Raw genomic sequence first — 57,671 nt, 5'->3', positions numbered from 1 at the left:
AATTTATATCATTTGCTCTTTTGTACTCAAATTCAAACAATAGCTTATAATCCAAATTCTGCATATCCATGCATTTACAAAATTTTGATAAAATTTCTCAAATTTTATAGGAGCTAAGTATGCTACATGAATATACATACCTTATAAACGACTTAAAGAAAGTTGATGCTCGTTTTGCCGCTCTTTGTAAAAAACACGACGAGCTAAATAAAAAAATAGATGAGAATTTAGCAAAACCATCAGAGCTTGATAGTTTAAAGAAAGAAAAATTAAAACTAAAAGATGAAATTTATGCTCAAATTTTAAAACATAAAGAGCAAAAATAAATTTATTTAAATTCTAAAACTAGATAATAAATTCTGGCTCAAATTTTGTGCCGTTCACTCGGACAACCCTTGCTGGTATGCCAACAACAGTTGCATTTGCAGGAACATTTTTTAGCACAACTGAGTTTGCTCCGATCTTGGCATTTTCACCAATTGTTATGGCACCTAGTATCTTTGAGCCAGCAGCAATAGTAACACCATTTTTTACAGTTGGATGTCGTTTACCACACTCTTTTCCAGTGCCGCCAAGTGTCACTTGATGATACATCATCACATCATCACCGATCTCAGCCGTCTCTCCGATAACCACACCCATGCCGTGATCTATAAAAAATCTTCTTCCAATCTTTGCCCCAGGGTGGATCTCGATACCCGTTAAAAATCTTGCGATTTGCGAGATGAGTCTAGCTAGAAAAAACCGCTCTTTTTTATATAAAAAATGAGAAATTTTGTGAAATAATACCGCATGAATACCTGGCGTGTTTATAAGTATTGCCAAAAAGCAACAATTATGAACTGACGGATCTTTTTCGCGGACGGTTTGAACTAGCTCTTTTAGACTCTCCCACATATTTTATGCTCCGTAAAGCTCTGTACTTAGATATCTCTCGCCATTGTCTGGAGCTATGAAAAGTACTTTTTTACCAGCGCCAAGCCTTTTAGCTACTCTTTTTGCAGCCACGTAAGATGCACCTCCGCTTATACCAAGCATAAAACCATCACTCTTTACAATGGCTCTAGCTGCATTTAATGCATCGTCATTACTTACTTTTTCTATATCATCAACCAAGCTTATATCCATTGTATTTGGTAAAAATCCCGCTCCGATGCCTTGAATTTTATGTGGACCAGGGTTACCACCGCTTAAAACTGGAGAAGCTTCAGGCTCAACTGCAATTATCTTAGTATCATAGCCTTTTGCTTTTAAAACTTTTGCTACACCGCTTATCGTACCACCTGTACCAACGCCTGCTACAAAGGCATCTAGCTTGCTAAAATCAGCAACAATTTCAGCTGCTGTTGTTAGCTCATGAGCTTGTGGATTGTATTTGTTTTCAAACTGACTTAGCATTACGTGATTTGGCTGGGCTGCTAGCTCGGTAGCTCTTGCGATCGCTGCTTTCATGCCACCAGCTGCAGGGGTTAGCTCAAGCTGAGCGCCATAAGCAGCCACGATCTTGCGCCTTTCAATACTCATGCTCTCAGGCATACAAAGTATCACTTTAAAGCCAAGCGCAGCACCGCACATAGCTATACCAATGCCAGTATTTCCACTTGTTGGCTCAACGATAGTATCGCCCTCTTTTAGTGTGCCATCAGCTAGCATTTTGCTTATCATATTAAATGCGATCCTATCTTTTACAGAACCACCTGGATTAAAAAACTCTAGCTTTACATAAATTTCAGCCTCATCAGCACCTGTTTTTATCTTTACAATAGGCGTATTACCAATTGTTTTAAGGATATTATCGTAGATCATTAACTCTCCTAAAATAAATTTTAAGTAAATTTAGCACAGAATTTAAAATAAAACATAAAAAGTCCTAATTTATGCCAAATTTAATATAAAAATTTCAATTTTTAATACTATTGAGTACTTTTTGCCCGTCTTCGCTTAGAAATTTGCCTTTGAAATTTTCTTTGCAGAACTCCAAAACAAGAGCATGATAGAGCTTTAAAATTTCAACTTCATCAAATTTTGAGCTATCAAGAAATTTATAAATTTCATCATAATCAAGCGAGCTAAGCCACTCGGCTGCCTCGTCGTAGCACTCGAAATTATAGTCAAAATACGCCATTATCCTAAGCGCATAAGCATCAACGACCATATACGGCCTACCGCAAGCGTATGCCAGTATCGCATCACAAGTCTCAGCCCCAACACCTTTTACGTTTATTAGCCACTCGCGACTGGCATTTTCTTTAAAATTTTCAAAATCGCCAAACTCGTTTTTTATGGCTAGACAAAGCGTTTTTAGCCGTTTGGCCTTTGTGTTATAAAAGCCACTTGGCTTTATGAGCGTGGCAAGCTCGCTGTTTTCAAGTGCACAAATAGCGTCTAGACTATCTTTGCCAGCATTTTTTAGGTTATTTAGTGCTTTTTCTACGTTTTTCCAATTCGTATTTTGCACCAAGATAGCTCCCAAAATAACCTCAAAAGTGCCATCACCTGGCCATTTTAGCTCATCCAAATTTCTGCTTTTGTGATTAAATAAGGTTAAAAATAGATCGGTTGATGTCATTTGAAATTTTCTTTAAATGTGAGATAAAACTGCTTTGCCGTCCTGCCGCTCCTGCTAGCTCTAAGAGTGGCGAAATTTTTAGCAAGACCGTGAAGTATTTCCCTATCTCCAGAGTACTCTTTAAAGTAAAAATCAACCATTTTTAGGTACTCATCGTAGTTACCCTGATAAAAACTAATCCAAAGACCAAAGCGGTCTGAAAGAGAAATTTTCTCCTGAGCTGCGTCACTGTAATGTATTTCGCCGTCCACTAACTGTGAGTTTTCATTTTCGCTTTTAAACTCACTTATTAGATGGCGACGATTTGACGTGGCATATAAAAGCACGTTTTTAGGTGGTTTTTGGATAGAGCCGTCCATTATAGGTTTTAGAAATTTATACTCATTGCTGCCATTTTCAAAGCTTAGATCATCGCAAAAAATGATAAATTTAAACTCACTTTTTCTAATCTCGTCGATGATGTCGCCAAGGTATTTTAGATCTTCACATCCAAGCTCGATTATGCGAAGTCCGGCTTTATAAAATTTAGTAAAAACAGCCCTTACAAGACTTGACTTGCCACATCCTCTCTCACCCCAAAGAAGCACGTGGTTCGCATCCTTGTCTTCTATAAAATTTAGAGTATTTTTTAGTAAAATTTCTTTTTGTTTCTCCAGCCCATAAAGTGAGTCGATATCAACAAAATCAATATCATCAACTGGTTTTAGCATGCCTTTTGTATTTCTGTAAATCGCTGCATACTTTACGCCCCAATCTATCACTTCTTATCCTTTCTTAGATAGACCAGAATTTCAGCCAATACATCGTCATCATCCTTGCTACGTGACTTTAGCCTGATCTTTTCATCATCATTTTTTGTTATTAGTATGTTTTGTTCGCTGTTTGAGATCGTTTTTATGCCGGCTTTTAGAGCTAAAATTTTGATGATAATGACGTCTAAAAACTGCTTTGTAAACGTATCTATCTTGCCAAATCTATCCTCAAGCTCACTTTGTATCTCATAGACCTCGCCCACTTCTTTGCACTTGCTAAGACGCCTGTAAATTTCAAGCCTGAGCCTATCTTCTCTTATAAATTCTTGATTTAAAAAGGCGCTTACGCTAAGCTTTAGATCGATCTTGTCAAGCTTTGCGGAGTCTTGATTTAGTAGCTTGTTGATCTCATCTTCTAGCATTTTTAGATATAGCGAATAGCCGATAGCCTCGATGTGGCCGCTTTGTGCCTCGCCTATGATGTTACCACCTCCCCTTATCTCAAGGTCGTGATAGGCTAACACCGAGCCAGCGCCCAAAAATGAGTTGCCTTCAAGTGCAACAAGACGTTTTAGAGCGTCTTTGCTAATGGCGTTTTTGTCTTCCACCAAAAAGTAGCAGTAGGCCTGCTTGTCGCTTCTGCCAACTCGTCCACGCAGCTGGTGTAGGTCAGCCATACCAAATTTATTGGCATTTTCTACGATTATGGTGTTTGCATTTGGCAAATGAATGCCACTTTCAACGATACTGGTGCAAAGCAACAAGTCATACTCGCCCCGCTCAAATTTCATCATCTCATCTTCAGTAACTTTCGCATTTACCTTTGAATGCAGTATCAAGATCCTAAGCTTTGGCAAAATTTTTCTTAGATCATTTGCTGTCTGCTCAATGTCTGCGATGTGATTGTGAATGTAAAAAGTCTGCCCACCACGTCTTAGCTCACGCATGATCGCCTCTTTGACGACCTTTTCGTCCCACTCTCTCACGCTTGTTCTAACATCCAGCCTTGAGCTTGGCGGAGTGGCTAAAATACTATATGTTTTTATCTTGCTAAGCGCCATATTTAGGCTTCTTGGTATCGGCGTGGCACTCATACTTAAGATGTGTGAATTTTGAGAAATTTCTTTTAACTGCTCTTTTTGCTTAACGCCAAATTTATGCTCTTCATCAACCACTATAAGCCCTAAATTCTCAGCCTTTACACCAAGAAGCGCATGCGTTCCCACGCAAACTATCGGCTCATTTTCTTTTAGTGCTTTTTGCAAGCTCGACTTCTCTTTGGCACTTGAGAAGCGATCCAGCCTAAAGACCTTTATGCCAAATTTGCTAAATCTTTGGCTTAGCGTCTTGTAGTGCTGCGAGCTAAGAAGCGTTGTTGGCACAAAGAAGAAGGCGCTAAAGCCTGATTTTATGCAGGTAAATATAGCATTCATCGCAACTTCAGTCTTACCAAAGCCAACGTCTCCGCTAAGCAGCCTATCCATCACCTTTCCACTTTTTAGCTCATCCCTTATATCATTTACCGCTTTTTGCTGATCACTCGTATATGAAAAGCCAGCGTCTTGGACAAAATTTAGATAAGAGATGTCTTCTTTTTGCAAAATTTTACCAGCCACGAGCTCTCTTTTTGCCGCCATTGCTACGATCTTTGAAGCGATCGCAAAGAGTTTTTCTCTAACCTTTTCTTTTATCTTGGCAAAATTTGCCTTGCCTAAGCGGTCCAGCACCGCCATAGAGCCATTTTGTGCGATGTAGCGGTCTATTAGATTTAGATGCTCTACTGGCAAAAGAAGCTTGTCGTCATTTTGATAAGCAATGACCACAAATTCCTTCGTAGCACCCAAAACTTTGATCTTTTCAAGTCCTAGAAATTTACCTATACCATAGTCTTCATGCACGACGTAATCATTTACTTTTAGCTCGTCTACCACGAGACTTGAGCGTTTAACTCGTCTTTTTTTCTCAAATTTATTTAGTGAAACGACTATCTTGTCACTTGAAGTTATATTTACCACAAGCGGCGAAATTTCAAGCTTTACATTTGTAAAGCTATCAAGCTCATAACCTTTAAAAAGCCCCTCATTTCTTGAAAGAACAGTTATGCTTTTGCTCTTATTTAACTCAAAAAAGTCAAAATTTAGAGTGACCTCGATGTCTTTATAAACCTTTGGCTCAGGCAAAATTTCAATACCCTTAAATTTATCCTCTGCTGCGTCATAAATTTCAAAATCGATCTTTTTAACAAGCCTTGAATCAAACTCTTTTAGATAGTCACTAAAGCTATCGATCGCCCAAAATCCAAGCGAATTTAGGTCGCTCACCAAGGCATCACTTTGCATATCCTCGATCTTTTGGCTGACCTTTTCAAACTCATCTTTGCTCAAATTTGCGATAAACGGCACGATCTCGGCCTCGCTTAGTTCAGTTTTGTCACTTATCTGTGTGGCGGTATTGTAGTTTCTTATGCTCTCAATCTCATCACCAAAAAGCAAAATCCTAACAGGATCGTCCATGTTTACACCGTAAATGTCGATCACTTCGCCACGGACGCTAAACTCACCAACGCTCTCAACGATATCTACACACTCATAGCCAAAGCGTATGAGCAGGTCGGCAAATTCGTTTAAGTTTATATTATCTTTTAACTTAACCGTGGAGCTCTCTAAATTTTTTTGCGTTGGAAGTGGGTTTAAAAGCGTGCTAAATGGACTAATGATAATCTTTTTGCCATCAAATTTATAGTACTTGCTAAGAACCGATGAAATTTCAAAAAGCTCTTCATTAAAGCTTCTTAAATCATCGCCCTTTTTGGCTCTAAAATCAGGCAACTTAAAGGCACTAAAACCAGTAAAACTAGCCGCATCAGCACAAAGAGCTGCCTCCTTCTCATCTTCGCAGATGAGAATTTGTGGAGAATTTGCTAAAAGATACTCATAAACCTTTGCTTGCATAATACTCTTTTAAAAAGGCTTCAGCCAAGTGAAATGAGCCAAAAGCTAGATAAATTTTGCCGTTTTTTGCCTCTTTTATCTCGTTCATATCGCTTGATTCAAACTCTTTATGTGAAATTTCAAGCTCGTTTAGAGCTTTATTAATAAGTTCTCCGCCAAGCTCCCTGCCATCGCAGTGGTAGTGATAGAGTAAAACATCATTAATAACTGGCTTAAGTGCTGTCAAAACAGCTTTAAAATCTTTATCTAAAAATGAGTTATAGACTAAAGTTAGCTTTTTACCGCCAAACTCTTTTGAGCTAAATTTATTTGCCACAGCCTTTGCGCCAAGCTCGTTGTGACCAACATCTACGTATAAATTTGAAGCAATCTTTTCACATCTGCCTCGAAGCGTGAGAGCACCAAGCTTTTTTATGTCTATTTTGTTATCTAAAATTTTAGCAGCAGCGTAGGCTAGAGTTAAATTTGAGCGTAAAAATTCCGGCAAGTTATATTTGTCAGCGTACCTTGCTATCTCATCTAAATTTTCAGCAGTTAAGATTTCTCTTGGAAAGCTTAAAACTGCTTTTTTCTCGCTTGAAATTTCTTTTGCGATAGCGATACTTATCTCGTTCATTTCGTCATTTAAAATAGCTCTTGTACCCATAGCCTCAAACTTCGTGCGTGAAATTTCTTCTAAGCTATTTCCAAGAACTGCCGTGTGATCGAGCCCAATAGGCGTAAAAATGCTTAACTCTTTTTCAAAAACATTTGTCGCATCAAGCACACCACCCATACCAGCTTCGCAGACAAAGTAGTCGCAACCCTCAAAAAGCACAGCTGAAAGCAATGTCATATACTCAAAATAGCTCGTTTTTATCTTGTATTCATCGCTTAGAAGTCCTTGCAAGCGCTCGTGAGCTGCTTCTAAAATTTCATCACTAGCGACCTCACCATTTAGCCAAAATCGCTCGTTAAATTTAAATATATGCGGACTTGTGTAATGCCCTACTTTTGCACCATTTTGACTCAAAATTTGAGCCAAAAAGCGTCCAGTGCTACCTTTACCGTTTGTGCCTATTATATGAATAATCTTGAATGGCTTTATATGTTCTTTTATAGTCGCATACGCTCTAATAATCCTGCCATAATCGATCTCTTTATAGTAAAGTGGCTTGCCGTCAAGAAATTTAGATAGATTCATTTATCCTCGATTATCTTTGGCATTACTTGATTTCTGCCATTTTCTTTTGAGAGATAAAGCATCTTATCAGCAGCCTCAAGCGTCATTGTCTCACTTAAATTTGCACTTCTTGTCGCTATTCCAGAACTAATAGTAACCTTAATGCGCTCATTTTTATAGATAAATTTAAAATTTTCTATCATACTTCTTAGCTTATCTCCAAATTTAACGCTATCTTTTAAGCCAGTACTTGGAAGCAAGATTACAAATTCTTCACCGCCATATCTACCAACAAAATCAACCTTTCTAGCATTTTTCTTAAGCACTTGAGCTACTGCCGAGAGTATAACATCTCCAGCCTCATGACCATAAGTATCGTTTATTTTTTTGAAATAATCAATATCAACAAAGCAGATAGAATAATCGGTACCATAGCGTTTATATGCTTCTTCGATTCGTTGAATCTCATTCATCAAAGCACGCTTAGTAGATACTTTTGTCAAAAAGTCCTCTTTACTCTCAAGCTTAGCTTCCTCAAGCTCTTTTTCAAGACTGATCACTCTATTTTGGAGCTCTGAAATAGTAACTTGCCTATTGTGCATCTCTATGCCAAGCTCTTTACTCTCGATCTCCAAAGCGCTAGCGATCTCAATAAGCATACTTCTTACTTGATCGATACTGTTTGTGTTTAAATTTACATTTTTAAGATCATTTTTAATACTTTTTACTTTATCTGAACTACTTTGTGAACTAGCTGCAATATCAGAAATTCTCTCGCTTATATTTTGTAAGATATTATTTAGCGAACCAACTTTTTCAATTATTTCTGTTCTATCTTCTTCGATTCTACGATCAACAAATGCTTTTACTTTTTCTTGAAATTCTTTACTATTTAGGCTTTTAGGATTTTGCTTTAAAATGCCTCTTATCGAGCTTAATTCTTCAGCAAGCTCTCTTGTAATAGAAGGCTCAAGTGCAAAATTTAAAAGCTCAGCCAAAGCATATTCTTCACTATTTTCATCTTTTTGTGTAAGAAATTTCTCAAGCTCAGAACTCATGGTTTTTAGATCATCAAAATCTCTTACGCCATAATATTTTAAAAACTCCAAAAACTCAGTATCGTACGAGCTTATAAAGTCAAACCATTTCAAACAAATATCGTCAAGATTTTTCTCATCATATCTTCTAGCAAGCAGTTGCATACTTTGCTCTGCTAAGGTTTTTGCATCTTTATTGTGAAGCATTGAGATAGCTTGGAGAATTCTTCTAGCAAATGCGTTTAGTGATTTTAGCTTTTTATCATCAGTCGCAAGACCCATCCCTTGCTGAGCGCCCCTAGATAGCCTAGCAGTTATAAAAGCAACAAACTCATCAACCGTCTTTATATGAAGGCTTATGGCTTGATTTTTATATTCATCACCAAGTCTTGAGATATATTTTTCTATCTTTTTGCTCTCTTCTGTTGTAAAGCCATATTTTTTAGAAATTTCATTATAGACCTCAGTATAATTCTCAGGCGTTAGCATCAAATGGCGATCCTTGATCTCATTTAAGGCTTCCTTGACTATTTGACTAACGGTTACTGCTGCCATTTCTATATCCTTTTACCGCTAAATTTGCGATATACTCATCAAAGGCCTCTTTTGACGCCTCTTTGATAGCTTCGTATTTTTGAGTATCGCTAATGACACTATCTGCGTATCTTACGCTTTTTTGACGTCTTGCGACACTAAAGTCATATTCGCCAGTAGCTGGAATATCAACCACAGTACCATCTTTAAATCTTGTCTTATAGTTTAGTTTTAAAAATGCTTTATATGAGGTGATATAACCAAACTCATCATAAATTATTGCTTCGTAATTTAAATCTTTTACCGAAATAATTATCGAAGTATCAGCACTCTCTTTACTTGATAGATTTTTATTTAGCCTTGCGACCATACCCTCTTTTACAGCATCCTTTATCCAAACACTATTTTTTGGCTCTTCTTTACTGATAATCACATCAACGTAAATTTTATCGCCAACTAGATCATGTGTGATCTTTGATACTGGTTTATAGCCACACCCACAGATAAATATCGCTACAAAAAAAGCTAAAAAGTATCTCAAAATTTATCCTTTAATGACAAAATTTACTAATTTGCCTTTTATATAAATCTCTTTTAAAATTTCCTTACTCTCGAGCCATTTAGCCACGTTTTGTTTAGCTACGTTTAAAATTTCACTCTCGCTCTCGCTAGCCGCCACTTCAAACTCGGCTCTTTTCTTACCATTTACCGTTATAGCCAGGCTTATGCTATCTTTTACGAAGACCTCTTCTCTCATCTCAAGCTTTGTAAAATTTTTGCGGCCAAATAGCTCTTCGCTGAGCTCATTTGCGATATGTGGAACGATAGGCTCAAGTAAATTTAAGATAATGAAAAAGCCTTCAGCATTTACATCTTCGTTATCCTGAGCATTTATGGCATTTAGTGCCTCCATGCACGCAGCTATCAATGTGTTAAAAGCAAATGTATCGCCAAAAACCTCGGTTGATTTTTTAAGCGCTTCATAAATTTTTAGCCTTGCAAATTTCTCATCTTTGTTTAAATTTTCGTGATTTATGGCTGGGATTTTATCCATCTTTTTGATAGTTTGCGCTTTTTCCCAAAGCCTATTTAAAAACCTAAACGCACCTTCAACTGCACTGTCATTCCACTCAAGCTCTTTTTGAGGAGGAGCAGCAAATAGAATAAACAGTCTTGCCGTATCGGCGCCATATTTATTGATGATATCGTCAGGATCTACAACATTGCCCTTACTTTTACTCATCTTTTTGCCATCTTTTAAAACCATGCCTTGAGTTAGCAAATTTTCAAATGGTTCATCGTCTCTTAGATGGCCTAGATCTCTTAAGACCTTTTGGAAAAATCTAGCGTATAAAAGGTGCAAGATCGCATGTTCTATGCCGCCGATGTATTGATCTACATTCATCCAGTAGTTTACACTCTTTTCATCAAGCGCTTTTTGTTCCCACGTCTTCTCATCACTTGCAAATCTAGCAAAATACCAGCTACTCTCCACAAATGTATCCATCGTATCAGTCTCTCTGATCGCGTCTTTGCCGCATTTTGGACACTTTTTAAATTTCCAAGTTGGGTGTTTGTCAAGTGGGTTGCCCTCGCCTGTGATTTCAACATCTTCTGGTAGCGCAATAGGCAAATTTTCCTCTTTTTCAGGCACTACGCCGCAGCATTTGCAGTGCACGACTGGTATTGGCGCACCCCAGTATCTTTGGCGAGAAATTCCCCAGTCTCTTAGTTTGTAGTTTGTGATCCTTTTACCTAACCCATCTTTTTCAAATTTTTCTATTATAAAGCTTTTAGCTTCCTCTGAGCCAAGACCATTAATCAGCTCAGAATTTATAGAAATTCCATACTCCGAATACGCCTTAGAGCCGTCACTCTCACCTTCAAGTGGCTTTACGACTGGTTTTATAGGTAGATTAAATTTAGTTGCAAACTCGAAGTCTCTTTGATCGTGCGCAGGAACAGCCATGATAGCGCCACTGCCGTAGTCAGCTAGGATGAAATTTGCAACCCAAACTGGGATCTTTTCATTTGTGAGCGGATGAACGACATAAATTCCTAAAAACTCTCCATCTTTTTCGCTCGCTTGACGCTCTCTTGGGCTTTGATTAAGTATGGCTTTTATCTTTGCCTTTTTATTTTCATCAAATTTGGCGTTTTCAAGTAGTGCTTTTACGATAGGATGCTCTGGCGCAAGGGCTGTGTAGCTAACGCCGTAAATCGTATCAGGCCTTGTTGTAAATACTTCAAAGCCATCAAATTTATCACCCAAAGTCTCTTTTGATGCCTCATCAAGGCTAAATTTAAACTCCAAGCCGTAGCTTCTACCGATCCAGTTTTCTTGCATTGTGATGACTTGATTTGGCCATTTACCTTCAAGCGTTTTTAGATCATCTAGTAGCTCGCTAGCGTATTTTGTGATGTTAAAGTAATATCCTGGAAGCTCTTTTTGCACTACTTCGTTGCCGCATCTCCAACATTTGCCGTCCTCTACTTGCTCGTTTGCAAGCACGGTTTGATCGTACTCGCACCAGTTTACTACGGCACTTTTTCTATAAACAAGTCCTTTCTCAAACATCTTTATAAAAAAGCTTTGCTCCCACTTTGTGTAAAGTGGGTCAGATGTGGCTAAAATTCTCTTTTTAGAAAACGAAAAGCCAAGGCTTGCTAACTCTTTTTTCATATAATCGATATTTTCATAAGTCCAAATTTTAGGGTGAATTTTATGTTTTATGGCTGCGTTTTCAGCTGGCATACCAAAGCTATCAAAGCCGATAGGATGAAGCACGTTGTAGCCGCTTTTTCTATATGACCTAGCCAGTGCATCGCCGATAGAGTAGTTTCTCACATGCCCCATATGTATGCGACCGCTTGGGTATGGAAACATACTTAGGATATATTTTTTTGGCAAGCTTAGGTCGTCTTTTGGCTCAAATTCTTCATTTTTGTCCCACATTTCTTGCCATTTTTTTTCTATCTTTAAAGGCTCATATTTTATCTTCTCAGCCATTTTTTCTCCTAAAATTCTTCTTGTGATTTACTTGACTCTATTAAAACCAAGGCTAGTGAAAATATATTTGCAATGACCGCACCAATGGCTAGCGAGTAGCTAAGGGTCATATTTTCAGAGACTTGCAATATAACAAAGGCTGGTATAAGGTGCAAGTCAGCAACCAGCGAGCTTGCAAAAAGCTCAGCTGAAAGTAAATTTTTAACGCCGATCTTAAGTAGCGTAGAAACTAAATTTATACTAGCTGCCACAAAAAGGGCAATCTCGTTTTTATCATATAAAAACTCCGCCGTGGTCGTAAGACTCATCAGCGCAAAAAATATGTAGATAACCTTTCCCCAGTTCATTATCCCTCCTTACACAACACCTTTTTCAAACATAGCGCGCTCTTTTTCGCGCTCTTTTCTGATCCTTTGCTTCTCGGTCTCTCTGGCTCTAAAATGCTCAATGCTAAATTTAAACCAGATAAGAAACGGCGAAGAGATGTAGATCGAGCTGATCGTTCCTATGATAATACCAACGATAAGGATAAATGAAAATCCATGTATCATATCTCCACCAAATAAAAATAGCACAAGAACCGTCATCATCGTAGTTGCAGAAGTTAGAATAGTCCTTGAAAGCGTAGCTGATACTGACTCATTTATAACGCCTTCAATATCAGTCCTCTTGCTCTCTTTGATGCCTTCTCTAATCCTATCAAAAATGATGATAGTATCATTTAGCGAGTAGCCAAGCACTGTTAAAACAGCTGCTAAAGTATCTAAATTTACATCTATATCAAATAACGAAATAGCACCAACGGTTATGATGATATCGTGAATTTCAGTTGCGATTGCAGCTAGCGCAAAACGCCACTCAAATCTAAATGTGATGTAAATTAACACACCAATTAGAGAAATTCCAAGAGCCATTAAACCCTTTTGTCTAAGCTCATCGCCAACCTTTGGACCAACTATATCAACGCGTCTTACTTCAAAATTTCCAGTGTCTTTTAAAATTTGCTTTATCTCAGCACCGATGTCGCCGGTTAAATTTGAGCTTGAGCCTGAAAATCTAATAACCACCTCATCATCATTTCCAAACTCAGTAACAGAGGCATTTTTCAAGACTTCGTTGACATTAAAAGCGTCACGAATTTTATCAAGTGGTGCCTTGGCATCATATCTTAGTTGAATTAGTGTACCACCAGAGAAATCGATGCCATAGTTTAGCCCCTTTGTCGCAAGTAAAACGATAGAGCCAACAAATAAAAACATAGAAAGTGCCAGTGAAGCAAATCTAAACCGCATAAAATCGTAAACTCTTGCTTTAGAAAAAATTTGCATCTCTAGCTCCTTTTATAACCAAACCAAAGTCTGGTATTTCCGCTTTTTTCTATCTTATCCATGACCGCGTCAAACATACCGTGAGTACCTAAAATAGCTGTTAGCATAGAAGCCATTATGCCTATCGCCATAGTTACCGCAAAGCCCTTAACTGGCCCAGTACCGTATGCGTAAAGCACCACAACTGTGATGATAGTCGTTAGGTTTGAGTCGATAATCGCGCTCATAGCATGCTCATATCCCTTTTGCACGGCTGTTCTTATCGCCGCTCCGTTACGCAAAAGCTCACGTATACGTTCATTTATGATGACGTTTGCATCGACAGCCATACCAATCGTTAAGACGATACCAGCCATACCTGGCAAAGTAAGTGTCGCTCCAAAAAGCGCCATGACAGCGACTAATATAACGACGTCTGCAACTAGTGCGATATTTGCAAAAACGCCAGAAATTCCGTAGTAAACTAGCATAAATAGCACAACCAAAACCGATCCAGCAGCAAGAGCTATCATGCTTTGATTGATACTCTCTTGCCCTAAAGATGGGCCAACACTTCTTTTTTCTAGCATCTTAACAGGTGCTAAAAGTGCACCGCTTCTAAGAGCGATCGCCACGTCGTGAGCCTCATCAAGCGTAAAGCCACCACTTATCTGGCCGCTACCGCCACCTATTCTTTCGTTAATAACTGGAGCTGAATAAACCTTACCATCAAGCACGATAGCAAGTCTTTTGCCGACATTTGCACCGGTAAAATCACCAAAAATTCTAGCACCTTCTGAATTTAGTGTGAAATTTATGATCGGTAGGTTATTTTGCTGAGAAAATGCGACTTTTGCATCAGTTAGCATCGAGCCATCAAGCACAGGAATATTTTTAACGACATATTTTACACGGTCGTTTTTAGCGTCTTTGTAGATCACGTCGCCGTAGCTTTCTGCCTCAGCCTCACTCATAGTGTTTGCCTGATCTTGCCTCTTATCATCAACTGCCATAAGTTGCAAGTGAGCAGCTTTTGCGATGAGATCTCTTGCTCTTTGCTCATCCTCTTCGGTCTTTATGCCAGGAAGTTCGACTAAGATATTATCTTTGCCTTGTCTTGCAACGGTTGGCTCAGCTAAGCCAAACTGATCAAGCCTGTTTCTAATAGTCTCAACGGCTTGTGAGATCGCATACTCGATCGTGTCGAGTTTCTCTTGCTCGCTTAGCGTAATATGATAATTTAGTCCATCTTTTTTAATCTCAAGACCTTTTATCTCAGCCAAAGCCTTATCTACTTTTGGAGCCTCATCACCATCAAGTAGGGTAAAATCTATACTCTCTTCTTTGATCTTAAATTTATTAATGAGCACATCTTCTTTTTTAGCGTAGTAATTTATACTTCCAGCAATTGACTTGATCTTAGAGTGAATAGCCTCGTCAGTCTCAACGCCAAGAAGCATATGAAGACCACCTTGAAGGTCAAGTCCTAGCGAAATTTTAGCTCCGCTTTGAGTCTGAAAAAAAGATGGCACAGAAAAGCCAAAACCAAAAACTAAGGCCAATAATAAAATAATCAGCCTATATGTAACTCTTGCGTTACGCATTACTTATCTTCGATCTTTTTAGCTACAAACTCACGTGCTACACGAACAATTACATCATCGTTAAGTTTAACTTTGATAAAATCGTTTTCGGCCTTAATCACTTCGCATATAAGTCCGCCATTGGTTATTATCTTATCGCCTTTATCAAGAGCTGCAAGCATCGCTGCATGGGCTTTTTGTTGCTTTTGTTGAGGTCTAATAACCAAAAAGTAAAAAATAGCGAAAAGCACAACAAGGGGTAGTAGTGATGTTAAAAATTCTGCGTTTTGCATGGATTTCCTTATTTGTAAGATTTTTAAAGGGACATTTTAGCACTAAAATTATAATAAAAGCCTTTGTTGGTGCTTTTTTGCTAGCTAATTTCATTTTTTTAAGTTTCTTTGAAAACTCGCTCTTAAATTTCATCTCACCGTTTTTAACTTTGACTGGAATTTACATCATCATAAATTTAAACAGGGCTGGATTTTTTGCAGCTGGATTTTTCACTGGAATTTTGTGGTTTTACTGGATTAGCTTTAGCTTTATCTACTACGATCTCGTCTGGCTCATACCATTTATAATCCTCTTTGTAGCTCTTGTTTATGGGCTTATGTTTTGGGTGGCATCATTTCCTAGCTTTGTAGCACTTAGGGCGATTTTATTATTTTTAGTAGGTTATATTCACCCTTTTGGTTTTAACTGGTTTAATCTTGAAGCAACGCTTGTTTTAGGGCCTTTTGAGCCAAGTACGAGAGGGCTTATATTTATATTTTTGGCAGCCATCTCTTTAAGTCTAAATAATAAATTTTTAAAATTTGGCCTAGCTTTTGTCTGCCTAATCGCTGCTTTACAATTTAAAAGTAGCGAGGCAAAAACTCTACCATTTGAAGTGGAGCTAATAAATACAGATGTTGCTCAAAGGGTACGCTGGGATAAGAATTTACGTATGGAATTTACAAATGAAAATTTAGACATGATAAGTAGCGCCATAGCTGGGCAAAAACGCCTTATCGTACTGCCAGAGAGCGCGTTTCCACTATTTATGACAAATGAGCCATTGCTTGTTGATGAACTAAAAGAGCTTTCAAAAAAGATAACTATCGTAGCTGGCGCACTTGCCTATGAAAATAAGCAAATTTATAACTCTGCATTTTTGTTTCAAGATGGTAATCTTAGGCGAATGGATAAGAAATTTTTAGTGCCATTTGGGGAAGAAATTCCTCTACCAAATTTCATGCAAGATGCGGTAAATAAGCTATTTTTTGGCGGAGCTAGTGACTTTAAAAAGGCTGAAAATTTTAGCGACTATGAGATAGACGGAGTTAAAATTAGAAACGCTATCTGCTATGAGGCGACAAAAGAGGAGCTTTATAAGGGCAAATTTGACGTGGTTGTAGCTATCACAAATAACGGCTGGTTTGCGCCAAGTAGCGAACCTGTGCTTCAAAGACTATTAATAAAACACCTTGCCACAAAATACAATAAAGTCGTTTATCACAGCGTAAATGGCTCAAAAAGCGAGATCATAAAACCTAAAAAAGCATTTTGGAGTAAGTTCTAAGAGAGCTTAGAATTTAAAGTGGCTTTTATATAAAGCCACTTTGATATGATTATTTTTTTAGTAAAGCCTTGAAGGTATCAACCGCATCAAGCTTTTCCCAAGGGTATTTTGCATTTCCCACTTGACCTTTTGCAGCTACTTTTGCGTATAAAAAGGTCTCTTTGCTTGGCTTGTCAAGACCAAATTTGTTTGTTATCCAGCGAGGAGTTAGAGAAAAATGCTCACTTACAAAATTTGAAAGCATATCGTCATTTATGCTGTTTGCGTGAGTTCCCATGGTATCAACACTAACTGAAGTTGGCTTTGCAACGCCGATTGCGTAGCTTATCTGAACGATACATTTTTTAGCAAGGCCAGCTGCGACGATATTTTTAGCTATCCAACGCGCTGCGTAAAGTCCGCTGCGATCAACCTTTGTGTAGTCCTTACTTGACTGAGCACCACCACCTATCGGGCTATACCCTCCAAAGCTATCAACAATGAGCTTTCTGCCTGTTAGGCCGCTATCATGAAGTGAGCTGTGGTTTACATATCTGCCTGTTGGGTTTATATAGATGATCGTTTTTTCTTTATTATATAGCTCTTTTGGAAGGCCAGTTTCGTCTATTAAATTTTGAATCAAAGCGCGAAGCTCTTCTATCTTCATGCTCTCCGTGCAAGGTGCAGAGACGACGATAGTGTGGATGCTTTGAGGTTTGCAGTTTTCAAAATTATCTTTACTGCCATAGTCAATCGTAACTTGCGTTTTTATATCAACACCAAGTTTATCAGGGTTTGCTTTTGCAAATTTATAGACTTTATCGCAAAGCATTCTTGCGTAAGTTATGGCTGCTGGCATAAATTCTTTCGCTTCGCAGCTTGCAAAGCCAAACATGATACCTTGATCCCCTGCCCCGATCTCACCGCTACTTTGATCAACACCTTGATTTATATCTGGGCTTTGTTGATTTAAGCAGACCTTGACCTCAATATCATCTGGATGCAAGCACTGCTCTTTTGTAAAATTACTCTTCCCATCATATCCAATGTGTGCAAGAGCGTCTTTTACGATCTTTTCGTAATCTTTAAAAGAGAGTTTTACTTTTGAGTTTATCTCTCCGCCTATTACTATGTTTTTCCCAGCTACAAAAACTTCACTTGCAACACGGCCATTTGGATCTTGCGTTAAAATGGTATCAACAATGCTATCAGCAATTATATCAGCACATTTATCTGGATGACCTGGACTTACAACTTCGGAAGTAAATAGATACATTTTCATCCTTTTTCTTGACTAAATTTTTGTGCAATTGTAACTAATCTTTATAAAAAGCGAATTAATCTATCTAAATTTCTTTATATTTAAAAATTGTTTAGCTAAAATCAGCAAAAAATTAATTTATTAAGGTTTCAAATGAATATGTTTAAAAACATTGCAAGAAGATACGCCGATGGAAATTTGATCGTTCAAATTTTAGTTGGTATCATTCTAGGTGCCATGATTGGCTTTTACACACACTACCAAGCAGCTCCATATAGCGAGGTCTCAGCTAAAATTCAGACGATCCAAAAAGAGAGCAGTTTAAGCGTAGACGAAGTTATAAAAACTCGCCTTAGTCAAGATGAAGTCAAACAGTTAAACGAAGCCAAAGAAAAAGCCAGTTCAGCTGATTCTATAGCGGCTTCAGCTTCAGTTTTAGGCGATCTGTTTAAAGGCGCGCTAAAAGCCATCGCTCCTATACTTGTTTTTGTTCTAGTTGCAACCTCTATTATTATAAAAGATTTTGGCCATGCAAAAGGTATGCAAAAGATCATTACTCTCTATCTTGTCGGTACGTTTTTAGCAGCCGTTGTGGCAGTTGTTGCTAGTTTCTTGTTCCCAGTGGAGCTTTCTTTAAAAGGCCTACAAAGTGCTGATATGTCAGCGCCTCAGGGAATTACCAATGTTTTAAAAGATCTTATTTATAAAATGGTTGAAAACCCAATAAACGCTTTAGCTAATGGTAACTATATAGGTATCATCACTTGGGCAGTTGGTAGTGGTATAGCACTTAGAAACTCCACAGCCGAGACCAAAAAAGTCTTTAAAGATATAAGTGATGGCGTAACTCATATTGTTAAATTTATCATTAGACTAGCTCCATTTGGCATTTTTGGCATGGTAGCTATTAGCATTCATGAAACTGGATTTGAGGTACTTGCAGGATATCTTAAACTCATCTTGGTTCTTGTTGGAGCAATGCTTGTTGTCGCATTTATCATCTATCCAGCAATGGTTTTTATATTAACTAGAAAAAATCCTTATCCACTTGTCATGATCTGCTTAAAAGAGAGTGCTATTTCAGCATTTTTTACAAGAAGTTCAGCTGCAAATATTCCTGTAAATATGGCACTTTGCAAAAAACTTGGGTTAAAAGAAGAGCTATACTCTATCTCAATCCCACTAGGAGCTACTATAAACATGGGTGGTGCAGCAGTTACGATCAGTATTCTAGCGCTCACAGCGGTAAATTCTATCCCATCTATAACAGTCACATTTGGTGACGCACTGCTTCTTTGCTTTATCTCAGCTCTTGGTGCATGCGGCGCTTCGGGCGTGGCTGGTGGCTCGCTACTTTTAGTGCCACTAGCATGCGGGCTTTTTGGCATAAATAACGACATAGCAATGCAGTTTGTTACAGTTGGCTTTACCATTGGTGTTATCCAAGACTCAGTTGAAACTGCGTTAAATAGCTCATCTGATGTACTTTTTACAGCAGTAGCTTCAGAAACTTCAAACTAATATTCATAAAATTTCAGCTAAATTTTGGCTGAAATTTTACTTTTATCCATTTTTTTGTAAAATATCCCAAAAATTATAAAGGAAATTTATGCAGGTTTGGGATTTAAAAGTACTATTTGCAAACGAAAAAGAGTGCGAACAAAACGCTCGAAATTTACAAAAAGAGTGTGAAAAATTTAAAGAAAAATATTTAGAAAAATATGACAATTTAAAAACAGATGAGTTTTTAAAGGCATTTGGCGAATATGAAAGCTTGATAGCTAAAATTTCAAAAACCATGACTTACGCTTTTTTAAATTTTGCTAAAGATACAAGCAAGGGCGCATTTTATGCAAAGATCGACGAGATCGCAACAAAAGCAAATGAAAATTTGATATTTTTTGAGATCAAATTTAATGAGCTTAGCCCTAAAAAACAAGAAGAGATCATCAAAAGCTCCAAAAAATATGGCTACTATCTAAGCAATCTTGCCAAAGCAAAACCGCACCAGCTAAGCGTCGCCGAAGAAAGAGTATTACTTCGCACTGCAAGCACCGGAGCTGAGGGATTTTCGAGGCTTTTTGATGAGAGCATGAGCAAGATGAGGTTTAAATTTAAAGGCGAGCTTTTAAGCGAAGAGGAAATTTTAGCCAAGCTTCATGATAACGATCAAAGCGTGCGAAAACTAGCTGCCAAAAGCCTTTCAAACGAGCTTAGTAAGCACCAGCACCTTCTTGGCTACATATATAATATGATAAAAACTGATCTAAAAACGAGCTGCGAGCTTAGAAATTTTAAGCTACCAGAAGAGCCAAGACACCTTGAAAATCAAATCACCAAAAAAAGTGTCGATTCGCTAATCGCTGTAACTGAGAAAAATTTTGACCTAGTTTGTAAATTTTACGAGCGAAAAAGAGAAATTTTAGGCCTTAAAAGGCTTTATGACTACGACAGATACGCACCTCTTAGCAGTGAAGGAGAATATAAATTTGATGATTGTAAAAAGATAGTTTTAAAAGCATTTTCAAATTTCTCAAACAAATTTGGCGAGATTGCTAAAAGTGCCTTTAGTGACGGCTGGATCGACGTTTATCCAGCGCCAAACAAGCGAGGCGGTGCGTTTTCTCACTCAGGTTCAAGTGACACACACCCTTATGTTTTGCTAAATCACACAAATCAACGAAGAGACCTTTTCACACTTGCTCACGAGCTTGGCCATGCCGTGCATCAAAAGCTCTCATATAACGTAAGCTACTTAAACTCAGATACGCCACTAACCACGGCTGAGACGGCTTCAGTCTTTTGCGAGATGTTAGTTTTTGATCACATAAAAGACGGTCTTAGCAAAAAAGAGAAAATTTCACTGCTTGCCGGCAAGATCGAGGATATATTTGCCACGCTTTACCGCCAGATAAATTTCACCACATTTGAGCGAGCTGTGCACGCACATGAGGGCGAGATCAGCCTAGATGATCTAAATAAAATTTGGCTTCAAGAGAGCAAAAAAATGTTTGGTAAAAGTGTAACGCTAAATGACTACTACAAAATTTGGTGGAGCTACATCCCGCACTTCATCCACACGCCGTTTTACTGCTACGCCTACTCTTACGCGCAGCTTCTAGTGCTTGCACTTTTTGGACTTTATAAAAGCGGCAAATGCAAAAATTTTGTAGAAATTTACACCGAGTTTTTAAGTCTTGGCGGCAGTCTTAGCCCAAGGGAGCTTGTTGGTAAATTTGGCTTTGACATAGATGATAAAAATTTCTGGCAGATAGGCATAAATGAAGTTAAAAAGCTAGTAGATGAATTTTTAGAAATTTCAAAAGGAATAAAATGTTAGATGAAATTTTAGATGATGAGAAATTTGCACTTTTGATGAAGATGCACGTTTATGAATGCATTGATTTTTTGCTTGAAAAAGGGGTAAATTTCTCAGTTGTGGCAAATTTGCCGCTAGTTAGCTTTGAGCCTAGCTTGCCAGATGAGATAAGCAAGAGCTTTAGCATGCCAGTCATTATGTTCTCACTTGGTGGATATACGCTTGAGAGTACGAAACTAACGCAAGATGAGCTTAGCTTTGAGGCTGGCTTTGGTAGTGAAAATTTCGCCTCTGTGGTCTCTTTTCCACTTGGTGGTATTGTTCAAATTTTGGTTGAAAATAGTCCAATACTTGTAAATTTTTCTATTCACAAACCAAAAGAAAAACAAGCAGATCTTGCCAAAAAATCGGCTTCTGTTTTTTTACAAAATCCAAAAAATAAAGATATATTTAAGAAAAAATAGTAGTTTTAAGCATTTTTGGCTAAAATCAAAAGAAAATTTAAAAAGTAAAAAATGGAAAAACTACTATCAAATTTAAACGAAGCCCAATGCGAAGCAGCCACTCATATAGATGGTCCGATGCTCATACTTGCAGGAGCTGGAAGCGGTAAGACAAAGACGATCACTACTAGACTCGCCTACCTCATCGGAGAGGTCGGTATAGACGCTGCAAATACACTAACTCTTACTTTTACAAACAAAGCCGCCAACGAGATGCGAAGTAGAGCCATGGCTATGCTCAGCCAAAGTGGCAAAAACTACTCGCCACTACTTTGTACGTTTCATAAATTTGGACTTTTATTTTTAAAGCTCTACATCGAAAAGCTTGGCAGAAAAAATAATTTCGTAATAATCGACACAGACGATAAAAAACGCATCATCAAAAGCTTTGAAAGTCCGGTTGCAACAGCGATACTTTCAAGTGAAATTTCAAACTACAAAAACTCACTTTTAAGCGTTGAAGAGGTCTATAAAAATGCAAATTTTTCATCATTTGATAAAAACAAAGATAATTTTTACAAGCAAGCAGCTCAAGTTTATGAAAAATATGAAGATTATCTCAAAACAAATAATCTTGTTGATTTTGACGATCTACTAGGACTTACGTATAAAATTTTAGATGAAAACGAAGATCTTGCGAGAGAAATTTCAAATAGCTACAAATACATAATGGTCGATGAGTATCAAGACACAAACGACCTTCAGTACAAACTCCTAAAGAAGCTCTGCTTGTGCCACGAAAATATCTGTGTCGTGGGCGACGATGACCAAAGTATCTATGGCTGGCGCGGCGCCAAGATAGACAATATCTTAAATTTTAAAGATCAATTTAAAGATGTAAAGGTCATAAGACTAGAAAAAAACTATCGCTCAAGCGAGGCGATACTAAAAGCTGCAAACGAGCTGATAGATCATAACCGTAACCGCCTTGGCAAAAAGCTAGTTGGCACAAAAGATGAAGGCGAAGCGATAAATTTAATAGAAAGCCTTGATGAAAATACAGAGGCTGGCAAGATCGCAAAAAACATAAAAGAGCTTTTAAGTAAAGGCGTGCAAGCAAAGGATATCGCTATCTTATACCGCATAAATGCGCTCTCTCGCTCACTCGAAGATGGACTAAACAAAGAACAAATTGCCTATAAAATGGTAGGTGGTGTGAAATTTTACGAACGAGCCGAGATTAAAGATATAATCAGTTATCTAAGACTCATAAACAATCCAAACGATGATTTTTCGATAAGGCGCATCATAAATCGTCCAAAGCGAGGACTAGGCAAAGTAAGCCTTGATAAGCTTGAAAAAATGGCGTTTGATGGAAAAATTTCTATTTTTGAAGCGATATCAAACATTTCAGATAACGATGAAGTCTTTAGCAAAAAGGTAAAATCTGCACTTGTTGAGTTTGCAAACAACCTAAAAGAACTTCAAGAAAGTAGCTCTGTTTTTGATCTAATAGATAAATTTGAAGCAAAATTTGGCGTAAAAAAATACTATGAGAGCTTGCCAGATGGCTCTGAAAGAGCGGCGAACATCGACGAGTTTTACGCTGTTTTAAAAGATCAAATCAAGCAAAATCCAAGCTTTGATCTGGAGGAATTTCTAAATGAGATCACTCTAACAAGTGAGCAAGACGGTATCAGCGATGAGGCAATTAGTATCATGAGTGTACATGCGAGTAAAGGGCTTGAGTTTGAACACCTTTTTGTGATCGGCCTTGAAGAGGGATTTTTTCCACTCATTGGCGATGGTAGCGATATCGAAGAAGAACGCAGGCTTGCATACGTGGCGATCACAAGGGCCAAAAAGACACTTAGTCTAAGCTTTGCAAATTCGCGCTTTTACAAGGGTCAGCGCACGAGGTTAAATAAGAGTAGATTTTTAAGCGAAAGCGGCACTACTCATGGCTCGCTCGTTATCGAACAGAGCAATGAGTTTAAAAAAGGTGACCTTGTTAAACATAAAATTTTTGGTATCGGTAGGGTGAGTGCTGTTAGCAAGATCAAAAAAGAGTTTAAACTAACTATAAATTTTGGTGGCAACGTAAGAGAGATCATGTCAAGCTTTGTGGAAAAGGCAGTATGAACGCCATTTTCGTGGCAAACAAGCCAGCTGGCATGAGCTCAAATCACTTTTTAGGAAAGCTTAAAAGAAAATACGGTGTTAAAAAAGCTGGATTTTCTGGCACACTTGATCCATTTGCGAGTGGCTGTTTGATAGTCGCTTTTGGCTCGTATACGAAATTTTTTAGATTTTTAGATAAAAGTCCAAAGGTCTATGAGGCGACGATTTGGCTTGGAGCGAGCAGTCCCAGCATGGACAATGAAAATATCACTAAAATTTCAAATGTAAAAGAGATAAATTTAGAAAGACTTGAAGCTATAAGAGCCGAGCTAACCGGTAAAATAAGCTACGTACCGCCTAAATTTAGCGCCAAACATGTAAATGGCACGAGAGCTTATAAGCTAGCTAGAAGTGGCGAAGAATTTGAACTAAAGCCAGAGACTATGGAAATTTATGAGAGTCAAATTTTAAACTACTCACACCCATTTTTAACAATTCGCTTAAGTGTAAGCGAGGGGAGTTACATCCGCTCTTATGCAGAAATTTTTGGAAAAAAACTTGGTTATAATGTAACTTTAAGCTCATTAAAGAGGGTAAGCGAGGGCAATTTTTGCTATGAAAATGAAAAATTTTTAAATATTTGCAATTTTTTAAATATCGAGCAAAATAAGTATTTTGGGGATATAAATAATATTCTTGATGGTAAAAAATTAAAAATTAACGATTTTGAAACACAAGCACAAGGAATTTATTTGCTAAATTATGATAAATTTATGAGCGTAATCCAAATCATGGATGATACTATAAATTACACTCTAAACAAGGTTGAAAAATGTTAATCCTAGCAAGAAAAGAAAATGAAGAAATTTTAATAGGAAATGACATAAAAGTCGTCATAGTAAGCATATCAAAAAATACTGTCAAACTTGGCATCGAAGCTCCACGTAACACAATGATACTAAGAAGCGAGCTAGTAAATGACATCAAAAATGAAAATATACATGCCACAAAAAGTGCAGATGAGGCCGATATTTACGAGTTAGCAAAAAAAATCGAGAAATGAAAAGCTTTGCAAAGATAAATGTATTTTTAAAAGTAGTTGGCACAAGAGGCAATTACCATGAAATTTTGTCGCGTTTTGTTCTTTGCGAGCAACTTTTTGACGAAATTTATTTTGAAAAGTCAGATTCGTTTGCAATAGAATGCAACAACCACGAAATAAAAGATAACATTATTCAAAAAGCGATAGACGAGTTAAAAAAAGCAGGCTTTAATAACGAGCTTGACAAATTTTGTAGCTCGCATAAAATTATTATCAATAAAAATATCCCAATTGGTGCTGGTCTTGGTGGAGGCAGCTCTAATGCGGCCACTTTTTTACTCATGATAAATGATGAGCTAAATTTAAAAATAAAACGTGAAAATTTGATGCAAATAGCCTCTAAAATCGGTGCGGATGTCGCCTTTTTCGTAAGTGGCTACAAGGCAGCAAATGTAAGTGGGATAGGCGAAATCATAGAAGAATTTGACGATGAAGTACCAAATTTAAGCATCTTTACCCCGGATGTTTTTTGCTCTACACCTATGGTTTATCAAGAATTTAGAAGCAATTTCTTACAATATATAGACGTTGATACTGCAAAAAAGATGCAAAATTTAAAAAGCAAAGAGCTACTTGAAATTTATAAAAACGAGGAACTAAATGATCTTTTTGCGCCATGCTTTAAACTCTACCCACAGATGAATAAGTTTAGAGATAAATTTCTAAGTGGCAGCGGCAGTAGCGTATTTAGCGTAAAATAAAAGGTAAAATTTTGATAAAAGATCTAGCAAAAAATAAAAAAGCTTTACATGACTTTAGCATACTTGAGACCTTCGAGGCTGGCATCGTGCTAAAAGGCAGTGAAGTAAAGGCTTTAAGAGCTGGCAGAGCAAATTTAAAAGATAGCTTTGTGCGTGTCATAAAGGGTGAACTTTTTTTACTAAACGCGCACATTAGTTATCTTGAAACCACGCATAGTGCATTTCGTCCAAATGAACGAGCAGCAAGAAAGCTTTTGATGCACAGAAAACAAATCGATAAAATTTTTGGTCAAGTCTCACAAGATGGGCTTGCTTTGGTCGTTTTGGCACTTTATTTAAGCGATAAAAACATCGTAAAAGCAAGGCTAGCACTCGCAAAAGGTAAAAATTTACATGACAAACGCGAGACCCTAAAGAGACGCGAGGCAGACAAAGAAGCGAGAGCTGCCATCAAAAGATACGTTTAAGGAATAAAATGAAAAAAATAATTATATTAATCATCGCACTTTTTGCATTTTTTGGCTGTAAGGAAGAGGAAAATAGCAGGGCTACTTTTAAAGAATTTACTCCAAATGAAGAAGTAGTACTCAAAGATGTAAGCGGTAAAGACATTACGCTAATTCGAAAAAATAGCGGTTTTGTCATTAAAAACGACGAAAATAAAGTTTTAATGATAGATATTTTTGGTACATTTTGTCCGCCTTGCCAAAAAGAAGCTCCAGAGCTTACAAAATATCAATTTGAAAATAAAGAAACATTTACACTAATAGGTCTAACTCATTTTGAAAATGTCACAGATGAGTATGTTTTAAATGAATTTATGCAGAAATTTCACGCCTATTACTTCGTCACAAACAACCAGAAAATAAATGGTAGATTAATTGAGCAGATCGTGCGTGACATAGAATATAAGCACGAGATCGCACTACCATTTAAGGTCGTGCTAAAAAATGGAAAATACCAAATCTTAACAGACGTTGATAGCGGAAAATACGGTGTCAAATACTATTTAGGTGGCACAAAAGTCACTAAAATGAAAGAAGATCTGACAAAAATTTATGAGACAAAATAAATTTAGCTTATATTTGGAACATCATTTGCTTATAAAAATGTGAAATTTCATAAGGATTTTATATGTTTGTTTTAGAAAAATCAAAAGCTAGCCCTCTTGTTGAGTCAGCTCTTGCAGGTAGAGAGCTACGCCAAAAGCTAATCTCAGGCAATCTTGCAAACGTTGATACGCCATTTTACAAAGCTAGAGACATAAGATTTGAAGAGGTTTTAAAAGAGAGAGCAAATGAAATTTACAATGTCTCAAACAAAAAAGAACTAAAGCTAGCTAAAACAAACGAAGCCCATATGGCCGCTGTTGATTTTCCAAGAAGTGACATGGCGCAAATTTTCTTGCGCGATGGCCACATGGCTAGAAATGACGCAAACACAGTCGATCTTGACGTCGAGACAACAGAAATGGGTAAAAACACAGTTATGATCAATGCCCTTGATAGTGCCTACAAAGCACAGGGTAATATCTTTAAAAGCGTAATAGACGCAAGTGCTAAGAACTAGGAGAGATGATGTCATATTTAAATGATTTTGATATAAGCGGATATGGGCTAAGTGCTCAGCGCTTTAGGATGAACGTCATCAGTTCAAACATAGCAAATGCTCAAACCACAAGAACAGCTGAAGGCGGCCCTTACAGAAGGCAAGAGGTCATCTTTAAAGAGATGAGCTTTGATAAAATTTTAAACGATCAGCTTAAAAATTCGCAAAGCTTACTTGAGTACGAAAATCCGCTTGATGATCCAAGCTCACCAAGAAACGCTCACCCTGCCCTAACTAGCGTGATCGTGGATAAAGTGGTGCGTGACGACAAGGACTTTCAGCTAAAATACGACCCAAGCCACCCAGACGCAAATGCAAATGGCTATGTCGCATTTCCAAATATAAATCCAGTCATCGAGATGGCTGACTTGCTTGAGGCAACAAGGGCCTATCAAGCAAATGTAGCGTCATTTCAAAACGCAAAAACAATAGCACAAAGTGCGATATCACTTATTTCAGGACAAGCATAATGATAAATAGTATAAATTTAGATAAGTTAAATAAAAACGAAAATTCAAACAAAATAATAAAATCTGGCGAAGAAGGCGGCTTTGAAAATGCACTAAACGACTCTTTAAAAGAGCTAAACAAGGTTCAAATAAACGCTGATAAAGCCATCGCAGATCTTGCAACTGGCGAGGTAAAAGACCTGCACCAAGCAGCTATCGCTATTGGCAAAGCGGAGACTAGTATGAAGCTTATGCTAGAGATCCGCAATAAAGCATTAAGTGCTTACAAAGAAATTTCTAGAACGCAAATTTAAGCCATTGAATGAATTCCAGAAAATCAAAAATAACTATACTTTTTTTATTAATCTCTTTTGGAATTTCAATATTTGTGCTTGTTATATTTTATAGAGCGAGCATCGAAAGAAGACTCCCTAAGCTTCAAACAAGCGATATCAATACCGCAATTCGCGGTAACATCGTCACAAAAGACGGCTTTAGCATCTCATCAAGCCAAAAACTCTACAAAGTGATGCTAGACACCAGAAACATTGATCCAAACAAAAAAGAGATGTTTATCAAGCTCTATTCACTTTATAGTGGCGACGATCCAAACAAAGTAAGAAAAATCATAAATGGCACAAAAGGGCTTGTCACACTATCTTATAGTATTGATGCCAAGGGTGCCACCTATCTTCAAGAGCTCTCAAGAAAGCTAAATCGCAAGAGTATCTTGGTCTCATATCTTGACCCAAAAACAGGCCTTGCTTCATTTCAAGGCATGCGTGTGATGGAAAGTGGACAAAACCGTAAATTTATGTCAAAAGATGCTCTTACGCCAGCTATTGGCTACGTTAGCAAAACCGAAAGTGACGCGCTTACAAAAAGTAAAGGCGTAAAAGGGCTTGAGAGATACTACGAAGACTATCTAGCTCCAATACAAAACGCTAAAATTCTTGGACCAAGAGATATCGGCAACAACATCATTTTAACAAGCGACTCAAACCTTGCTACAAGAGTAGACGGATACAATGCCGTACTTTCTATACCGCTGAAATTTCAAACCAAACTAGAACAAATTTTAGATGAAAAGCGTGAATTTCTAGACGCAAAAGAGCTTGTAATCTGCATAATGAACAGCAAAAATGGAGAAATTCTAGCCCTTGCCTCTAGCTCAAGATACGATCCATCAAACATAAGAAAACAAGACTACAGCGCCCTAAACTCAACCGCTAGTGAATATGCCTATGAAGTCGGATCAGTTTTTAAGCCATTTATATTTTCGATACTACTTCAAGAAAAAAAAGTAAATCCATTTGAGCTTATTAATACCTACAATGGTCGCTATCAACTTGGAAAAAGGATCATAAAAGATACCCATCCAGAGCCTTTTATGAGTGCTGAAGACATCATCGTACATAGTTCAAACATCGGCATGATCCAGCTAGTAGAGCGCCTAAATGGACCACAAATTTATCAAGGCCTTTTAAATTTTGGCTTTTCCAGAAAAACTGGCATTGACCTGCCATATGAGCAAGTAGGGATGATGCCAACAGTTACGAAGCTAAATTCATCAACATATAAAGCTACAGTGAGCTACGGATATGGCTTACAAGCGACGTTTATGCAACTTTTAAAAGCTTATAATACCTTTAATAACAAGGGCGTTGAGGTCATACCCCATATAGTCGCTTACCTAGAGCGAAACGGCAAACGCTACGACCTACCAAAGTCTGAGCCAGCACAAGTCATCTCACAAGAAACAGCAAAGATAATGAAGCGAATTTTAATAAAAACGGTCGAGAAAGGAACTGGACTAAAAACATTTACTCCAGGGCTTGAGATAGGTGGCAAAACCGGTACTGCTCACATAGCCTCGGGCAAAGGCGGATACAGCAATACATATAACGGTTCGTTTTTTGGCTTCGTAAATGATACAAGAGGCAATAGTTATACAATAGGTGTTTTGGCAAGAGATCCTAAAAGACCTTACTACTATTTTGGTGCTCAAAGTGCACTACCTACTTTTAAAAAAGCTGTTGATCTTATGGTTGAGGATGGATATCTATTTCCTGATGCAAACATTATAGCTGAGTTTGAAGCTAAAAAAGATAAGCTTAAAAATGAAAAGGCAAAGCAAAAACCTGCTTTGGATTAGACTTAAAATATTGCTATTCAATAAAAATCTCACAACTATAATCTATGGCATTTAAGAACAATGTCTGACCATAATCGGAACAAAAATTGTAAGATATTGGTTTTATTAATAAAGCCTAGATAATTATAATTGCTGAGGCGGTGATTTTTAAAATTTATCTACGATTTTTACGGTTTTCTATGCCAACTCTCTCACTATTTTCTATCTCAACAACATAGCTTGGATTTTTCTTTTTAGCCTCTTTGTCTAGAAAGCTAATAAGTTTTGCATCGGCATTTTTATGAGAGCAGATTAAAATTATAAAATTTATATAATTATTTGCCTCTTTTGGCATAGTCTGATTATTTTTAGGAGGTATGTTAAATTTTTCTATAAAAATTTGTATCAGCTCAAAAAGTTCGTTTTTGCTTAAACTATTATCACCTGCGAGCCTTTCAAGCTTTTCTATCGTGATCTCTTCCTTAACAGATACGATTTTATTAGAAGGAGTGGCTTGATGAGTTTTGTTTTTTAAAAGCAGATAGATCAGTACGCAAACGGCAACTATCAGCAAAACGATACAAAAAACTATCAAGCCCTTTACAAGCATCTATAGCCTTGAGCAAAGCGAGCGTTTGGTAAATGCTATAACGCTCATAAGCACCATAACTACCATAGTGATCCAGATAAAGTCAGGTATCGGTAGAGGGTCTCCAGCTGCATATGAGTGCATGCCAGCTAGATAAAAATTCACACCAAAATAGGTCATTATAATCGACCAATAAGCAAAAAATGAAGCTACTGCAAACGCATATTGGTTATTTAATTTTGGTATAAATCTTATGTGAAGCACAGCTGCGTAGACAAGGATCGAAACTAGCGCCCATGTCTCTTTACTATCCCAGCCCCAGTATCTACCCCAGCTCTCATTTGCCCAAACACCACCAAGGAAGTTTCCAAGTGTTAGTAGGCTTAAACCAAGTATCATCGCCATCTCATTTATGCGAGTTGCTTCAAGGATATTACGTGAAATTTCCGCATGTGGCTTTTTCTTATTTTGCAAAATGATAAGCAGCAACGTAAAGCCACCAAGTAGCGAGCAAAGACCCAAAAAGCCATAGCTTGCGGTGATGATAGATACGTGGATAGTGAGCCAGTAGCTCTGAAGCACAGGCACTAGCGTAGTGATCTGTGGATCCATCCAGCTAAGGTGCGCGACAAATAGCGTAATGCCGGCAAGTATTGATGTGAGAGCAAGTGCGATCGGACTACGTTTTGCAAAGACTATACCAGAAAGTCCAAGCGCCCAAGCTATATAGACCATAGACTCATACGCATTACTCCAAGGTGCATGCTCTGCTATATACCAACGAAGTCCAAGGCCTACCGTATGAGCCAAAAAGGCTAGTAAATTTATAGCATATACGATCTTTACAATACTATTAATCTGAACTTTTGGAGCCAGCATTTTGATAAATACAAAAAATAAAAGCGCCAGGCCAGCCAAAAGATAAATTGGCGTCAAGCGGTCAAAAATTTGAAATTTGTTAAATAAAATTTCTATATCTATCTTTTTCTCACTTGGCATAACAGCTGAGCCATATTTGTGCTGATACTCTGAAATTTTATCAAGTGCAGCATCAGCCTTACTCCAGTCGTTGTCTTTTGTCGCTGCGTCAACGGCTGCGAAATAATCTCTCATCATGCCAACAACTATCTCAGCCTCTTTTGGTGTAAAATACATCATCGCAGAAGCAGGCGAATACCAAGAATGAGACGGATCGTCTTGTTTAGGAAAAATTTTAAAAATTTCGCCAATAAATATCATGTAAAATACGTTTAATCTCTCATCAATCTTAATCACATCTTTATCAAATGTACCACGTGAACCTGGGTGTTTTCGGTTAGCAATCTCTGTAAATTTAGTAAGCTTATACTCGCTTCCACCATCTTTTGTGACTCTAAAAAACTGGTCAAAGCTTCCATATTTGGCATTTTCATCAACACCAAGCTCTTTTTTTAGCTCTTTGCTTTGGCCAAGAGCAATGATATTTTCACTTCTCCAAAAGTCAGGTGCCACCATGATAGAGAGCATTGCCTGGTTTGAATTTAAGTTGCCAATACTATCACTTCTATGAATTTTATTTAATATCTCTTTGCTTAGCGTATCGAATGGCTTCATTCTGCCATCTGGACTTTGCACTATAAGTCTGGAAAGCTTTTGGGCATGTTCTTTGCTAATATTAGGCAAAAAGTCTTCAGCTTTTAATGAGCTAAAATTTAAACTTAGAATTATAATAGCAATAAGAGCAACAACTTTTTTGCCACCTTTTGTTGATTCATCATCAATTAGTTTTGCTAGCTTTCTAAAGCGACTGCCTGGATTTATAACATTTAACACAAATCCGAGTCCAAGTAGAAAATATCCTATATAGGTTGGTATCTTGCCTGGATCCTTGTTAACAGATAGAATCGTGCCCTTTTCGTCAGTATCATATGAGCTTTGGAAAAATCTATATCCATCATAATCAAGTACATGGTTCATATAAATTTTATAGTCAAATCCTGGGTTGTCAGAGCCATCTTTTACTACAACTTCACTTGCGTAGCTCATTGGAGAATTTGAACCAGGATATCGTTTGAGCTCAAAATCTTTCAAATATAAACTAAATGGGAGTTTAACTTGCTGAGCACCCCATGAAGCATTAAATTTTTGTCCAGCTACAGCCAAACGTGAAGGCTCTGTAAGGTTATAAAATACATGCATTTCTTTACTTTCGCCTTTGTAGTTTAGCTCAGCTACTAATGCGTTAAATTCACTATCTTTTGAGCTTACGAGTTTTCTTGAGGCGTTAGCTGAAACTAGCCTTGGGGCAAAATTTATATTCGAGATAGTATAGAGGCTGCCTGTACTAAATTCATTTATACTGCCAGCTTTTAACTCTGTTTTTGAGTTATCTGCCATTGTAAATTTTGAAAGATCAGCATTTGAGGTAACCGAAAAATTTCCATCCAATAGTCTAAAAAGTACATATTTTTTACTTTCATCTGGCTTGGCATTAAAAAGAAAGCTAATATCAGCAACCCTAGCTTCTTCTTCTTCAAGTAAGAAAATTTCTTCGCTATCACTCTCATTTGAAACAACAAATTCAATAACAGGTTTTCCATTTTTATCATCTACAAATTTGTAACTTGCATTTGGCACAAATTCTTTAAATCTTAAATTTGCTTCACTATCTGCTATTTTTAGTTTTAAATCAAAGCCATTTTTTATATCAGTAAGTCCCAAAGGCAAAGCTGCACTTACCTCTTCGCCACTATCGTTTAGTGTGACTAAATTTAAATAAGAAACCTTTGTTGTTACGATATTTGACTGCGTATTTTCCCTTATATGCATATCAGCCTCGAAACCAAGATATCTTGTAATGCCAGCACCAACCAAAATAACGATAAACCCTACATGAAAAATAAGTGATGGAAGTTTTTTAGGATCTATTAAGTTGTATCTAAAAATATTGTAGGCTAAATTTATACCAAGAAGCAGTTGAATAATAGCAAACCAACTAGCACCATAAACATAGTACCAAGCGGCTTCTGTGCTCGTTTTGCTCTCTATTATCGTGGCGACTCCGCTAGCTATAGCGAAGATTGCCATCAAAACGATAGCTGAGCCCATACTTAAAAATAGTGATTTTGGATTTAACATCTGTTTCCTTTTTTATTTATTGCAACAAAGCTATCGAAGTAAATTTTATCTTAAATAACTACCTTGTTTTGTTTCTGTAGAAACTGGTTTATTTTTATTTGTTTCTTGCTCGCTAAGCGCATCTTTGCCTTTTAGATACGCAAGGATTGCACCAAGATCGCTATTTGAAAGAATTTTAGCTTGGTTTTGCATAACGTTTTTGCCACTTCCACCAAAGCTTGAGTCACTTCTGTAAGATATGATGCTATCTTCTATATCTTTAGCATTCATATTTTTTAGAGGGGTTGAACCAAATGGCCTTTTATCTGCATTTTCACCGTGACAACTAGCACATTGTTTTTCATAAATTTCTTTACCTAAAGAGACGCTATATCTACCCTTTTTATCAACGCCTAGTTTTAAAATTCTATTGTCTTTATAGCGTCTTGGATCTTCATCTACATAAACATTTACTTTTTCATTTCTATCATTAGCCTGCTTTTTTGCCATTTCAGCAAGTTCTTTACCAAATTCGCCACGAGCTTCTATATAATAAACTTGCGAAGCTGCAAAGGCATTTGCCACCAAAAAACACGCCAAAAAAGAAATTTTGATATTTTTCATGAGTTTCCTTGAAATTTTGCTCTAAATTTAAAAATCCCAGATCAGATTGCTCTGACCTGGGATTATATCATAAGTTGATTAATTAGCTAATATTAGAATGAGTATTTAGCTTCAAATCTGAATTTATCTTCTTTCTTTTTCTCATCATTATCTAATTTATGTGTTTGGAAAGAGTAGAATGAACTAAATTTCAACTTCTTGCTGTATTGATAAGCAAATCTTGGAACAAATTCTTCAACCTTATCTTTTGCATCTGGATTACCAGCACCAGCTGATGTTTTTTGAGTGCCTTTTACGTAGTCTAAACCAGCTGTAAATTTATCAAATGTATAAGCACCTGTTACATAAAAGAAGTTACCTTTGCCTTCTGCATGTGTCCAGTCAAATACATCTTCACCTGCATCAATTAAGCTTCCTTGGTCTTCAAATGAAAAAGCTGATATGCCTTTATCTTGAGATTTCCAACCGATATAACCACCAGCTAGATCAAAACCAAATAATGAAGTAGAAAGTTCTCCAGCATAGAAGTTGCCATCATTATATCCTAGCTTGCTTTTAGCACTAGCATCAGCTGTGCTATTTACATAGTTAAGTCTTGCGCCCAAAGAAACATCATCAGTAATAGCAAAATTTGCTGAAACATCAGCTGCAAGTAAGTCAGCTAAATTTGTTAAGCTAGCATACCATAGTTGGAAGTTAATAGGATCATATGCTCCAGCAATACCAGCTGCATATAGATTACCAACATCATACTTATTCAATTGATTAGTTACACTCACATCATACAGATCACCATCGCTCTCACCACTACCTTCAAGTGCATCAAATGCTAAAGCTGTAAGTGTAAGACCTTCGATGTCTTCATTTACTACTCTTACGCCTGTGCCAACAGCATCATCAGTAAAGTATGAACCTATAACTTGCTTACCAGCTGTTATAGTAGTAGCACCTACTTTGTATCCTAGGTAAAATTGGTAAACTTTAAATGGATCAGTTGTATTTGTTTTATCTGTACCATCTATATTAGCTGTTCCAGCATTATCGCCTGAACCGTCATTTGCATTATATCTTAGGCCAACAACACCAAAAAAGTTATCATCGATAGCAGCTTTAAAATTTGTGATCATTTTAAAGTTATGTTTTGCATCATTAGCTTTTTTGACATTTTCTTGTTTTTTGTCATACTCATGAGTGTGAGTATATCTATATCTTGCAAATCCTGAAAGATCTACATTTTTTATAGCTTCTTCAAGTGGAGTAGCACTTGCTACGCTTGAAAACGCACCTAAAGCAACCAAAGCGGCTAAACTAATTTTTGTTAGTTTCATTTTTTCTCCTTTTAAGGTTTTTGTGAGAACGATTATAATCTATAAATTTTAATTTAAAGCTTAAAAAATCATAAATTTTTATATTTTTGTTACCAATCATTTACCGATTTTAGCCAAAAAGCATATTTTTGATAATTTAACTTTCAGAAAGAGTATCTTAAAAAGTGGAGTAAAATAAAAAGGGGCTGTTATTTCGCCCCTTAAAAGGAGTTCTAGTTTTGATTGCTAGTGAAATTATATATGCCAGCAGTAAATCAACGGTAATCTAAAAAGAAATTTTTTCCTCTTTTGGCACTTCTATATTTGTTTTTATATTTTTTCTTTTAGTAACTACTTCGTTTTGGGGTTTTCTTATGCCATTATATAGACCACGAGAACCTCCCTCCTTTATAAGAAGCATATCCACAAGTTTGTCGGCATAAAATGTCGCATAAACTAAATCGCCCTTATCATAATAGTATCTATTCGCACAAAAATTTGCTTTATTTAGTTTATTATTTTTTACATCACTGGCAACTATCTCATAGCAATATTTTGAATCTTTATATGTAACCTCTTTTATAAAACCTTTGATAGAACTTTTTATAGGTGTGTTTTGCGCCACTTGCTTTGGTTGCTTGCGAACTGGTGGATTGTTATCAAAAAACGAGCAACCAAAAAATATAGAAGCTACAAAAGGAAGTAAAATTTTAGCTTTCATCTTTTCTCCTTATTTTAAAGAGCGAAGTATAGCTTTTCAGTTTAAATAAAATTTGTGAGTTTTGAAATTTGATTTTTATTCTTACATTAATATATAAATTTCTTGGGCATGCAACCCAAGAAATCTAAGCTGATACGTTTAAAACGTTACCGCCAAACTCAGCGATCTTCTTATCAAGTAACTCAAGAGTCTTTTCAATAGTCTTTTGAGAAATTTCAGGTAGCTCGCCACCCCAATTTTTCTTTGCATCTTCAAAACCCTTTGTCACGCCATCTCTACCAGCTTTTAGCTTCTCTATATCATCGCCTGCACCATTTAGTACAAAGCCGGCTATCCTCTCAGCTGTATTTGAAATACCAAAAAAGCCATTTTCGCTAACTAGCTCGCTTGCCTCATCGCCACTTAACTCACCTAGAGCTTTGCCATTATAGCCAATACCTGCTAGATCGAGACCGGATAAAATATCAGACAAATTTTTAGGCACATTAAAGCTTAAGCTGCCTTGAGCCAATAAATTTGAGCTAGCATTTTGTATGATCTCTTTTTGATACTGCAAAAAATAACTATTTGAGATCTCTTTTGCACTTAAATTTGAAATCTCGGGTTGCTTTTTGGAAACCTCTTTTTCATCCTTATGAAATGAAATTTCTGATTTTATATTTTCTTTTACGCTTGAAGTATTGTATGAGCTTGCGATTTGACTGATTTGCATATTTGGCTCCTTTAAATTTATAAAGGCAATATCGCCAAAAAGTAGAATTTATTTAGAGTAAGCGGGAGAACTTCCCGCTGTGATTATTTACCTAATGTTGCGTTTAGCATCCATATGGCTTTTTCAAATTTTGCTATTTGATCTTGTGCGTACATCTGAGTTGTTGTATCGCCCTCTGCAAGTTCATCAAGCTTTTTAAACTCGCCTAACAGATGTTTGTAGTCAGCTAAAACTATATCTAAAACTTCAGTTGGAGCGTAACTCTCTTTTGGCTCGTGTTTGATATGAGCGACTTTCGCTAGCTCTTCAGCTTTAACGATAGGCCTACCGCCAAGCATAAGGGCTCTTTCAGCAACGGCATCAAAGATCTCGCTCATATCCTCATAAGCTTTCTCAGTGTATTCATGAACGCTGAAAAACTGAAGACCTTTTACGTTCCAGTGAAGATCGTGAAATTTGATGTAAAGTGCATTTGCATCGGCTTGAATTGTGTTTAATTGTAAAATAACTTTTGACATTTTGTCTCCTTCTTTAATTATTTAAATATGGTGAAATTATATATAGGTAGAGTTAATAGTTGGTTAATTAAATAATAATTTTTATTATTTAATATAAATTTTAACTACAAGAAATTTATCTTGTAGTTAAAAGTAGATTTTAAAAATTTGTTTATTTTTTATATGGTGTAGTTTTATAGCCTTGCTCAATCAAACTACCCATACCGCCATCTAAATTTATGATATTTAGATCAGCATTATCAATAATGGCCGCAGCAGCCGCACTTCTTCTACCGCTTCTGCAAATAATAGCAACAGGCTTTTTGAGATCAACTGCTTTTGATAGCTCATCTACAAATGCTTCTTTTTGGCTTGGATCAAAAGTAATAGTTTTTGCTCCTGCTATAATACCAGTCTCTTGCCACTCAAGTGGAGTTCTGATATCAACGATCTGATCATAATTTTTTATCACGTCTGGAGTGACTCGAATAGTTTTAACATCCGCAGACAACATAGAACAAACAGCCCCTAAAAGTAAAATTCTTTTCATTTATCATCCTTAAATAAAAATTTGTGTGATATTAGCATAGATTATTAAATATATAAAATTTTGTTTGATAAATTTTATTGCTTGTAATTATTAAAATATTATGAATTGACGGTCTTCTAATAAAAATTTAGTATAAATTTTTAAAATAATAAGTGCTTTATAAAAATTATATATGATACAATGGTGTCCCCAACAGGGTTCGAACCTGTGGCCTTAGAATTAGGAATTCTACGCTCTATCCAGCTGAGCTATGAGGACAAATTTGTGAGTTAGTTTATTTTAACTGAGCGATTGAATTTAAAGGGCAGATCACTCTGCCCTATTTTGACTAATTAGCCATTTCTCTTTTTAATAATCTCTTCACTTACGTTTTTAGGAACTTCTTCATAGTGATCAAATTCCATAGAGTAAGTCGCACGACCTTGTGTCATTGAGCGAAGATCTGTTGAGTAGCCAAACATTTGTGCTAGTGGGCAGTAAGCAGCGATGATCTTGATACCGCTTCTATCGTCCATTGAGTTTACTTGACCACGACGCTTGTTAAGGTCACCAATAACATCACCCATGTACTCTTCTGGTGTTTCAACTTCAACTTTCATCATAGGTTCGAGAATAACAGCACCTGCTTTTCTAGCGCCTTCTTTAAAGCCCATTGAAGCAGCGAGTTTAAATGCCATCTCAGATGAGTCAACTTCGTGGTAGCTACCATCAAACAGTGTAACTTTAACGTCTTCAACTGGATAACCAGCAAGAACACCACTTTGAAGTGCCTCTTTACAACCTTTTTCAACAGCTGGGATATATTCTTTTGGAACAACACCACCTTTGATGTCATTGACAAATTCAAATCCACTAGCAGCTGGAAGTGGTTCAAGACGTAGAAATACGTGACCATACTGACCACGACCGCCTGATTGCTTTGCATATTTATACTCTTGTTCAACTGTCTTGCGGATAGTCTCGCGGTAAGCAACTTGTGGTTGACCAACTTCAGCATCAACTTTAAATTCGCGCAGCATACGATCGACAATAATTTCCAAGTGAAGCTCACCCATACCACTAATAATAGTTTGTCCACTCTCTTCATCTGTGCTAACTCTAAAGCTTGGATCTTCTTGAGCTAGTTTTTGTAAAGCTATCGCCATCTTCTCTTGATCAGCTTTTGTTTTTGGCTCAACAGCAACGCTGATAACTGGATCTGGGAAGTCCATTCTCTCTAGGATAACTTTATCTTTTTCGCTAGCCAAAGTATCGCCAGTTAGAGTATTTTTAAGACCAACAACAGCACCGATCTCGCCAGCAAAAAGCTCTGAAATTTCTTCACGCTTATTTGAGTGCATTTTTAATAGACGGCCGATTCTCTCTTTATTGTCTTGAACTGTGTTGTAAGCATAACTACCACTTTCAAGGCTTCCTCTATATACACGGATAAATGTTAGCTGTCCAACAAATGGGTCAGTCATGATTTTAAACGCAAGAGCTGCAAATTCGCCATCATCAGTACTATCAACAGTTACTTCAGTACCGTCTTCATAAACGCCCTTGATCGCTTCGATCTCATCAGGAGCTGGCAGGTAATCAACTACAGCATCAAGTAAAGGCTGGATACCTTTATTCTTAAACGCAGTACCGCAAAGCATAGGTGTGATAGTCATTCTTAAGCAACCTGCTTTAATACCTTTTTTGATCTCTTCTTCGGTTAGCTCTTCGCCAGCAAAGAATTTTTCCATTAAGCTATCATCTATTTCAGAAACAGCTTCGATTAGTTTTGCACGGTATTCTTCTGCTTTTTCTTTAAGTTCAGCTGGAATTTCTTCTTCAATATAATCAGTTGGTTTTTTATCATCATTCCAAACATAAGCTTTCATTCTAACAAGGTCAATAACACCCTTAAAGTTATCTTCCGCGCCGATAGGAATTTGAATAGGTACTGGATTTGCCTTTAATCTATCTCTGATCTGCTCTTCGACTCTAAAGAAATTTGCACCAATTCTATCCATTTTATTAACAAAAACTACTCTTGGTACATGATATTTATTTGCTTGTCTCCAAACAGTTTCTGACTGAGGCTGAACACCGCCAACAGAACAAAATACAGAAACAGCGCCATCAAGAACACGCATAGAACGCTCAACTTCGATAGTAAAGTCAACGTGGCCTGGAGTGTCAATCAAATTTACCTGATGGTCTTTCCAAAAGCAAGTAGTAGCTGCCGATGTAATCGTAATACCGCGCTCTTTTTCTTGTTCCATCCAGTCCATAGTAGCAGCACCATCATGAACCTCGCCGAGTTTGTGACTCATACCGGTAAAGAATAAAATTCTTTCACTTGTTGTAGTTTTACCAGCGTCGATGTGAGCCGCAATACCAATATTTCTTACTTTATGTAAAGGTGTTTTTCTTTCTGCCATATCAATTCTTTCTTACCAGCGGTAGTGAGCAAATGCTTTATTAGCCTCTGCCATCTTATAAGTATCTTCCTTCTTCTTGAAAGATGCACCTTTTGAATTTGCCGCATCTAAAAGCTCATTTGCTAATTTATCTATCATAGTTCTTTCGCTTCTTTTTCTAGCGTAAGTTATAAGCCAGCGGATAGCAAGAGCTTGTTGGCGAGCTGGACGAACCTCAACTGGCACTTGATAAGTAGCACCACCAACACGGCGTGATTTAACTTCCAAAATAGGCTTTACATTTTCGATAGCGTCGTTAAAAACGTCAATGCCTTTAACTTCAGCATTTTTCTTTTCAATAGCTTTAATAGCACCATACATTATCTCAGTAGCGACGCTTTTTTTGCCATCATACATAAGAGAATTAATAAATTTAGTTATTATTTTGTTTCCGTAAATCGGATCAGGTAAGACTTCCCTTACAGGGGCTTTTCTTCTTCTCATTTTGATCTTTCCTTCAAATTTTTATGAAATTTTACTCAAACGTTTGCAAATTTTAGCAACGTCTGCGAACCTAAATTTTTACTTTTTTGTTGCAGCTGCAGCACCAGCTTTAGGGCGTTTTGCACCATATTTAGAACGAGAAACTGTTCTTTTTGCAACACCAGCAGTATCAAGTGCACCACGAACGATGTGATATTTAACACCTGGTAAGTCTTTAACCCTACCACCGCGAACTAAAACGATACTGTGTTCTTGTAGGTTGTGACCTTCACCGCCAATATAGCTGATGACTTCAAAACCGCTTGTTAGCCTAACTTTGGCAACTTTCCTCAAAGCTGAGTTTGGTTTTTTAGGAGTTGTAGTATAAACCCTAGTGCAAACTCCTCTTCTTTGAGGGCACTCTTTTAACGCTGGAGATTTTGACTTAACAGTCACTTTCTTGCGTTCTTTTCTGACCAATTGATTTATGGTTGGCACAATAATTCCTTTCAACTAAATTTATTAAAAAGACCTAATTTTATTTAAAAAAAACTTAAATATCGGTTAATAAATCAGATTTATTCATACGTTCCTTTTTTTATAAAACCGCTGTCATCTTTTAAAATTTCACCTTTAGCTACGACAAATTTTATATCAAGCTCATCACTTACTAGTAAAATATCGGCGTCAAAACCCTCTTTTATCTCGCCTTTTTTATTTTGCAAAGCCACACTTCTTGCCACGTTTGTCGTAAAATACGGCAATGCTTCTTCTATACTAAAGCCATCTTTTACAAAATTTATAAACTCTTCATACAGGCTCTTAACGCCAGCAATGCCTATTTTTAGTAAATTTCCGTCTCTATCGTAGCTAGAGTAGCTGCCAAAGCCGTCTGAACTAATAGTGATCTTGTTTGTCGGTAAATTTTCTTTTTTGATGCGCTTTACAGCTTCAAGCGGTGTAAGGCCTGACATGCAGGTAAAGTCGATATAGCCGCCATCTTTTATAAATTTAAAGCTTTGTTTAAAAAGCTCTTCATTTCTATTTACGTGCGTTGGTTGAAATAGCGTAATCGGCATATCATACTCGTTTAGCACTTCATAGATCAAATTTATGCCCTTTTTGCCATCACCCATGTGAAGCGTAGTATGGCCAGACTTTGAGCTGATCATGCCAGCTACTCTGCCAGCAGAGACGATGTGAGCGAGCTCATCCTTGCTCACGCTTGATGAGCGGTGGTCGCTTATGGCTAGCTTGGTGCCGATTATCGGTCCGACAAAGACGATATCTTTTTCGATCTCGCCAGTTATGGTTGGCGTTTTAGAGCTGTATGCGCCGGTATGAGCGTAGCATGTGATGCCCTCGTCATTTAGTGCGTGAGCTTTGGCAACCAAATTTTCAACGCTTCTTGTTGTGCTGTCAGTTCCAAGTAGTCCGACCACGGTCGTTATGCCAGCTTCTATTAAATTTGATAGCATGATCTCAGGCACTCTAGTCTTAAAGCCACCCTCGCCGCCGCCGCCAGTAATGTGCACGTGCTTATCTATAAGGCCTGGTATAGCTGTGAAATTTGAAGCGTCGATCACCTTTATGTTTGGTAAATTTGGCTCTATATTTTCAGCTATGCAAACGATCTTGCCATTACATATAAATATATCTTTCTTGCCAAGAAATTTTGGAGAGTAAATTTTTACATTTTTTATGAGTATCATTTGGCCTCCTTGTTTATTTTAGCTATGCCGATACCTGTTAGGGCTAGGATGATAGCAAAGACAACGCCCATGTAGTTTAGGATCGCCCATGGCAAGTACTCTACCGTTGGCACTCCAAGTGTAGCTGTCATATATGCACCAGCTGCCGACCAAGGAATGAGTGGAACGATCACGGTACCAGAGTCTTCAAGCGTTCTTGATAGGTTTTTGGCTGCTAAATTTTTCTCTTTATAAAAGTCTTTAAACATCTCACCAGGAATAAGGATAGAAAGATATGAGCTACCTGTGACAAATGCGACAGTTAAACATGAGCCGATAGTTGAGATGATGACGCCTGCTGCTGATTTGACCTTCGCCATGATAGTGTGGAGCACCTTTGTAAGCATGCCAGTTTTTGAGATGATGCCAGCAAAGCCCATAGCGCAGATGACTAGGATAGTTGTCGAGTTTACAGAGCTCACGCCGCCCCTATTTAGAAGCTTGGTGATATCTTTTGAAAATTCCATCTCAACGCCGCTCATTGTGACATTAAAGCCGGTCATCACTGAGATAAAGCCATTTTTTAAACTAAAGCCCTGGATGATAACGCCAAGAACGACTGAAAATAGAGATGCGATAATCATTACAGGGATAGTTGGCCACTTTAGCACAGAGCCAGCCAAAACAAGCAACACAGGTAAAAGTAGCAAGATATTCCAGTGAAAAATTTTATCTAGTTGGCTTTGTAGCAATAAAACTGACTCAGATATATTAGCGCCACTACTTGCAGCTGCGCTACCAAAAAATAGATAGGCTGCTAGCGCAACAATAGTCGCTGGAATAGTTGTGTAAAGCATATGTCTAATGTGCTCATAAAGCTCTGAGCCAGCAGCTATCGGAGCTAGGTTGGTTGTATCTGAGAGTGGAGAAAGCTTGTCACCAAAATAAGCTCCAGCCACTACAGCGCCTGCAGTTGCTGCTAAATTTACATCAAGGCCTTGAGCTATACCCATGATGGCCACGCCTACCGTACCAGCAGATCCCCAAGAGGTACCAGTTGTTGTTGAGATGATAGCTGCGATAACAAATGCCGTAAGGACTAAATACTTAGGATTGATAATATCCACGCCGTAGTAAATAATCATAGGAATAGCACCTGAAAACACCCATGAACCAATAAGAAGACCAACCGCCCAAAGTATCATGAGTGCCGGCAGTGAGCTAGAAATTTTTTCTATGACGCCGTCTTGAAGCTCTTTCCAACTATATCCTAGCTTCCAAGCGATACCACCAGCCACAAGAGCAGCAATAAGAATGATAGGCTCGACTTTTAATTTCATGTAGCCAACGCCAAGTGCAAGGCCCACAATCATAACCAAAATAGGTGTGACTGCGAGCAGAAACGAAGGTTCTTTTTTTGTCTTTTCCATCATGCGTCCTTTAAATTAGAAATTGTTTTTAAATTTAAAGGCAATAAACTTAAAGTGTTATAAAAAAATAAACTAAATTTAAATTTTAAATATAAAGTGTAGGAATTTAGCACATTTTAATCTGTTCTAAATTTAAGCAACCTTTAATCTTGTTTGATTGCGTATTTGCCACTACCAGAAAAGATAATACAAATAGACATTGCAATGTATAGGTAGATAAGTTCTGCTTTAAAACCATTGACACTATTTAGTTCAAGTAAATTTGAAAAGCCAAAAAATGAGTATAAAATAATAATACTAGAAGCAAAAACCAAAGCTGCGCCAGCTCTTGAGTAAAAGCCAACAGCTATCATTATCGGAGCTAAAACCTCTCCAAGATAGGCAAAATATGCTAAAAAACTAGGGAGCCCAGCGCCAACCAAAATACTCTTTACTCCGTTAACTCCATGTAAAATTTTGCCAAAACCATGCATAAAAAGGCAAATTCCAAGGTCTAAGCGTAAAATTAAAAGTCCAAGATCGACATTTTTCATAATATCTCCGTTACGTATTTTAATTATATGATTTTATTTAAGATTGATTAATAGCTTGTAAATTTTGAAGTTTTGTAAAATTAAGTGGGGGATAAATTTATAAAAAATTAAGCCCCAAAACAGGGGCTTAATATATTAGTTTTCTTTGATCTTTATCTTTTTATCTTTATAAAAACCAGTTCCAACTGGGATCATACGTCCAAGGATGACGTTCTCTTTTAGATCCTCAAGATAGTCAAATTTAGCAGCAATCGACGCTTCTGTTAAGACTTTAGTTGTCTCTTGGAATGATGCAGCAGAGATCACGCTATCACTTCCGATAGCCGCTCTTGTAACACCAAGAAGGATCGGCTCAGCAATAGCTGGCTCGCCACCCATTTTCATTATGCGCTCGTTCTCTTCTTTAAATTTGTTTCTTGAAACCATATCACCAACGATGAAATTTGTATTTCCACTATCAACAATTTTAACTTGGCGGAGCATTTGAGATACGATGATCTCGATATGCTTATCAGCGATCGCAACACCTTGGCGGCGATAAACTTGCTGAATTTCGCTGATTAGATAGTAGTGAAGCGCTTTCTCGCCAAGAATTCTTAAGATATCGTGGCTTGATATAAGTCCATCTGTTAGTTTCTCGCCAGCGTGTACAAACTCGCCGTCTCTTACTTGTATCTGACGACTCTTCTCTATCAAATACTCAGCAGTTGTGCCATCTTCTGCTTGGATTATGATACGCTCTTTTGAGCGAAGTGGCTTATCAAATCTAACCACGCCATCGATCTCTGCAACAATAGCTGTATTTTTAGGGCGTCTTGCTTCAAATAGCTCACTAACCCTTGGAAGACCACCAGTAATATCTTTTGACTTAGCAACTGCCTTTGGTGTTTTAGCCAAAATATCAGCCTGAGCTACTTCGTCGCCACTTGAAACAAAGATCGCAGTTTTTGGATCAAGCGAATACTTTATTAAATTTCCACCTTTTGTGGCGATGACGATCGCAGGCTTAATACCGCTTGGCAAGTATTCATTAATAACTAGACGTCTTTGTCCAGTCGCCTCATCAGCTTGCTCAGTAGCGCTGTATCCTGGCTCAATATCTTCAAAGCTAACTACACCGGCCTCTTCAGCAATAGTTGGAGTTGAGTATGGATCCCACTCGGCAATAATTAGTTTATCCTCTTTTTCTGGTAGTGAAATCACAGTTTTTGACTCAACAGCATCGTTATCAGAAATTTGAATAATAGAATTTCTTGGGATGTAGTGGCGAACTGCCTCACGTCCATCTTTATCAGAAACTACCACAAAGAAGCCTTTTTCGGTTACCTTATGGCCTTTTTTGATATCTTTTACCCTATCAAGATAGTCGCCATTTAACATGAAAAATTTAACAACACCATTTGCGTCAGCTAAAATTTTACGAGTTACTGGATCGCCGTCTGAAATTTTAAGCTCACTTGCGTATGGGATACGATTTGGAACGTTCCAGCCCTCTTTTATGATCTCGACGATACTATCGTTCTCTTTTACTTTGTCGCCATTTGCATAAGGTATATACATCTTGCCTTCGATCTTACCGCTAACGCCAGCTAGCTCGTTTGGCTTAGCAAGATCGTTTCTTCTGATTGTATATTTAATCTCTTCCTTTTTGCCTTTGATCACAATGTTTACATCTTCGTGAGCGTATTCGATCTCGATTTTACCATCGATTGTTGATTTTATCTTTGGCTCGACTAGTAGCACAGCCGCACTTCTTCTGTTTGCAACGATCTTTTTGCCGTTGTTCTCGTATGTGCTAAGGTTGTAATATCTAATAAAGCCCTCTTTTTGAGCGATGACTTGGCGATCTTGCTGCTCAGTAGAAGCCGTACCACCGATGTGGAATGTTCTAAGCGTTAGCTGAGTACCTGGCTCACCGATTGATTGAGCTGAGATAATACCAACAGCCTCGCCTGGTTTTACAAGCTTGCCCTCGCCCAAGTTTAAGCCGTAGCATTTTGCACAAACGCCTTTTGGCGCTTTGCACGTGATAGGCGTTCTAATGCTTACTGACTTTATGCCAGCTTCAGTTATAGTTTTGGCTTTTTCCTCATCAAGCAATGTGCCTTCGCTAAATAAAATTTCATTTGTTATAGGATCGATCACATCATCTGCTAAAACACGGCCCAAAACTCTCTCTTCAAGGCTTTCGATTAGCTCGCCGCTCTCTGTAATATCTGTGATCTCAACACCCTCGTGCGTACCGCAGTCATGCATAGTGACTTTAACGTTTTGTGCAACGTCGATTAGCTTTCTTGTTAAGTAACCAGCGTTAGCTGTTTTTAGCGCGGTATCCGCAAGACCTTTTCTAGCTCCGTGGGTAGAGTTGAAGTACTCCATTATGTTTAGACCTTCACGGAAGTTTGAAATGATCGGTGTTTCGATGATCGAACCGTCAGGTTTTGCCATAAGACCACGCATACCAGCTAGCTGGCGAATCTGCGCTGCACTACCTCTCGCACCTGAGTCTGCCATCATGTAAATTGAGTTAAATCCGCCTTTATCGTTTTGGATAAGCTTCATCATCTCACTAGCAACGCTATTGTTTGTATCTGTCCAAATATCAATGATCTTGTTGTATCTCTCACTATCTGTTAAAAGACCAGCGCCGTATTGCTTTTGAATTTCGCGAACTTTTTTCTTAGCTTCGTCGATATATTTTTGCTTGCTATCTGGCACGATGATATCTGCAATAGAGATAGAAATTCCCGCTTTTGTAGCATATCTAAAGCCTAAATTTTTAAGCTTATCAAGGAAGTCAGCCGTTACTTCAAGGCCGCCATTTCTATAAACATAATCAACCAAATTTGCAATGTCTTTTTTCTTCATGATCTTATTCCACATATTATCAGGAACAAAATCAGGTAGTATCGCCCTTAAGATCAAGCGACCAGCCGTTGTAAAGATAATCTTGTTGTCAACCATTGTCTTAATTTTAGCGTGAAGACCAAGAGTATTAGCCTCTTCGGCGATCATAACTTCATCGACGCTTGAGAAAATTTTATTTGCACCTTTTTCTTCGTTTCTCTCCAAGCTTAGGTAGTAAATTCCTAAAACCATGTCTTGTGAAGGGACTGTGATAGCCTTACCGCTTGCAGGAAGCAAGATATTCATTGAGCTAAGCATTAAAATTTTACACTCAGCGATAGCCTCTTGAGATAGTGGCACGTGAACAGCCATTTGGTCGCCGTCGAAGTCCGCGTTGAACGCCGCACAAACTAGCGGATGAAGTTGGATCGCCTTACCCTCAACAAGCACTGGGTGAAACGCCTGAATAGAGAGCTTGTGAAGTGTCGGAGCACGGTTTAGCATAACTGGATAGTCTTTAACGACCTCTTCTAGGCACTCCCAAACCTCATTTGTCTTATCTTCTATCATCTTTTTGGCTTGTTTAACAGTCGTCGCATAGCCTTTTTCTTCAAGGCGAGCAAGCAAATGTGGCTTAAATAGCTCTAAAGCCATCTTTTTTGGAAGACCGCACTGATCCATCTTGAGCTTTGGACCAACAACGATAACAGAACGTCCAGAGAAATCAACACGCTTACCTAGCAAATTCTGACGGAAACGACCTTGCTTACCTTTGATAATCTCACTTAGTGATTTTAGTGGACGCTTGTTTGCACCTTTTACTGCATTTGCTCTGCGGCCATTGTCAAATAACGCATCAACTGCCTCTTGAAGCATTCTTTTTTCGTTTCTGATAATGATCTCAGGTGCGTCAAGCTCAAGTAGGCGTTTTAGACGGCTGTTTCTGTTTATTACACGGCGATATAAGTCGTTTACGTCTGAAACGGCAAATTTACCACCATCAAGGCTAACTAGCGGTCTAAGATCAGGCGGAAGAACTGGTAAATTTGTTATCATCATCCACTCTGGGCGGTTACCTGAATTTAAAAAGCTCTCAATAACTTTTAGGCGTTTTACGATAGTCTTTTTCTTAGCCTCAGAATTTGTAGCTTCCATCTCTTCTTTTAGTTGATTTAGGATTTGCATCAAATCAAGCTCAGCTAGCATATCATAGATAACTTCGCCACCCATTCTAGCTGTAAAGCCAGTATCCTCATATCTTGAAGCTAGGCTTTGATATTGCTCTTCATTTAAAACGTCATATTTTTCAACTTTTTTAGAATTTTCATTGTCGTAATAAGCCTCGCCAGCATTATCAACAATGTACGCCTCATAGTAAAGTACACGCTCAAGATCTTTCATCTTAATACCAAGAAGTGCACCAATACGGCTTGGCAAGAAATTTACATACCAAATATGAGCCACTGGAGTTACAAGCTCGATGTGACCCATGCGAGAGCGGCGAACTTTAGATGTCGTTACTTCAACACCGCACTTTTCACATTTGATGCCTTTATAGCGCATCTTTTTATATTTACCACAAAGGCACTCGTAGTCACGGATCGGTCCAAAAATTTTCGCACAAAACAAGCCATCACGCTCAGGTTTTAATGTGCGGTAGTTGATAGTTTCTGGCTTTTTAACCTCGCCATAGCTCCAAGATTTTATCTTCTCAGGACTTGCTAAACGAAGTTGAAAAGCTTCAAAATCACGAGGTCTATGCTCTTCTTTTATCTCAACTGGTTTTAAATTAGTTAGTTTCATTTGTCTCATCCTCATCATATACTTCCACATCAAGAGCTAGTGATTTTAGCTCGTTTGTTAGAACAAAGAACGTCTCAGGGATACCAGTCTCAGGAACGTTTTCACCTCTTGTTAAAGCTTTGTAAGCAGAAAGTCTTCCCTCAACATCGTCTGATTTTACAGTCAACATCTCTCTTAGTGTATGAGCAGCACCATAAGCCTCAAGTGCCCAAACCTCCATCTCACCAAACCTTTGACCACCAAATAGCGCCTTACCACCGACTGGTTGTTGTGTAACAAGGCTGTATGGTCCAGTACTTCTTGCGTGAACTTTTTCATCAACCAAGTGGTGAAGTTTTAGCATATACATACAACCAACATTAACGCGTTCTCTTATCTTTGAGCCTGTGCGTCCATCATATAGTTCAGTTTTGCCGTCGCTATCTATCTTTGCCATCTCAAATAATTTTGCAAATTCGTCAGCCTTAACGCCTTCAAAAATCGGAGTCGCAAATCTTACGCCATTACTCCAATCTTTTGCGTACTCAAGAAGCTTCTCGTCACTCATCTTACCAAGAGCTTTTTTAGCGTCCATTAGCTTAGCAACGCCTGCTATCTCTATCATCTTAGCTCTTAGCTCTTTTATCCACTCGCCTTTTTTGGTCTCAAAAATTTCATTAATCTCCTCACCTAAGCGGTAACCAACAAGACCAAGGTGGCTCTCTAAAATTTGACCGATATTCATACGGCTTGGAACGCCAAGTGGGTTTAGCACGATATCAACGATCTGACCGCTTGGAAGATAAGGCATATCGACTTCTCTTACTATATTTGAAACGATGCCTTTGTTTCCGTGACGTCCAGCCATCTTATCGCCAACTTTTAGTTTGCGTTTTGTAGCTATGTAAACTTTTACAAGTTTTACAACACCACTAGGCAAAATGTCATCTTTTTCTAAAATTTCTATCTTAGCGTCGTGCTCTTCTTTAAGCTTTTTCTTCTCATTTTGGAAGTAATTTTTTAGTTCATCATATTTCTTCTGGATATCTTTTGAAAAGCTCTTTACAATAGCATTTAGGGTAAATCTGTTGATATTCTCAAAGTCAGCCTTATTGATCTTTGAGCCTTTTTTATACTCTTTTTTATTTACCTCTTGATCGCTCGCTAGTGGATTTTTGGAAAGAAGCGCTGTAACTTTTAGCATCTCTTCGCGATCTAGCATAAGCAATCTATCGTGATGCTCTTTTTCTAAAAGCGTCTTTTCTTCTTCGTAGGCTTTGTTTGTTCTGCTATCTTTTTCATAACCTTTTTTGGTGAAAATTTTAACATCAACAACCACACCTTCCATTGAAGCCGAAGCATATAGCGATTTATTTACCACGTGGCCAGCTTTTTCGCCAAAGATCGCACGTAGTAGCCTCTCTTCTGGAGTTGGTTTAACTTCGCCTTTTGGAGATACTTTACCAACAAGGATCATGCCAGGCTTGATTTCTGTACCAATTTTAACAATACCACTTTCATCAAGGTGCATAAGCTCCTCTTCTTTGACGTTTGGTATATCTTTTGTTATCTCTTCAACGCCGTCTTTTAACTCACGAGCTTCGATCTCTTTTTCATAGATATGAACGCTTGTAAAGGCATCTTCACGTATCATTTTTTCACTAATAACGATCGCGTCCTCGTAGTTATAGCCATTCCAAGGCATAAATGCAATAAGCGCGTTTTTACCGATAGCTAGCTCACCCTTTTCCATACTTGGGCCGTCAGCGATTATTTGACCAGCAACAATCTCATCGCCTTTTTTAACGATTGGATGTTGTGAAAATGTCGTATTTTGGTTTGTTCTTAAATTTTTCTCTAGTGAGTAGTGGTCGATATATGGACCAGCTTCATCTTCGCCAAGGATAAAGATATTTTTATTATCAACCTTTTCAACCACGCCACCACGTTTTGCTTTTACGCTCTCCCAAGCATCTCTTGCGATAACGCTCTCCATGCCTGTTCCAACGATAGGAGCAGTTGAACGAAGTAGCGGCACTGCTTGACGTTGCATGTTTGATCCCATAAGCGCACGGTTAGCGTCATCGTGCTCTAGGAATGGGATAAGCGAAGCTGCAACACCAGCTATCATACCAGAGCAAAGGTCAATCAAGGTGACATCCTCTCTACGAGCAAGCATCATCTCGCCCTCTTTTCTAACCTCGATCAAGTCCTCAATAATATGTCCGTTTTCATCAAGTTTAGTTGATGCTGGGGCGATAACATTGCCCTCTTCTTGAGTTGCAGTTAGATAGACTATCTCATCAGTCACCTTGCCATCAACAACCTTTTTATATGGCGCTTCAACAAAGCCAAGGTCATTTACTTTTGCATAAGTTGAAAGAGTGTTTATAAGACCGATATTTTGACCTTCTGGGGTCTCAACTGGACAAATTCTGCCGTAGTGAGTTGGGTGAACGTCACGCACCTCAAAGCCAGCACGCTCTTTTACTAAGCCGCCCTCGCCAAGTGCAGATAGACGGCGCTTGTGTGTAACCTCACTAAGTGGGTTTGTCTGATCCATAAACTGGCTTAACTGACCACCTGTGAAAAATTCCATAATTGTCGCTGTGATCATTTTTGGATTGATAAGATCATAAGGCATGATCTCGTCAGTATTGTTGCTTAGACTTGTAAATTTATCACGGATAGCCTTTTGCATCTTAACAAAACCAAGGTGAAGTTCGCTAGCAAGCAGCTCACCGATCGATCTTATACGGCGGTTTCCAAGGTGATCGCGGTCGTCAATGTGGCCTTGTCCATTTTTAACTTTTATAAGATATTTTGCAGTTTTGATGATATCTTCGCTAGTTAGCAAAGTAACGTACTCTGGCACATCAAGCGAGAGCTTGTGGTTCATCTTCATACGACCAACTTTTGTCAGGTCATATCTTTCAGGGTTAAACAATATATCATTTACAAAGCTTTTTGCAGCCTCTTTAACTACTGGCTCACCAGGCCTCATAACCTTATAAATTCTAATCGCAGCAAGGTCATTTTCGTCATCAACACCCTCAGTTTGTTTTAAAACTTTAAGCATGTCATTGTCAGCGATAAATGAATTTATGATAGCGTCGTCAACGCCGGCAGCAGAGTTGTTTATGATCTCAATACTTTCATGCTCAGCTAAAATTTTTGCAAGTTTATTCTCATCAAGAGCAGATAGTGTGTCATATAAAATTTCACCGCTTTCTGTGTTTATCACAGGATTTGCCAAATATCTACCAATAAGCGCCTCGATCGGATACTCAACAAATTTAACACCATCTTCGATTAATTTATCAGCTTTTTTCTTTGTTAGGCGCTTGCCAGCTTGATGAAGAACATCACCCTCTTCATTTTTTATATCATACTCAACTCTTCCTAGATAATCCTCTGGGTTGAAAAGAGTTAAGAATTTATTATTTTTTATCGTTAAATTTTGTATCGGATAAAATAGCTTAATAATGTCTTGTTTTTTATATCCCAATGCCCTAAACAAGATAGTTACAGGCACTTTTCTGCGCTTATTTATCCTTACATATAAAATATCTTTTGTATCATATTCAAAGTGTAGCCAAGAGCCACGATCTGGGATTATTTGAGCTGTATAAATAAGTTTGTTTGCAACAGTCGCACTTTCTTCTTGCTTAAAGATAACGCCTGGGCTTCTATGGAGTTGGTTTACAACAACGCGCTCAACACCATTTATAATAAATGAAATTCTATCTGTCATCAACGGAATTTCACGTATAAAAATTTCTTGCTCTTTTATATCTTTAACGCCAACTTTATCACCGGTCTTATCGTCTTTTTCATGAACAATAAGGCGTATTTTCATCTTTAAATTTACAGAGTATGTAAGACCTCTTTCTATACACTCTCTGATCGTATATTTTGGTTTTCCAATTTCTGAGCTAACATATTCCAAAGTCAAACGATTTTGCGGATCATGTATAGGAAAAATCGACTTAAAAACTTTTTCGATACCGCTTTCAGTTTGATTGTTATTTAGATTTAAAAAATTATCAAAACTCTTTTTTTGTAGTTGTAGTAGGTTCGGAACGTCTATCTCTTTAACGACATTAGAGAAGTCAACTCTAAGACGATTTCCTGAGTATAAGCTATTTAACATTGCATCTACCTCGTGGTAATTTTGAAAGAAAAGTATAGCCTTTTAACAAGGCATCTAAAATTTAAAAAAGAGAGAGCCTCCGCCCTCTCTTGAAATATTAAGCCTAAATAATAAAAAATTATTTAAGTTCAACCTTAGCACCAGCCTCTTCAAGCTCTTTTTTAGCTGCTTCAGCTTCATCTTTGCTAACGCCTTCTTTAAGAACAGATGGAGTTCCCTCAACTGCGTCTTTAGCCTCTTTAAGACCAAGACCAGTAAGTGCTCTAACAACCTTAATAACGTTGATTTTCTTATCGCCAGAATCAACAAGAACGATGTTAAATTCTGTTTTCTCTTCAGCAGCAGCTGCACCAGCAGCAGCAACAGCACCGCCAGCTACCATTACAGGAGCTGCACTAACGCCAAATTTCTCTTCGAACTCTTTAACAAGTTCGCTAAGTTCAAGTACAGAAAGATTAGATATAAATTCTAATACGTCTTCTTTTGTAATTGCCATTTTTAATCCTTATTATTTTTTAATTAAGCTGATTGTTCTTTTTTCTCTTTAAGCGCATTCAAACCAATTGTGAAATTTTGAATTGGCGCATTCCAAACTTGCAAAAGCATCGCAATAAGCTCATCGCGGCTAGGCATTTTAGATAGAGCTTTAACTTTATCAACGCTTGCAACTTCGCCATCAATATAAGCTGTTTTAATTTTGAAAAGATCAGCATTAGACTCTTCAAATTTTGCGGCTACCTTAGTTACTGCTAATTGATCTTCACTCCAAAGATAGATGTTTGTATCTTTAAGTTCCATTCCGACTTTATCAGAATTTTTAAGAGCAATATTTGCAAGAGTATTTTTAATAACTTGAACTTTTACATTTTGTTCTTTTGCAGAATTTCTTAAAACTTCAAGTTTTTTAACTGAAAGACCACGATAGTCACAAACTACAATAGCTTCAGCAGTTTTAAATTCACTCTCTAATTTTGCAACAACTTCAGATTTTTCGTTACGTGTCACTTTTTCTCCTTTCCGACCGGTAATTTCAAGCAGAGCGGGTCGAATCAATTAAGCCCAAAGGCCTCGGCTATCTCCAATCTAAGATATAAATTTTGTCTAAATTTTTATTTTAAATCCATAACTTCTTGAGTATCAAGAGATATAGATGGGCTCATTGTTAAAGACAATGAAGCATTTTTTACATATCTGCCTTTTGCAGCAGCTGGTTTATGTTTATTTATTGCTTTTATAAATGTTGAAATATTTTCGCTAAGTTGCTCTTTAGTAAAGTTTACTTTACCAAGACCAGCATGAATATTTCCTTGTTTATCAACACGGAAATTTACCTGACCGCTCTTTGCATTATTTACAGCTTGGGCAACGTCCATTGTAACTGTTCCAGTTTTTGGGTTTGGCATCAAACCTTTTGGTCCTAAAATTCTACCAACTTTACCTACAAGACCCATTAAATTTGGAGTAGCTATAAGAACATCAAAGTTCATTATGCCTTTTTGAATATCTTCAACCAAATCATCCGCGCCAACAATATCAGCACCAGCGGCTTTAGCCTCATCAGCTTTAGCATCTTTGGCAATAACAGCAACTCTTACAGTTTTACCTGTACCAGCTGGTAAAACAACTGAGCCACGAACCATTTGATCAGCATGTCTTGGATCAACGTTTAATTTTAACGCGATCTCAACTGTTTCATTAAATTTAGCAGAAGCTAGAGTTTTAACTGTATCAATAGCCTCACTAAGGTTATAAATTTTATCTTGCTCTACTTTTTTGAGCAATTCTTGAAATCTCTTACTAGTTTTTCCCATAAATTTCTCCGCATATAAATTGCTTCCGTCTTTTGCTAATCAACCTGACGGTAAAGGTTTTAGTCTATTATTTCGACACCCATTGAGCGAGCTGAACCAGCAATAATCTTAGCTGCTTGCTCTTTATCATTTGTATTTAAATCAACAAGTTTTTTCTCAACTATCTCAAGAACTTGAGCTTTTGTTAATTTACCTACCTTATTTTTCAAAGGATTATCAGTTCCCTTTGTTATGCCTGCAGCCTTTTTAATAAGGTCAGTCGCAGGTGGTTGCTTTGTGATAAACGTAAAACTTTTATCAGCATAAACTGTAATAACAACTGGGATATTAAATCCAACCATATCTTTTGTTCTCTCATTAAAGGCTTTACAAAATTCCATAATGTTTACGCCCTTTTGTCCAAGTGCTGGACCAACTGGAGGACTAGGATTTGCTTTCGTTGCGGCAATTTGTAATTTTATTTCACCTATAACTTTTTTAGCCATTTCTTGCTCCTTAAATTATCTTCTCAACTTGCGAATACAAAATATCAACAGGGGTGCTTCTACCAAAAATAGAAACATTAAGTCTAAGTTTTCCATGTATCATGTCATACTCTTCAACGATACCTGTAAAGTTAGCAAAAGGACCTTCTGTTATACGAACACTCTCGCCATCCTCAAAGAATATCTTAGGTTTTGGCGCAGCTCTTTTTTGAACTTTTTCTAAAATAGTATTTATATCTTTTTCAGATAATGGTGTAGGTTTTTTAGCTTCACCAATAAAACGTCCAACTTTTGGCAGAGACTGAATTCTATGCCAAAGAGCCGTATCAAGATCTAAGCATGCAAAAGCATAACCTGGGTAAAGAGTTCTTTCGTTGATTTTTTGCTTACCATTTTTTATTTCTATTACATCTTCTGTAGGAACTATAACTTCTTTTAGCTGATCTTCTATTCCATGATCTTTTACTAAGTTTTCAATTCCTCTTTTTACTGCCATTTCGCTTCCAGCGTAAGTTTGTATAGCATACCATTTATGTGACATTACTTTTCCTTATCTCATATAACTTTAGATAAAACAAAGGACATAATAACATCAACAAGAGCTAAAAAAAGTGAAACAACAGCAACTACGATAAAAACTGCAAAAAAAGCATTTCTAATTTGTTCTTTTGTAGGATAGATAACCTTCATTATTTCCAATTTAGAAAGCTTAATATAATTTATAAATTTTTCCATAATCTTAACCTTAGTTGTGGCAGGGCAAGAGGGATTCGAACCCCCAACCATTGGATTTGGAATCCAGCGCTCTACCGTTGGAGCTATTGCCCTAATAGCTACTTATCTTAGTTAGCTTTTTAATTTAACTTCTTTATGAACAGTATGTTTTTTTAATCTTGGGCAATATTTTTTGAGCTCAACCTTTTCTGTAGTAGTCTTACTATTTTTTGTTGTAGTATAGTTTATATCGCCACTCTCAGAGCATTTTAAACCGATTTTAATTCTCATATATATTCCTTATTATAGAAAGCCAAAGGGAATTCCCTTTGGCAAAATTTTATAAATTAACCAAGTATTTTTGAAACAACACCTGAACCAACTGTTCTACCACCTTCACGAATAGCAAAACGAGTACCTTCTTCAAGCGCAACTGGAGCGATTAGCTCAACAGAAATTCTTATGTTATCACCTGGCATAACCATTTCAGTACCCTCTGGAAGAGTGATTGAACCTGTAACGTCAGTTGTTCTTACGTAGAATTGTGGTCTATAGTTGTTAAAGAAAGGAGTATGGCGACCACCCTCTTCTTTAGTTAGGATATAAACCTCACCCTCAAATTTTGTGTGAGGAGTAATTGATTTAGGTTTGCAAAGAACCATACCACGTTCAACGTCTTCTTTTTTAGTACCACGAAGAAGAACACCAACGTTATCGCCAGCTTCACCTTGATCCATCTCTTTTCTAAACATCTCAACACCAGTAACTGTTGTTGTTTGTGTAGGTTTGATACCAACGATTTCTATAGTGTCACCAACTTTAACAACACCTTTTTCAATTCTACCAGTTACAACTGTACCACGACCTGAAATTGAGAAAACGTCCTCAATTGGCATAAGAAGGTCTTTATCAGTAGCACGAACTGGAGTTGGGATATAGCTATCAACTGCAGCCATAAGCTCCATAATTTTAGCTGACCACTCACCGTCTTGTCCGGCTTTTGCTTCGTTTAAAGCTTGTAGAGCTGAACCAGCAACGATTGGAGTATCATCACCTGGGAAGTTATACTCATTAAGTAGTTCGCGAATTTCCATCTCAACTAGCTCAAGTAGCTCAGCATCGTCAACCATATCAGCCTTGTTCATGAAAACAACAATGTAAGGAACACCAACTTGGCGAGATAGCAAAATGTGCTCTCTAGTTTGTGGCATTGGGCCGTCTGCTGCAGAAACAACTAGAATGGCACCATCCATTTGAGCAGCACCTGTAATCATGTTTTTAACATAGTCGGCGTGACCAGGGCAGTCAACGTGAGCATAGTGACGATTTTCTGTCTCATACTCAATGTGTGAAGTAGCAATTGTAATACCACGCTCTTTTTCTTCTGGAGCATTGTCAATATTATCATAATCTTTTAGCTCAGCAAGACCTTTGCGTGAAAGAACAGCAGATATTGCAGCTGTTAAAGTAGTTTTACCATGGTCAACGTGACCGATAGTGCCTATGTTTACGTGTGGCTTGTTGCGTGAAAATTTTTCTTTAGCCATCTTTTCCTCCGTTATGATATGTGTCTTATCTAATTTAAATTTGCATAGTTACATAAAATCATATAAACCAGTGGAGCTCATAGCGGGACTTGAACCCGCGACCTCTTCCTTACCAAGGAAGTGCTC

53 protein-coding genes and 2 tRNA genes are annotated in these 57,671 nt (G+C 37.6%); 15 read left to right on the top strand and 40 right to left on the bottom strand.

Going from position 1 to position 57,671, the window contains the following annotated elements; translation table 11 throughout:
• Positions 1-119 precede the first annotated feature (119 nt).
• Positions 120-326, top strand: coding sequence for a DUF465 domain-containing protein (locus tag ACTTKV_RS06155; RefSeq protein WP_442549735.1), 207 nt, complete (start codon positions 120-122; stop codon positions 324-326).
• Between the two features lie 19 nt (positions 327-345).
• Here the strand turns inward: ACTTKV_RS06155 and epsC are convergent, their stop codons facing one another.
• From epsC to yajC, 13 genes are all read right to left on the bottom strand, one after another.
• The gene (epsC, locus tag ACTTKV_RS06150; RefSeq protein ID WP_442549734.1) at positions 346-897 is read right to left on the bottom strand and encodes a serine O-acetyltransferase EpsC; all 552 of its coding nucleotides are present in this window, start codon (positions 895-897) and stop codon (positions 346-348) included.
• A 3-nt stretch (positions 898-900) separates the two neighbouring features.
• Positions 901-1,806, bottom strand: a complete 906-nt coding sequence (cysK, locus tag ACTTKV_RS06145) for a cysteine synthase A (RefSeq protein WP_442549733.1) — start codon at positions 1,804-1,806, stop codon at positions 901-903.
• Between the two features lie 94 nt (positions 1,807-1,900).
• Entirely contained in the window at positions 1,901-2,569 is a 669-nt protein-coding gene (locus tag ACTTKV_RS06140) for an endonuclease III domain-containing protein (RefSeq protein ID WP_442549732.1), read from the bottom strand.
• Positions 2,566-3,330 (bottom strand): ATP-binding protein, encoded by a 765-nt coding sequence (locus tag ACTTKV_RS06135; RefSeq protein ID WP_442549731.1) that lies wholly within the window; start codon positions 3,328-3,330, stop codon positions 2,566-2,568. Before ACTTKV_RS06135 ends, ACTTKV_RS06140 begins: the two co-directional genes overlap by 4 nt.
• Positions 3,327-6,272, bottom strand: a complete 2,946-nt coding sequence (gene mfd / locus ACTTKV_RS06130; protein WP_442549730.1) for a transcription-repair coupling factor — start codon at positions 6,270-6,272, stop codon at positions 3,327-3,329. Before mfd ends, ACTTKV_RS06135 begins: the two co-directional genes overlap by 4 nt.
• The gene (locus ACTTKV_RS06125) at positions 6,253-7,455 is read right to left on the bottom strand and encodes a Mur ligase family protein (protein WP_442549729.1); all 1,203 of its coding nucleotides are present in this window, start codon (positions 7,453-7,455) and stop codon (positions 6,253-6,255) included. The genes mfd and ACTTKV_RS06125 overlap by 20 nt, the downstream gene beginning before the upstream one ends.
• Positions 7,452-9,026: a GGDEF domain-containing protein gene (locus ACTTKV_RS06120; protein ID WP_442549728.1), complete on the bottom strand. Its 1,575-nt coding sequence runs from the start codon at positions 9,024-9,026 to the stop codon at positions 7,452-7,454. Before ACTTKV_RS06120 ends, ACTTKV_RS06125 begins: the two co-directional genes overlap by 4 nt.
• Positions 9,007-9,546, bottom strand: a complete 540-nt coding sequence (lptE, locus tag ACTTKV_RS06115; RefSeq protein WP_442549727.1) for an LPS assembly lipoprotein LptE — start codon at positions 9,544-9,546, stop codon at positions 9,007-9,009. Before lptE ends, ACTTKV_RS06120 begins: the two co-directional genes overlap by 20 nt.
• 3 nt (positions 9,547-9,549) lie before the next feature.
• Entirely contained in the window at positions 9,550-12,015 is a 2,466-nt protein-coding gene (leuS, locus tag ACTTKV_RS06110) for a leucine--tRNA ligase (protein ID WP_442549726.1), read from the bottom strand.
• An 8-nt stretch (positions 12,016-12,023) separates the two neighbouring features.
• Positions 12,024-12,362 carry a DUF6394 family protein gene (locus tag ACTTKV_RS06105; protein ID WP_103582613.1) on the bottom strand — a complete coding sequence of 113 codons (339 nt, stop codon included), beginning with the start codon at positions 12,360-12,362 and terminating at the stop codon, positions 12,024-12,026.
• A 9-nt stretch (positions 12,363-12,371) separates the two neighbouring features.
• Positions 12,372-13,343, bottom strand: a complete 972-nt coding sequence (gene secF / locus ACTTKV_RS06100; protein ID WP_442549725.1) for a protein translocase subunit SecF — start codon at positions 13,341-13,343, stop codon at positions 12,372-12,374.
• 2 nt (positions 13,344-13,345) lie between these two features.
• The gene (gene secD, locus ACTTKV_RS06095; protein WP_442549724.1) at positions 13,346-14,926 is read right to left on the bottom strand and encodes a protein translocase subunit SecD; all 1,581 of its coding nucleotides are present in this window, start codon (positions 14,924-14,926) and stop codon (positions 13,346-13,348) included.
• Positions 14,926-15,198, bottom strand: a complete 273-nt coding sequence (gene yajC, locus ACTTKV_RS06090; protein WP_442549723.1) for a preprotein translocase subunit YajC — start codon at positions 15,196-15,198, stop codon at positions 14,926-14,928. Before yajC ends, secD begins: the two co-directional genes overlap by 1 nt.
• Between yajC and ACTTKV_RS06085 the strand changes: the two genes are divergently transcribed.
• Entirely contained in the window at positions 15,174-16,466 is a 1,293-nt protein-coding gene (locus ACTTKV_RS06085) for an apolipoprotein N-acyltransferase (RefSeq protein ID WP_442549722.1), read from the top strand. The two genes, yajC and ACTTKV_RS06085, sit on opposite strands and share 25 nt — an antisense overlap.
• A 49-nt stretch (positions 16,467-16,515) precedes the next feature.
• Here the strand turns inward: ACTTKV_RS06085 and metK are convergent, their stop codons facing one another.
• On the bottom strand, positions 16,516-17,721 hold the full coding sequence (gene metK / locus ACTTKV_RS06080; protein WP_442549721.1) for a methionine adenosyltransferase: 1,206 nt from the start codon (positions 17,719-17,721) through the stop codon (positions 16,516-16,518).
• Positions 17,722-17,859: 138 nt separating this feature from the next.
• On the opposite strand from metK, the gene sstT reads away from it, so the two are divergent.
• The 13 genes from sstT to ACTTKV_RS06015 all read left to right on the top strand — a co-directional run bounded on the left by sstT (position 17,860) and on the right by ACTTKV_RS06015 (position 29,604).
• Positions 17,860-19,227: a serine/threonine transporter SstT gene (gene sstT / locus ACTTKV_RS06075; RefSeq protein ID WP_442549720.1), complete on the top strand. Its 1,368-nt coding sequence runs from the start codon at positions 17,860-17,862 to the stop codon at positions 19,225-19,227.
• A gap of 88 nt (positions 19,228-19,315) precedes the next feature.
• Positions 19,316-21,046 carry a M3 family oligoendopeptidase gene (locus tag ACTTKV_RS06070; RefSeq protein WP_442549719.1) on the top strand — a complete coding sequence of 577 codons (1,731 nt, stop codon included), beginning with the start codon at positions 19,316-19,318 and terminating at the stop codon, positions 21,044-21,046.
• Complete coding sequence (locus ACTTKV_RS06065; protein ID WP_442549718.1) at positions 21,040-21,489, top strand: hypothetical protein; 450 nt, start codon at positions 21,040-21,042, stop codon at positions 21,487-21,489. Before ACTTKV_RS06070 ends, ACTTKV_RS06065 begins: the two co-directional genes overlap by 7 nt.
• Before the next feature lie 51 nt (positions 21,490-21,540).
• Positions 21,541-23,610, top strand: coding sequence for an ATP-dependent helicase (locus tag ACTTKV_RS06060; protein ID WP_442549717.1), 2,070 nt, complete (start codon positions 21,541-21,543; stop codon positions 23,608-23,610).
• Positions 23,607-24,428 carry a tRNA pseudouridine(55) synthase TruB gene (gene truB, locus ACTTKV_RS06055; protein ID WP_442549716.1) on the top strand — a complete coding sequence of 274 codons (822 nt, stop codon included), beginning with the start codon at positions 23,607-23,609 and terminating at the stop codon, positions 24,426-24,428. The genes ACTTKV_RS06060 and truB overlap by 4 nt, the downstream gene beginning before the upstream one ends.
• Positions 24,422-24,652 carry a carbon storage regulator CsrA gene (gene csrA, locus ACTTKV_RS06050; protein WP_442549715.1) on the top strand — a complete coding sequence of 77 codons (231 nt, stop codon included), beginning with the start codon at positions 24,422-24,424 and terminating at the stop codon, positions 24,650-24,652. The genes truB and csrA overlap by 7 nt, the downstream gene beginning before the upstream one ends.
• The gene (locus ACTTKV_RS06045; protein ID WP_442549714.1) at positions 24,649-25,392 is read left to right on the top strand and encodes a 4-(cytidine 5'-diphospho)-2-C-methyl-D-erythritol kinase; all 744 of its coding nucleotides are present in this window, start codon (positions 24,649-24,651) and stop codon (positions 25,390-25,392) included. The genes csrA and ACTTKV_RS06045 overlap by 4 nt, the downstream gene beginning before the upstream one ends.
• A 14-nt stretch (positions 25,393-25,406) precedes the next feature.
• A complete protein-coding gene (gene smpB / locus ACTTKV_RS06040; protein ID WP_035170093.1) occupies positions 25,407-25,859 on the top strand; it encodes an SsrA-binding protein SmpB in 453 nt (150 codons plus the stop codon).
• Positions 25,860-25,867: 8 nt separating this feature from the next.
• Positions 25,868-26,464 (top strand): TlpA family protein disulfide reductase, encoded by a 597-nt coding sequence (locus ACTTKV_RS06035; protein ID WP_442549713.1) that lies wholly within the window; start codon positions 25,868-25,870, stop codon positions 26,462-26,464.
• A 62-nt stretch (positions 26,465-26,526) separates the two neighbouring features.
• Positions 26,527-26,961 (top strand): flagellar basal body rod protein FlgB, encoded by a 435-nt coding sequence (gene flgB, locus ACTTKV_RS06030; protein ID WP_442549712.1) that lies wholly within the window; start codon positions 26,527-26,529, stop codon positions 26,959-26,961.
• 8 nt (positions 26,962-26,969) lie between these two features.
• A complete protein-coding gene (gene flgC / locus ACTTKV_RS06025) occupies positions 26,970-27,470 on the top strand; it encodes a flagellar basal body rod protein FlgC (RefSeq protein ID WP_442549711.1) in 501 nt (166 codons plus the stop codon).
• Positions 27,470-27,763 (top strand): flagellar hook-basal body complex protein FliE, encoded by a 294-nt coding sequence (gene fliE / locus ACTTKV_RS06020; RefSeq protein ID WP_442549710.1) that lies wholly within the window; start codon positions 27,470-27,472, stop codon positions 27,761-27,763. Before flgC ends, fliE begins: the two co-directional genes overlap by 1 nt.
• Before the next feature lie 8 nt (positions 27,764-27,771).
• On the top strand, positions 27,772-29,604 hold the full coding sequence (locus ACTTKV_RS06015) for a peptidoglycan D,D-transpeptidase FtsI family protein (protein ID WP_442549709.1): 1,833 nt from the start codon (positions 27,772-27,774) through the stop codon (positions 29,602-29,604).
• Positions 29,605-29,758: 154 nt separating this feature from the next.
• Here the strand turns inward: ACTTKV_RS06015 and ACTTKV_RS06010 are convergent, their stop codons facing one another.
• The 26 genes from ACTTKV_RS06010 to tuf all read right to left on the bottom strand — a co-directional run bounded on the left by ACTTKV_RS06010 (position 29,759) and on the right by tuf (position 57,545).
• Positions 29,759-30,193 carry a fatty-acid--CoA ligase gene (locus ACTTKV_RS06010; RefSeq protein WP_442549708.1) on the bottom strand — a complete coding sequence of 145 codons (435 nt, stop codon included), beginning with the start codon at positions 30,191-30,193 and terminating at the stop codon, positions 29,759-29,761.
• Positions 30,194-33,289 (bottom strand): cytochrome c biogenesis protein CcsA, encoded by a 3,096-nt coding sequence (gene ccsA, locus ACTTKV_RS06005; protein WP_442549707.1) that lies wholly within the window; start codon positions 33,287-33,289, stop codon positions 30,194-30,196.
• Positions 33,290-33,334: 45 nt separating this feature from the next.
• Positions 33,335-33,892, bottom strand: coding sequence for a c-type cytochrome (locus ACTTKV_RS06000; protein WP_442549706.1), 558 nt, complete (start codon positions 33,890-33,892; stop codon positions 33,335-33,337).
• A gap of 92 nt (positions 33,893-33,984) precedes the next feature.
• Positions 33,985-35,220 carry an OprD family outer membrane porin gene (locus ACTTKV_RS05995; RefSeq protein ID WP_442549705.1) on the bottom strand — a complete coding sequence of 412 codons (1,236 nt, stop codon included), beginning with the start codon at positions 35,218-35,220 and terminating at the stop codon, positions 33,985-33,987.
• Between the two features lie 265 nt (positions 35,221-35,485).
• Positions 35,486-35,920 (bottom strand): hypothetical protein, encoded by a 435-nt coding sequence (locus ACTTKV_RS05990; RefSeq protein ID WP_442549704.1) that lies wholly within the window; start codon positions 35,918-35,920, stop codon positions 35,486-35,488.
• 124 nt (positions 35,921-36,044) lie between these two features.
• Positions 36,045-36,632 carry a hydrogenase-4 component G gene (locus tag ACTTKV_RS05985; RefSeq protein WP_442549703.1) on the bottom strand — a complete coding sequence of 196 codons (588 nt, stop codon included), beginning with the start codon at positions 36,630-36,632 and terminating at the stop codon, positions 36,045-36,047.
• 83 nt (positions 36,633-36,715) lie between these two features.
• Positions 36,716-37,150, bottom strand: a complete 435-nt coding sequence (locus ACTTKV_RS05980; RefSeq protein WP_442549702.1) for a Dps family protein — start codon at positions 37,148-37,150, stop codon at positions 36,716-36,718.
• A 151-nt stretch (positions 37,151-37,301) separates the two neighbouring features.
• Positions 37,302-37,679 carry a rhodanese-like domain-containing protein gene (locus tag ACTTKV_RS05975; RefSeq protein WP_442549701.1) on the bottom strand — a complete coding sequence of 126 codons (378 nt, stop codon included), beginning with the start codon at positions 37,677-37,679 and terminating at the stop codon, positions 37,302-37,304.
• 181 nt (positions 37,680-37,860) lie between these two features.
• Positions 37,861-37,937: transfer RNA gene (locus ACTTKV_RS05970), tRNA-Arg, on the bottom strand.
• A gap of 74 nt (positions 37,938-38,011) precedes the next feature.
• The gene (gene fusA / locus ACTTKV_RS05965; protein ID WP_442549700.1) at positions 38,012-40,090 is read right to left on the bottom strand and encodes an elongation factor G; all 2,079 of its coding nucleotides are present in this window, start codon (positions 40,088-40,090) and stop codon (positions 38,012-38,014) included.
• 12 nt (positions 40,091-40,102) lie between these two features.
• Entirely contained in the window at positions 40,103-40,573 is a 471-nt protein-coding gene (gene rpsG / locus ACTTKV_RS05960) for a 30S ribosomal protein S7 (protein WP_021090980.1), read from the bottom strand.
• 78 nt (positions 40,574-40,651) lie between these two features.
• Positions 40,652-41,050, bottom strand: a complete 399-nt coding sequence (gene rpsL, locus ACTTKV_RS05955; protein WP_021090705.1) for a 30S ribosomal protein S12 — start codon at positions 41,048-41,050, stop codon at positions 40,652-40,654.
• An 80-nt stretch (positions 41,051-41,130) separates the two neighbouring features.
• Positions 41,131-42,264: a beta-aspartyl-peptidase gene (gene iadA / locus ACTTKV_RS05950; protein WP_442549699.1), complete on the bottom strand. Its 1,134-nt coding sequence runs from the start codon at positions 42,262-42,264 to the stop codon at positions 41,131-41,133.
• Complete coding sequence (gene nhaC / locus ACTTKV_RS05945) at positions 42,261-43,673, bottom strand: Na+/H+ antiporter NhaC (protein WP_442549698.1); 1,413 nt, start codon at positions 43,671-43,673, stop codon at positions 42,261-42,263. Before nhaC ends, iadA begins: the two co-directional genes overlap by 4 nt.
• A gap of 143 nt (positions 43,674-43,816) precedes the next feature.
• Positions 43,817-44,206 (bottom strand): DoxX family protein, encoded by a 390-nt coding sequence (locus ACTTKV_RS05940; protein ID WP_442549697.1) that lies wholly within the window; start codon positions 44,204-44,206, stop codon positions 43,817-43,819.
• Between the two features lie 135 nt (positions 44,207-44,341).
• Entirely contained in the window at positions 44,342-48,856 is a 4,515-nt protein-coding gene (gene rpoC, locus ACTTKV_RS05935; protein ID WP_442549696.1) for a DNA-directed RNA polymerase subunit beta', read from the bottom strand.
• Positions 48,843-52,988: a DNA-directed RNA polymerase subunit beta gene (gene rpoB, locus ACTTKV_RS05930; protein WP_442549695.1), complete on the bottom strand. Its 4,146-nt coding sequence runs from the start codon at positions 52,986-52,988 to the stop codon at positions 48,843-48,845. Before rpoB ends, rpoC begins: the two co-directional genes overlap by 14 nt.
• 118 nt (positions 52,989-53,106) lie before the next feature.
• Positions 53,107-53,484, bottom strand: a complete 378-nt coding sequence (gene rplL / locus ACTTKV_RS05925) for a 50S ribosomal protein L7/L12 (protein ID WP_054196407.1) — start codon at positions 53,482-53,484, stop codon at positions 53,107-53,109.
• 23 nt (positions 53,485-53,507) lie between these two features.
• Positions 53,508-53,993, bottom strand: coding sequence for a 50S ribosomal protein L10 (gene rplJ / locus ACTTKV_RS05920; protein WP_103649438.1), 486 nt, complete (start codon positions 53,991-53,993; stop codon positions 53,508-53,510).
• Positions 53,994-54,097: 104 nt separating this feature from the next.
• Positions 54,098-54,799 (bottom strand): 50S ribosomal protein L1, encoded by a 702-nt coding sequence (gene rplA, locus ACTTKV_RS05915; RefSeq protein ID WP_442549694.1) that lies wholly within the window; start codon positions 54,797-54,799, stop codon positions 54,098-54,100.
• Positions 54,800-54,858: 59 nt separating this feature from the next.
• Positions 54,859-55,284: a 50S ribosomal protein L11 gene (rplK, locus tag ACTTKV_RS05910; RefSeq protein ID WP_103649440.1), complete on the bottom strand. Its 426-nt coding sequence runs from the start codon at positions 55,282-55,284 to the stop codon at positions 54,859-54,861.
• A gap of 10 nt (positions 55,285-55,294) precedes the next feature.
• Complete coding sequence (gene nusG / locus ACTTKV_RS05905; protein WP_054196403.1) at positions 55,295-55,825, bottom strand: transcription termination/antitermination protein NusG; 531 nt, start codon at positions 55,823-55,825, stop codon at positions 55,295-55,297.
• Between the two features lie 14 nt (positions 55,826-55,839).
• Positions 55,840-56,019 carry a preprotein translocase subunit SecE gene (secE, locus tag ACTTKV_RS05900; RefSeq protein WP_087585687.1) on the bottom strand — a complete coding sequence of 60 codons (180 nt, stop codon included), beginning with the start codon at positions 56,017-56,019 and terminating at the stop codon, positions 55,840-55,842.
• Positions 56,020-56,036: 17 nt separating this feature from the next.
• Positions 56,037-56,112, bottom strand: a tRNA-Trp gene (locus tag ACTTKV_RS05895).
• Between the two features lie 18 nt (positions 56,113-56,130).
• Positions 56,131-56,289 (bottom strand): 50S ribosomal protein L33, encoded by a 159-nt coding sequence (gene rpmG / locus ACTTKV_RS05890; protein WP_087585686.1) that lies wholly within the window; start codon positions 56,287-56,289, stop codon positions 56,131-56,133.
• A gap of 56 nt (positions 56,290-56,345) precedes the next feature.
• On the bottom strand, positions 56,346-57,545 hold the full coding sequence (tuf, locus tag ACTTKV_RS05885) for an elongation factor Tu (protein WP_442549693.1): 1,200 nt from the start codon (positions 57,543-57,545) through the stop codon (positions 56,346-56,348).
• Positions 57,546-57,671: the final 126 nt, after the last annotated feature.

Source organism: Campylobacter sp. (assembly GCF_052169515.1).
GTDB lineage: Bacteria > Campylobacterota > Campylobacteria > Campylobacterales > Campylobacteraceae > Campylobacter_A.
This window is presented reverse-complemented; position numbering and strand designations above follow the sequence as displayed.

What these genes read in the sequence shown, in the direction of transcription:
- rplA (WP_442549694.1), bottom strand. Translation starts at nt 54,799, where the DNA reads ATGGGAAAAACTAGTAAGAGATTTCAAGAATTGCTCAAAAAAGTAGAG.
- ACTTKV_RS05995 (WP_442549705.1), bottom strand. Translation starts at nt 35,220, where the DNA reads ATGAAACTAACAAAAATTAGTTTAGCCGCTTTGGTTGCTTTAGGTGCG.
- csrA (WP_442549715.1), top strand. Translation starts at nt 24,422, where the DNA reads ATGTTAATCCTAGCAAGAAAAGAAAATGAAGAAATTTTAATAGGAAAT.
- leuS (WP_442549726.1), bottom strand. Translation starts at nt 12,015, where the DNA reads ATGGCTGAGAAGATAAAATATGAGCCTTTAAAGATAGAAAAAAAATGG.
- cysK (WP_442549733.1), bottom strand. Translation starts at nt 1,806, where the DNA reads ATGATCTACGATAATATCCTTAAAACAATTGGTAATACGCCTATTGTA.
- rpoC (WP_442549696.1), bottom strand. Translation starts at nt 48,856, where the DNA reads ATGAAACTAACTAATTTAAAACCAGTTGAGATAAAAGAAGAGCATAGA.
- ACTTKV_RS06035 (WP_442549713.1), top strand. Translation starts at nt 25,868, where the DNA reads ATGAAAAAAATAATTATATTAATCATCGCACTTTTTGCATTTTTTGGC.
- ACTTKV_RS06070 (WP_442549719.1), top strand. Translation starts at nt 19,316, where the DNA reads ATGCAGGTTTGGGATTTAAAAGTACTATTTGCAAACGAAAAAGAGTGC.
- ACTTKV_RS06060 (WP_442549717.1), top strand. Translation starts at nt 21,541, where the DNA reads ATGGAAAAACTACTATCAAATTTAAACGAAGCCCAATGCGAAGCAGCC.
- iadA (WP_442549699.1), bottom strand. Translation starts at nt 42,264, where the DNA reads ATGATACTCATAAAAAATGTAAAAATTTACTCTCCAAAATTTCTTGGC.
- rpmG (WP_087585686.1), bottom strand. Translation starts at nt 56,289, where the DNA reads ATGAGAATTAAAATCGGTTTAAAATGCTCTGAGAGTGGCGATATAAAC.
- flgB (WP_442549712.1), top strand. Translation starts at nt 26,527, where the DNA reads ATGTTTGTTTTAGAAAAATCAAAAGCTAGCCCTCTTGTTGAGTCAGCT.
- fliE (WP_442549710.1), top strand. Translation starts at nt 27,470, where the DNA reads ATGATAAATAGTATAAATTTAGATAAGTTAAATAAAAACGAAAATTCA.
- metK (WP_442549721.1), bottom strand. Translation starts at nt 17,721, where the DNA reads ATGTATCTATTTACTTCCGAAGTTGTAAGTCCAGGTCATCCAGATAAA.
- secE (WP_087585687.1), bottom strand. Translation starts at nt 56,019, where the DNA reads ATGGAAAAATTTATAAATTATATTAAGCTTTCTAAATTGGAAATAATG.
- epsC (WP_442549734.1), bottom strand. Translation starts at nt 897, where the DNA reads ATGTGGGAGAGTCTAAAAGAGCTAGTTCAAACCGTCCGCGAAAAAGAT.
- ACTTKV_RS05985 (WP_442549703.1), bottom strand. Translation starts at nt 36,632, where the DNA reads ATGCAAATCAGTCAAATCGCAAGCTCATACAATACTTCAAGCGTAAAA.
- ACTTKV_RS06065 (WP_442549718.1), top strand. Translation starts at nt 21,040, where the DNA reads ATGTTAGATGAAATTTTAGATGATGAGAAATTTGCACTTTTGATGAAG.
- ACTTKV_RS05980 (WP_442549702.1), bottom strand. Translation starts at nt 37,150, where the DNA reads ATGTCAAAAGTTATTTTACAATTAAACACAATTCAAGCCGATGCAAAT.
- fusA (WP_442549700.1), bottom strand. Translation starts at nt 40,090, where the DNA reads ATGGCAGAAAGAAAAACACCTTTACATAAAGTAAGAAATATTGGTATT.
- rpoB (WP_442549695.1), bottom strand. Translation starts at nt 52,988, where the DNA reads ATGTTAAATAGCTTATACTCAGGAAATCGTCTTAGAGTTGACTTCTCT.
- mfd (WP_442549730.1), bottom strand. Translation starts at nt 6,272, where the DNA reads ATGCAAGCAAAGGTTTATGAGTATCTTTTAGCAAATTCTCCACAAATT.
- sstT (WP_442549720.1), top strand. Translation starts at nt 17,860, where the DNA reads ATGAATATGTTTAAAAACATTGCAAGAAGATACGCCGATGGAAATTTG.
- secF (WP_442549725.1), bottom strand. Translation starts at nt 13,343, where the DNA reads ATGCAAATTTTTTCTAAAGCAAGAGTTTACGATTTTATGCGGTTTAGA.
- yajC (WP_442549723.1), bottom strand. Translation starts at nt 15,198, where the DNA reads ATGCAAAACGCAGAATTTTTAACATCACTACTACCCCTTGTTGTGCTT.
- tuf (WP_442549693.1), bottom strand. Translation starts at nt 57,545, where the DNA reads ATGGCTAAAGAAAAATTTTCACGCAACAAGCCACACGTAAACATAGGC.
- rplK (WP_103649440.1), bottom strand. Translation starts at nt 55,284, where the DNA reads ATGGCTAAAAAAGTTATAGGTGAAATAAAATTACAAATTGCCGCAACG.
- flgC (WP_442549711.1), top strand. Translation starts at nt 26,970, where the DNA reads ATGTCATATTTAAATGATTTTGATATAAGCGGATATGGGCTAAGTGCT.
- rplL (WP_054196407.1), bottom strand. Translation starts at nt 53,484, where the DNA reads ATGGCAATTACAAAAGAAGACGTATTAGAATTTATATCTAATCTTTCT.
- ACTTKV_RS06125 (WP_442549729.1), bottom strand. Translation starts at nt 7,455, where the DNA reads ATGAATCTATCTAAATTTCTTGACGGCAAGCCACTTTACTATAAAGAG.
- ACTTKV_RS05990 (WP_442549704.1), bottom strand. Translation starts at nt 35,920, where the DNA reads ATGAAAGCTAAAATTTTACTTCCTTTTGTAGCTTCTATATTTTTTGGT.
- ACTTKV_RS06155 (WP_442549735.1), top strand. Translation starts at nt 120, where the DNA reads ATGCTACATGAATATACATACCTTATAAACGACTTAAAGAAAGTTGAT.
- truB (WP_442549716.1), top strand. Translation starts at nt 23,607, where the DNA reads ATGAACGCCATTTTCGTGGCAAACAAGCCAGCTGGCATGAGCTCAAAT.
- ACTTKV_RS06120 (WP_442549728.1), bottom strand. Translation starts at nt 9,026, where the DNA reads ATGGCAGCAGTAACCGTTAGTCAAATAGTCAAGGAAGCCTTAAATGAG.
- ccsA (WP_442549707.1), bottom strand. Translation starts at nt 33,289, where the DNA reads ATGTTAAATCCAAAATCACTATTTTTAAGTATGGGCTCAGCTATCGTT.
- ACTTKV_RS06015 (WP_442549709.1), top strand. Translation starts at nt 27,772, where the DNA reads ATGAATTCCAGAAAATCAAAAATAACTATACTTTTTTTATTAATCTCT.
- ACTTKV_RS06000 (WP_442549706.1), bottom strand. Translation starts at nt 33,892, where the DNA reads ATGAAAAATATCAAAATTTCTTTTTTGGCGTGTTTTTTGGTGGCAAAT.
- nusG (WP_054196403.1), bottom strand. Translation starts at nt 55,825, where the DNA reads ATGTCACATAAATGGTATGCTATACAAACTTACGCTGGAAGCGAAATG.
- ACTTKV_RS05940 (WP_442549697.1), bottom strand. Translation starts at nt 44,206, where the DNA reads ATGAAAAATGTCGATCTTGGACTTTTAATTTTACGCTTAGACCTTGGA.
- ACTTKV_RS06105 (WP_103582613.1), bottom strand. Translation starts at nt 12,362, where the DNA reads ATGAACTGGGGAAAGGTTATCTACATATTTTTTGCGCTGATGAGTCTT.
- ACTTKV_RS06140 (WP_442549732.1), bottom strand. Translation starts at nt 2,569, where the DNA reads ATGACATCAACCGATCTATTTTTAACCTTATTTAATCACAAAAGCAGA.
- secD (WP_442549724.1), bottom strand. Translation starts at nt 14,926, where the DNA reads ATGCGTAACGCAAGAGTTACATATAGGCTGATTATTTTATTATTGGCC.
- ACTTKV_RS05975 (WP_442549701.1), bottom strand. Translation starts at nt 37,679, where the DNA reads ATGAAAAGAATTTTACTTTTAGGGGCTGTTTGTTCTATGTTGTCTGCG.
- ACTTKV_RS06085 (WP_442549722.1), top strand. Translation starts at nt 15,174, where the DNA reads ATGTTAAAAATTCTGCGTTTTGCATGGATTTCCTTATTTGTAAGATTT.
- rpsG (WP_021090980.1), bottom strand. Translation starts at nt 40,573, where the DNA reads ATGAGAAGAAGAAAAGCCCCTGTAAGGGAAGTCTTACCTGATCCGATT.
- ACTTKV_RS06010 (WP_442549708.1), bottom strand. Translation starts at nt 30,193, where the DNA reads ATGCTTGTAAAGGGCTTGATAGTTTTTTGTATCGTTTTGCTGATAGTT.
- ACTTKV_RS06045 (WP_442549714.1), top strand. Translation starts at nt 24,649, where the DNA reads ATGAAAAGCTTTGCAAAGATAAATGTATTTTTAAAAGTAGTTGGCACA.
- nhaC (WP_442549698.1), bottom strand. Translation starts at nt 43,673, where the DNA reads ATGGAAAAGACAAAAAAAGAACCTTCGTTTCTGCTCGCAGTCACACCT.